Raw genomic sequence first — 56605 nt, forward strand, 5'->3', positions numbered from 1 at the left:
GGTCGATCTGATCGAGGCGCACGGCGCTCGACGCGTCGACCACATGCAGCAGAAGGTCCGCGTGGATGGTTTCCTCGAGCGTGGCGCGGAAAGCCGCCACCAGTTGGTGAGGCAATTCCCGGATGAAGCCGACCGTGTCCGACACTACCACCTGGCCAGCCTCGTCGCCCAGATAGACACGGCGCGACGTGGTATCCAGCGTGGCGAACAACTGGTCGGCGGCGTACGCCTGGGCCTTCGTCAGCGCATTGAAAAGCGTGGATTTGCCCGCGTTCGTATAACCGACGAGCGATACGGACATGGTCTGGTTACGGCTGCGCGCGCGGCGCTGCGTGCCGTGCTGACGGCGCAGTTTTTCGAGCCGGGTTTTCAGCGCCTTGATGCGCTCGCCAATCAACCGGCGGTCGGTTTCGAGCTGCGTTTCACCTGGGCCGCGCAAGCCGATACCGCCTTTCTGCCGTTCAAGGTGGGTCCATGCGCGGATTAGCCGCGTCGATAAGTACTGCAATTGCGCGAGCTCCACCTGCAACTTGCCTTCGTGGCTGCGGGCGCGTTGCGCAAAAATATCGAGGATGAGGCTGGTGCGATCAATCACGCGGCGGTTAAGCGCCTGCTCCAGATTGCGCTGCTGCGCAGGGGCGAGAGCGTGATTGAAAATGACGAGTTCGATGTCGTTCGCCTCACAGGCAAGACGCAGTTCTTCGGCCTTGCCGCTGCCGACGAACATCTTGGCATCGGGACTGGACCGGCGCCCCGTGAGGGTGACTAAGGGGTTCGCGCCCGCGCTTTGCGCGAGCAGGCTGAGTTCTTCCAGACTGGCTTCGAAATCGATCTTACCGAAGTCGATGCCGACAAGCGCTGCATTGATCAAATTGGACGGTATCAAAATGAGGCGGCCGGGAGTTATCGCCAACGGGCGACGCTACGCCGGCCGCGACGGGGGTTAGGACTGTTCGGAATCCGGGTGGAAGTTCACCGGGCGGGCAGGCACGACAGTCGAAATGGCGTGCTTGTAGACCATCTGGGTGACCGTATTCCGGAGCAACACGACGTACTGGTCGAACGATTCGATGTTCCCTTGAAGCTTGATGCCGTTGACCAAGTAGATCGACACCGGCACATGCTCTTTACGCAGTGCGTTCAAAAACGGGTCTTGTAACAATTGCCCTTTGTTGCTCATAGCAAACTCCGTATTTTTTTGCAGGTTGACTAAATTGACGACGAAGGAAAAAGGGATCCGCCGCCAACCGCTACACTATAGCCGATTTTCATTTTTGCGCGAGCGGGCTGGCCTTGCGGCCAAACCCAGCACACACGCGGGTTTCAGCCTGGATTTCAGCCTTTGTCCGCGTAAGGGTTCGTCGACGATCTGAACTCTATGCGCAATGGAGTCCCAGTCAGCTTGAAAGTTTCCCTGAAGCGGTTTTCGAGGTAGCGTTTATACGTTTCGGTGATCGCATCGAGCGCATTTCCGTGAATCACGATGATCGGCGGATTCTGCCCGCCCTGGTGCGCGTAACGCAATTTCGGGCGCACCGGACCGCGTCGGCGCGGTTGCTGGAACTCCACCGCATCGATCAGCGCGCGCGTCAGCTTCGGCGTCGGCAGCTTGGTCATGGCGGCCTTGTAGGCGTCGTCGACCGAACGCATCAGCGGGCCGATTCCGGTCTGTTCCGCAGCGGAAATGAAGTGGAATTTGGCGAAATCGAGAAATTTTAGTTTGCGCTCGATGTCCGCCTTGGTGCGGTCGCGCACATGCGGATCGAGGCCGTCCCATTTGTTCACGCCCACCACCAGCGCACGGCCCTGCTCCACCACGAAGCCGGCAATGTGCGCGTCCTGCTCTGAAATGTCCTGACGCGCATCGAGCAGCAGGATCACGACGTTGGCATCCGAAATCGCCTGCAGCGTTTTCACCACCGAGAATTTCTCGATCGCTTCGAACACCTTGCCGCGGCGGCGCAAACCGGCCGTGTCGATCAACGTGTACGGCTTGCCCTGACGTTCGAAGTCGACGTAGATCGAATCACGCGTGGTGCCCGGCATGTCGAACGCGATCACGCGCTCCTCACCCACCAGCGCATTGATCAAGGTCGACTTGCCGACGTTCGGCCGGCCCACGATCGCGATCTTCACGCCGTGCGCCTGCTTTTCCTCGTCATTCTCTTCCGGCTGCCCGGCGTACGCGACGACGAGTGCCTCGTTGATCATTTCAGTGACACCGTCGCCATGCGCGGAAGAAATCGCGCGCGGATCGCCAAGACCGAGTTCGTAGAAGTCGGCGGCCACGTTGCTGTACTTCATCCCCTCCGCCTTGTTGACGACGAGGAAGATCGGTCGGCCGACCTTGCGCAGGTAGTCGGCGATCGTCTTGTCTTGCGGCGCGAGACCGTTGCGACCGTCGACGATGAACACGACGATGTCCGATTCCTCGACCGCCTGGCGGGTTTGACGCGCCATCTCGTGCAGGATGCCATCTTTCGCGACCGGCTCGAAGCCGCCGGTATCGACGACCAGATACGGCCGGTCGCCGGCGCGACCCTCGCCATAGTGGCGATCGCGGGTGAGACCGGGCAGGTCGGCAACCAGCGCATCACGCGTACGCGTGAGACGGTTGAATAGCGTGGATTTCCCCACATTGGGGCGCCCAACCAGGGCAATAACGGGTTTCATCAGATGTTGTTCACGGTGAAACGCGGGATCGAAATCGACCGCCCGCGTAGCGACGCCATGCGGCCGCTACACGGCAGCGTTTGACGAAAATTATCACGAATTCGACCAGCCCCGGATGTGCTGCCAATATGCGCACCCAGGCGGACGAGAGTTTGGCTGTATGGCGCGGCGCCAATGGGCCGCCAGGTTCAGTCTTTCTTGCTCAACGGCTCGCACGCCAGTTCGGTAGATTCTCTACGTATCTAGCAGGACGGCGTCGAAGGTGGCGCCGCAAGCAGCCACCGATGGCCACATGGGCCGTTTCTGATCCGACTTGCCGGACCAGCCAGTCCGGCGGAATTCTTCTAGTTAAGCTGCTGCATCACAAATTAAGCTGCTGCACCACAAAAACGCGTGCGGCCGGCGAAGCCGGCCTGCACGCCTGACTACTCATTTGCCTGCGCGATTAACGCGGGCGGTAGCCGTACAGGTCGCCGTCGTGCGTCTGCACAACCAGCGTTTCGCCGGCCAGCACCGGCGCTGCGGTAATCGGGCTGCCGTCGGTCTTCATACGGGCTACGAGCGTGCCGTCGTCGCGCGACAGGAAGTGGACGTAACCCTGATAGTCGCCCAGCACAGCGGCGTGACCCAGAATGTACGGGACGCCGAGGTCACGGTTCTTCAGCTTGTCGTTCTTCCACAGCGGCGTACCGTTGGTGGCGTCGAATGCCGACACCACCGACCAGTCGTCGGCCGCCACCACGGCGCGGTCATCCTGCGCCAGGCCGCTCGTGCTCGAGAACGCCTTTTCCCACAGCGCGCGGCCCGAGTTGGCGTCGAAACAGCCAATCTGGCCCTGGAACGTCACCGCGCAGGTTTGCGAACCGACCAGTGTGGGCGGACCGGTCACGTCATTGATGCGCTCCACTTCCGTCACGCCCTTCGGATACGACACCGGCGTCTGCCAGTAGTTGTCGCCGGTCTGAACGTTGATCGCGGCGAACGCGCCGCCCGGGAAACCCGCCAGCACAGCCGCGTCGCCCGCGAACGTCATACCTGACGAGACGCGCAGATTGAGCGGCACCGCGCGGTTGCGGTAGTTCCACTTCTGCTCGCCGGTTTGCGCATTGAACGCGACGATCTGACCGTCGACCGTGCGCACCACCACGAGACCGTTGCCGACCAGCGGCGGCGAGATGATTTCGCCGGGCGCCTTGGCAGTCCACAATTGCTTGCCGTCAGCGCCGAGCACGTAGACGTCGCCCTTCAGGCCGCCGACCGCCGTGAGGGTGCCGTCGCTGCCGACACCTGCCGAGAGGTCGTCATGCAGCTTGACGCGCCAGACGTCCTGGCCGGTTTGCGCGTCGATCTTCGCAACCGAGCCGTTCGCGCCAGCCGCGTACACCGCGTTGCCGACCGCGACCGGCGCGAACAGGTAACGACCCGCCTTGCCCACGCTGGCCTTCCACGCCTGCTGCACGTCAAGCACGGGTTTGAACTCGGTGAGCGGCGTCGGCACGCGGCGCTCGTCTTTCGCGGATGAGCAAGCCGCCATGGTGAGGACGGTCATCGCACAGGCAACGGGCACAGCGTAACGTTTCAGCAGATTCATCGGTGGACGAAGCATTCAGGAAATTAATTAAAGGAGACCGGTTGGTCGTTACATGCGGCGCGCTGCATGCGGCGATTAGCCGCCCAACGCGTCCAGCTTGAACTGAATCAACTGGCGAGCCGAGCTATCGTTTTTCGACAGCGAGTCAACCGCGAGCTTATAGGCCGCGCGTGCATCGTCACGCTTACCTTGAGCAGCGAGCAGGTCACCGCGGCCATTCGCCACAATGCCTTTGAACGCATCGGATTGCGGTTCGGCGAGCAGTGCGAGGCCCTGGTCGTAAGCCTTGTCGTCGAGCAGCAGCGAAGCCAGACGCAGCTTGGCAATCTGCTTGAACTCGTCGTCTTTGGCGTGATCGATGGTCCATTGCAACTGGGACTTCGCGGCAGCTTCGTCACCCGCGGCGTACAGCGCCTTGGCTGCGCCAAGCGCGGTCATCTGCGCATACGCGGTGCCGCTGAACTTGTCTTCCATGTCGGTGGCAACGCGTGTGATCTTCGCCTTGTCGCCCGATGCCACCGCTTGCTGCACCTGGTCATACAGCACCGCAGCTTCAGCCGCCTGACGCCGCTGCCAGAAATTCCAGCCGTTCCAGCCGGCTGCGGCAACCAGTGCCACCAGCACGATCCACGTGGTTGCATTGCCCCACTGCGTCCACCATGCCTTCAGACTTTCAATCGATTCTTGTTCGTCGTGGTAACTCATCGCCCGGCGATTTCCTCATTCTGGATACGTGTGTGTGTCGAGCCTGATTGGCACCCAACCGGCTCGACGACATCGCGATCAGTCGTCGCCGTCTTCGGCGGTTGCAACCATCGCATTGATTAGAAATTCGGTCAAGTCTTCGGCGGGCACGTTATGTTGCTCGTTTTTACCGCCGTTAGAACTTGTATCACGGAGCGGTTTGACGCCGACCGTGCCGTTGGCGATCTCATCTTCGCCAAGCACCACCGCGAAGGCCGCACCGCTTGCGTCGGCGCGCTTCATCTGCGACTTGAAGCTCGCCGTCTGACCATCCGCGCCGCAATGCAGGATCACGTCGAGACCCGTATCGCGCAAACGCTCGGCGATGATAAAGGCCTGTTCACGTGCTGCCTCGCCCTGATGGACCACGTACACATCGCAACCTTCGTCTTGCGGCACGAGCTGGTCTTCTTTCAGCAACTCGAGGATACGCTCGACACCCATTGCCCAACCGCACGCGCCCGTCGGCTTACCGCCGAGCTGTTCGATCAGCGGATCATAACGGCCGCCGGCCGCCACGGTACCTTGCGCGCCGAGCTTGTCGGTCACCCATTCGAACACGGTCAGATTGTAATAATCGAGACCGCGCACGAGACGCGGATTGATCGTGAACGGAATGTTGTTCGCCTTCAGAATGCGCTGCAGGCCTTCGAAGTGCGCGCGCGATTCTTCGCCGAGAAAATCGATCAGCTTGGGTGCGTTCTGCGCGACTTCCTGCATCGCCGGATTCTTCGTGTCGAGCACGCGCAGCGGGTTCGTGTACAGACGGCGCTTTGCCTCCTCGTCGAGCACGTCCATGTGCTTTTCGAGGTACGCGATCAACTCGACGCGATGCGCCGCACGCTCTTCCACGAGACCCAGCGAATTGAGTTCGAGCTTGATGCCCATCAAGCCGAGATCGTCCCACAGACGCTGGCACATCATGATGATTTCGGCGTCTGCGTCCGGCCCGGCAAAGCCCAGCGCTTCCACGCCGACCTGATGGAACTGGCGATAACGGCCGCGCTGCGGACGCTCGTGACGGAACATCGGGCCGATGTACCACAGACGCTTCGGGCCGTCGTACAGCATGTTGTGCTCGATCGTCGCGCGTACGACAGCCGCGGTGTTTTCTGGGCGCATCGTCAGATTTTCGCCGTTCAACGCGTCGGTAAAGCTGTACATCTCTTTCTCGACGATATCGGTCACCTCGCCGATACCGCGCTTGAACAACTGCGTATGCTCGACGATCGGCGTACGGATATTCTGGTATCCGTAGGAACGCAGCATCGACTTGACGGTTGCTTCAAAAAATTCCCACAGCCCGGCTTCCTGCGGAAGGATGTCGTTCATGCCCTTCACGCCGGACAGCTTTTCGAGCTTTTTCTTCTGTTCAGTCATCTTTCTTCGATTGACGGTATTTAGTTGAGCGCTTCAGCGCGGCCATAGCGGCGCTCGACGTAGTCACTCACGATTTGCTGGAATTCTTGCGCAATGTTATCGCCGCGCAGCGTCTTGACCTTCTCACCGTCGACAAACACCGGCGCGGCCGGATTTTCGCCCGAACCCGGCAAGCTGATGCCGATATTCGCCTGCTTCGATTCGCCCGGACCGTTGACGATACAGCCCATCACCGCGACGTGCATCTTCTCGACGCCAGGATACTGATCGCGCCACACCGGCATCTGCGTACGCAGATAGGTCTGGATTTGCGACGCCAATTCCTGGAACAACGTGCTGGTCGTGCGGCCGCAACCCGGGCACGCGATCACCATCGGCGTGAACGAGCGCAGACCCATGGTCTGCAGAATTTCCTGACCGACGATCACTTCGCCCGTGCGCGGTCCACCGGGTTCCGGCGTCAGCGAGATGCGGATCGTGTCGCCAATGCCTTGCTGCAGCAATACGGACAACGCAGCGGTCGACGCCACGATACCCTTCGAACCCATGCCGGCTTCCGTCAAGCCAAGATGCAGCGCGAATTCGCAACGACGCGCGAGTTCACGGTACACCGCGATCAGATCCTGCACGCCGCTGACCTTGCACGACAGAATGATCTTGTCGCGCGGCAGGCCAATTTCGACAGCGCGCTCGGCCGAACCAATCGCCGACTGGATCAGCGCCTCGTACATCACGCTCTGCGCTTCCCACGGCGTGGAACGCGCGGCGTTTTCGTCCATCATCTTCGCGAGCAGGTCCTGGTCGAGGCTGCCCCAGTTGACGCCGATCCGCACCGGCTTGTCGTACTTCACCGCCGCTTCGATCATCTGCGCGAACTGCGTGTCACGCTTCGCGCCGTGGCCAACATTGCCCGGATTGATCCGGTACTTCGACAACGACTCTGCGCACGCGGGGTAATCGCGCAGCAGCAAATGGCCGTTGTAATGAAAATCGCCGACCAGCGGCACCGACACGCCCATGCGGTCAAGTTGCTCGCGAACCGCCGGCACGGCTGCCGCCGCTTCCGGCGTGTTGACCGTGATACGGACCAGTTCAGAACCGGCTTGTGCAAGTTCCTTGATCTGGATCGCCGTGCCGATCGCATCCGCGGTGTCGGTGTTGGTCATCGACTGGACGCGCACAGGCGCATCGCCGCCAATGGTGACAAGCTGGCCGCCCCAACGGACATCGACCGCGTGCGACTTGCGCCGCGCAGCCTGGCCGCCGAACACCGGCTCGTTTGAAACGATCTTGCTACTGGATTGGGATTGAGCTTCGGATTGCATCGAAAAACCCATTTACGCCACATACGCCACACAAAAAACGTGGCGCCTGAATTGAAAAAGCGTCGCGACCCGGTTGGCCGCGACGCATACCGTATCTATCTCAAGGCAACGCGAAGCGTGCCACGTTGCCCTTGGCTGCCGAATATTTCGACGGATCGACTGGCTGGCCATCGAGCGTAAGCGACTCGAGACCCGCCTTGTTGCCGACCGTAACCTTGAACGGCGCTACGCCCGTTACTTCCTTCGTATCGCCTGCGTGCACGAGGCCGGAGAATACTTCCTTGCCGTCCTTGCCACGCACACTGAACCAACTGTCCTGCGTCACGCGCAACGCGACGATCGCCTCACCCGCGGCAGGCGTTGCCGCATCCACGGCGGCCGATGCGCCTATGGCGGCGACCACCGGCGCGCTCGCGCCCGGCGCCGCAGCCTGGACTTGCGAAGCCGCCTTCGGCGCGACCGCTGCTGCCGTGACAGCCGGCGCCGTGCCCGTTGCCAGCGGCGCGGGCATCGGCGTAGCCGACGCTGCGTTATCCACCGCGGCCGCTTGCGTGTCCGGCGCGGAAGCAGCGTCATCCGCTGTCGCCTCGGAACCGGCCGCCTGACCTTGCGCCACCGCGCCCGATGCTCCGGTCGCGCCACCCGCTGAGCCGTTGGCGCTCGCCTTCAACCTGGCGAGCCACGCCGACGAATCGCCGCCGTTGGTGTGCCACATGCCGAGCGCAATCACCGCAACGATCACCGCCGCAATACCCCATAACCACGAGCGGCTCTTCTGCCCGCTGCCGCCGAGCGACAGTGATACGCGACCGCGCGGCAAATCCTTGCCGGACGACGCCGGCATCGACAGATCCGGTGCAGGCACGCCCTTCTCGCGACGCAGAGCCTGTGTGAACGGCGTGGGATCGGCGCCAAGCATCTTCGCGTAGCTGCGCACCACGCCAAGCGCAAAGGTCGTGTCCGGCAAGTGGCTGATGTCACCCGATTCGAGCGCACGCAACTTGATGACAGAGACCTTCAGACGCGCCGACACGTCTTCGATCGTCCAGCCCTTCGATTCACGCAATTGGGTCAAGCGCGCGCCCACCGCCGCCAATGAGTCCAGGCTCGCCGAGCCCGACTGCGTAACAGGCTGCACCACCGCCCGAGCGACCGGCGCCGGATGGCCTTCGTTTCCGTCTGTGTCCTGCGGCTGCGGGTGCTGCGGCTCACTCATCCCAAATCCTTTCGCGTCGATTCTTTTTCACTTGTGCAACCCGGACGGGCCAAAGCCTCACGCCCGAATCGCAGACCGTTTATAACAAAATGCGCGGCCTTGTGTGCCGCTTCCGATCGCTTCTGCAAACTTTCTTTTCAATCGCGGATGGCGTGGAGGGGTTTTGCACGCCCGGATAGCTTTCCTCCGAACGCGGCGCCCTGCCGCCTCACGCGATTACACGGCGCGAACCTCGATCACCTTCGCCGCCCTCCCGGTGCGTTCAGCGAGGCGCGTGCGGTCTTTCACCGCACCGGCCAACTGACCGCAGGCAGCGTCGATATCATCGCCGCGTGTCTTACGCACCGTGGTGACGACGCCCGCGTCCATCAACACTTGTGCAAACCGCTTGATCTGTTCCGGCTTCGAGCGGATGAGGCCCGACTCGGGAAACGGATTGAACGGAATCAGGTTGAACTTGCACGGTACGTCACGCGTAACAGCCAGCAATTCACGTGCTTGCGCTTCGCTGTCGTTCACGCCGTCGAGCATGCAATATTCGAAAGTAATGAAATCGCGCGGCGCAACCTTCAGATAGCGTTGGCAAGCGGCCATCAGTTCGCGCAACGGGTACTTCTTGTTCAGCGGCACCAGCATGTCGCGCAGCGGGTCGCTCGGCGCATGCAACGATACGGCGAGCGCCACCGGCAGATCCGCGCCGAGCCGGTCCATCATCGGCACCACACCCGAGGTGGACAGCGTGACGCGCCGACGCGACAGGCCGTAGGCGTTGTCGTCCAGCATCAGGCGCATGGCGGGCACCACCGCGTCGTAATTGAGCAGCGGCTCGCCCATGCCCATCATCACGACATTCGTGACGACGCGCTCACCTTTGCCGTCGCCACCCGTGGCACGACCGCCATCCGTGCCGCGCGTTGCGCGCAGCGCGAACTCGGCCATGCGCAGCTGGCCGATGATTTCACCGGTGGTGAGATTGCGGGAGAAACCCTGTTTGCCGGTCGAACAGAAACGGCAGTTGACCGCGCACCCGGCCTGCGACGACACGCACAGCGTGCCTCGCGTTTCTTCGGGGATATAAACGGTTTCAACCGCGTTGCTGTTGCCGACGTCGATCAGCCACTTGCGTGTGCCGTCGGTCGAAATATTGTCGCTGACGATGCCAGGCATCGTGATCGTGGCGCGCCCTTTGAGCTTTTCGCGCAAGGACTTCGCCAGATCGGTCATGCCGTCGAAGTCGGCAGCGTTGTACTGATGGATCCAGCGCTGCAATTGCTTGGCGCGAAACGGCTTCTCGCCCAGGCTGTCGCAGTAGGCGACAAGCCCTTGGGCGTCAAGGTCGAGAAGGTTGACGGTGGGACTGCTCGTCATATCGAATCCTGCCATTTCAGTGCGAGACTGCGTTCATGCAACAAGCTGCATGAACGCAATGCCGTTCGCGCCCATTCCTGCTGCTTTACCTTACTACTTTGCCGGGCTGTTCGTGCGGATTCGTGCGACAAATCCAACGGCTGCGTACGAATCACGCCACGACGACCAAAACCCGCTCAAACCCGCTTAACGCGAGTAAACGTTCACTTCCGGGAAGAAGAACGCGATTTCAACTGCGGCCGTTTCAGCGGCGTCCGAACCGTGCACCGCGTTAGCGTCGATGCTGTCGGCGAAGTCGGCGCGGATCGTGCCCTTTTCTGCCTTCTTCGGGTCCGTTGCACCCATCAGGTCGCGGTGCTTCAGGATCGCGTTTTCGCCTTCCAGCGCTTGCACGACCACCGGGCCCGAGATCATGAAATCAACCAGATCCTTGAAGAACGGGCGTGCAGCGTGCACAGCGTAGAACTTCTCTGCGTCAGCGCGCGACAGATGAACCATGCGCGAAGCCACGATCTTCAGCCCAGCGTTTTCGAAGCGGCTGTAGATCTGGCCGATCACGTTCTTGGCCACTGCGTCCGGCTTGATAATCGACAGGGTGCGTTCGATCGCCATAAAAACTCCAAAAAATTAAGAGGTTACAGATTCAAATGAATCCGCTATTGTAGCATGTTCCCGTGTATGATTGCGATTGAACCCTTACAGAATTGAAAGACTCCAAGCAGGAGTTTCTGAATACTGGTAGCGTAGGCCGTGTGGACTTTTTCGGGGTATTGAAACTCCCGGCCGCCGCGCCAATCTTAGGGATGAACACCCTGCGACTGGCCGCATGAATTCCGGCCAGCGCCGTACAACCCGGTGCACATCCCGCTACACAACCCGCCGCACAACCATTACGCAACACGCTTCTGAGGTAAGGAGAGACCATGAACGATCATCCGTATAGCTTTGGCCGCAATGGCGCAGTCAGCACGGTCGAGACGCGCAACCGCGTACTGCGGAACACCTACTGGCTGCTCGCGCTATCCATGATTCCGACCGTGCTCGGCGCCTGGGTAGGCGTAGCCACCGGTTTCTCGCTGTTCGCCGCCACCAGCCCGGGCATGAGCATGCTGGCGTTTTTCGCGATCGCCTTCGGCTTCATGTTCGCCATCCAGAAGACTAAAGACAGCGCCATTGGCGTATTCGTGCTGCTCGGCTTCACGTTCTTCATGGGCCTGATGCTGTCGCGCATCCTGAGCTTCGTGCTCGGTTTTTCGAACGGCCCGTCGCTGATCATGCTCGCCTTTGGTGGCACTGGTGTGATCTTCGCTTCCATGGCAACGATCGCCACGGTCAGCAAGCGTGACTTCTCGGGTCTCGGCAAGTGGCTGTTCATGGGCGTAGTCGTGCTGCTGCTGGCTTCAGTCGCGAACGTGTTCCTGCATCTGCCGGCGTTGATGCTGACCGTGTCGGTGCTGGCAATCGTGATCTTTTCGGCCTACATGCTGTTCGACGTGCAGCGCGTCGTGAACGGCGGTGAAACGAATTACATCACCGCCACCCTCGCGATCTATCTGGACCTGTACAACGTGTTCGTTAACCTGCTCGCGTTGCTTGGCATCTTCGGCGGCAACCGCAACTAAGTCTGACAAGGGTCGGCGCCCAAGCGCCGGCCTTGAAGAAAAAGCCCATGGCGAGCAATCGTCATGGGCTTTTTTCTTTTGCACTGCCCGCACACCAACGGTGAGGCGCCGGACAGGCTTTACAACAGGCAATCAGAGACAGATCACAAGCTCAACCAGGTGAAGCCTTCATCCTGCGAAGCGACGATCACTTCCGTCGGCGCGGCGCCCAGCACACCCGCCATGGCAGCCTGCGCCAGTTCCGGCGAGTTGTTCTGCTGGCTCAGATGCGCGGCCACCAGATGACGCAAGCGCGAGCGGTCGAGCGAGGCCAGAATTTCCGCCGCCGCCTCGTTGTTCAGATGCCCGTGATTGCCGCCAATGCGCGCCTTCAGGGATTGCGGATAACGGCTACCCGCCAGCATCCGCACATCATGATTGCATTCGAGCACGAGCGCGTCGCAGCCACTCAGCACCGCGCTGATGTGCGGCGTGGAGGTGCCGACGTCGGTCAGCACGCCGAGCCGGCTCGCACCGTTGGAGAGCACGTATTGCAGCGGCTCGCGGGCGTCGTGAGGAACGGTATACGGAAGAATGCTGAGGTCGCCGATCGCCACCGCTTCGTCGCCCCACAACACCTGAAGGTCGACATCGGCTTCGTCGGCACCCACCGCGCGGGCGGTACCCCAGCTCATGTACAACGGAATCGACCACTTGCGCGCCAGCGTCAACGCGCTGCCAATGTGGTCGCTGTGTTCATGGGTAATCAGAATGGCGTCGAGACCCTCGACGCCCGCGCCAAGCCGCGCCAAACGCCGCTCGACTTCCTTGGCCGAAAAACCGCAATCGAGCAGAACGCGCGTGGTGGTCGCGCCGCTTTGCGCTTCCACCAGCAAGGCATTGCCTTCACTGCCGCTGCCGAGACTGGCGAAGCGCACAGTCCGCTTAGTTCAGTTGCGCGTGCAGCAACGTCACGATGCGTTGCGCGTCGGACGAGTTATCCACTTGCCCGTTCGCGTCCAGCACCGCCACCTGCGTCACGGTGTCGCCCTTCGAGCGCACATTGACGAGGAATTCCTGACCCGGCTTCTTCGACGAATTGCCGCTGTAGAACAGCTTGCCGAAGAGCCCTTCCTTCTTCAACTCCTGCATCGAGTCGGCATAGCGCACGTAGTAGATGCCTTTCGAGCGATCGCGGTTGTCGACGGTAAAGTTGGTACGGTCGAGCGCGAGACCGACACGCAGCCATGCGCGGTCGAACGATTCCTGCAGGTCGAGCGTCGATGCGCCCGCGCTCTGATCGATCGTGGCCGGCGCGGTGGCCGAGCGGGCGTCGGTCAGGAGTTGCTTCGACTGCGCGTCGGTCAGACCGAACTTCTGCATCAGCTTGGCCAGGAACAGCGCTTCCAGCGCCGGATCGCGCGGACGCTCTTCCCAGCGCGACGACGTCTTGTCCTGGCCCGTCAGCATTTCTTCCATCGCGCTATGCGTGATCGAGATGTCGGTGGTGTCAGCCGGACCGCGCGACACGAGCGTGCGGAAGCTGTCACGGGTGCCCGACGAGTAGGCGAAGTCGACCACCTTGCCGATCGTGCGGCGGAACCAGTCGTCCGGAATATTGGCGCGGTTTTCAGCCCAGTCGGTGTTCATGATGCCGGTGGCGGGTGCGTCGGTTTTCAGCGCGAAGCCGTTCTCCTGCCAGAACTCCTGCAACTGCGGCCACAGTTGTTCCGGCGTGCGGCCGTCGACGACCAGCCAGCGACGATCGCCGTCACGCTCGATGTGCATACCCAGCGGGTCTTGGGCACTCGGCTGGCCTTCGGTGGAATTGCCCGCTGCCGTGACCGCGCGTTGCGGCGAGCCGCCCAGCGCCAGATTGGCCGGCGGCGCCACGTAGCGTTGATCGGTCGGCGTGGTGGTCAGATCGCCCGGAACGGCGAGCGGCGGTGCGCTGCCCGCGCCCTTGTAGTTCACGCGGTCGGAGGCGAACCAGTCGTTCAGCGTGTCACAGCCGGCGAGCGTTACCAGGGCAAGCGCCAGCGCCGCCATGCGGGTTGCGTGGAGGGAAAGTGCGGAACGTTTCATGAGGTCCTTCGTGATGCTGGAACGCGGTGCCTGGTTCTGTGTGCCGGGAACGTGGGCTGGATCGACGTCGGTTAAGGGAGTGCCGGTGGCAGGCTTTCGTTAAGCTGGGAGTTGCCGGGACAAGCCCGCTTAGCCCAGCAGACCCGCTTCGCGCAACGCGCCGCGCACCACTTCGTGGTATTGCGCGTCGAGCGGCGTGAGCGGCAGGCGGATTCCGCCCTGCACACGACCCAGTTGCTGCAACGCCCATTTCGCAGGAATCGGATTCGATTCGATGAACAGGTTCTTATGCAGCGACAGGAGTTTCAAATGAATCTCGCGGGCGGTCTTCGCGTCCGCGGCAAGCGCGGCTTTGCACAGATCGCTCATCGCGCGCGGCGCGACGTTCGCGGTGACCGAAATATTACCGTGGCCGCCAAGCAGCATCAGCGCGATCGCCGTGGGATCGTCACCGCTGTAGATGCCGAAGTGGGCCGGCGCCGACTTGATCAGGTGCGCGGCGCGATCGATATTGCCCGTCGCTTCCTTCACACCAATGATGCCCGGCACCTGCGCGCAACGCAGAATCGTTTCGTTGCTCATGTCCGCGACGGTACGGCCCGGCACGTTATACAGGATCACCGGCAGATCGACGGTTTCCGCAATCTTCGCGAAGTGGCGATAGATGCCTTCCTGGGTCGGCTTGTTGTAGTACGGCACGACCTGCAAGGTGGCGTCCGCGCCGACTTCCTTGGCCTGCTGCGTGAGTTCGATGGCTTCAGTGGTCGAGTTGCCGCCCGAGCCCGCGATCACCGGAATCCGGCCCGCCGTGTGCTCGACTGCGGTTTTGACCATCAGCACGTGTTCCTCGACCGACAGCGTGGCCGACTCGCCGCTCGTACCGACCACGACCAGCGCGTTCGTGCCCTCTTCGATATGCCAGTCGATCAGTTTGCGAAACGCCGGCAGATCGAGGCCGCCGTCTTCGAGCATCGGAGTAATGATGGCAGGAATGCTGCCGCGAATCTGAACGCCGCCAGTGCTGCTTTGATTGCCGTTAGTCATGAAACGCCATGAATTTGATCAGGTAAACCGCGATTGTAGCGGATTAGCCAGCCAGCTCGTAACAAGGCGGGGGTGCCGCCTGCGTGCGCTCGGCTGAGCGATCCGCCTCCATAATTGCGCATATCCGCTGGACGTAAGCCGGGCGCGGCTGCGCGAGAAATCCGTCTTGAAATGCGACCACCCGGAGGTGGCCTTGCACGACGTCGAGCAACTCGCCGGGTGCAAGCAAAAACGCCGGGTTAGACGGTTTGCCGACGCTTTCGTTGCCTTGCGCGAAGGTCTCGTAAACCAGCACGCCGCCGGGTGCGAGCGAGCGCAACAGTTGCGGAAACAGCGGCCGGTACAGATAGTTCGTGACCACGATCGCGGCGAATTTCGCGTCGGCGGCCAAAGGCCATGCCGCGCCTTCAATGTCGGCGGCGAGCGTGGTGATCAGCGGCTCGTCGCACATCCGGTCTAGCGCGGCCGCGTCGCGATCGAGCGCGGTCACCGGGTGGCCCAACGATGCAAAGAGCCTGGCATGCCGCCCCGCCCCCGACGCTACATCCAGCACCGCGCCGCCCGCCGCGACCAGATGCGCCCAGTGGCACACCCAGCGTGACGGTTCGCCGTTTCCGTGCGAGGAAGCGTCCGGCATGGCCAGGGGCGTGCTCGTCATCTCAGCGCGGCAGCCGGTTGTATCAGTTATACGAGAGGCCCATCGCCTCGCGTACGTCGCGCATCGTTTCCGTGGCGTACTTGCGGGCCTTGTCGCAACCGTCGGCGACGATCGCGCGCAACAGCGACGGATCGTCCATGTACTTTTGCGCGCGCTCAAGCATCGGCTGCTGTTCGCGCAGAATGCCTTCGATCACCGGTTGCTTGCACTCGAGGCAGCCGATTCCAGCGGTTCGACAGCCCTTCTGCGCCCACTCGTGCGTGGCTTCGTCCGTGTAGACCTGGTGCAGTTGCCACACCGGGCACTTGTCCGGATCGCCCGGATCGGTGCGGCGCACGCGGGCCGGATCGGTCGGCATGGTGCGGACCTTCTTCGTGATCGTCTCCGCGTCTTCGCGCAGGCCGATCGTGTTGCCGTACGACTTCGACATCTTCTGGCCGTCCAGCCCCGGCATACGCGACGCCTCGGTCAGCATGGCCTGGGGCTCGACCAGAATGATCTTGCGCGAACCTTCCAGATAGCCGAACAGACGCTCACGATCGCTCATCGACAGGCTCTGCGATTCCTGCAACATCGCCCGCGCCTGTTCGAGTGCTTCGTCGTCGCCTTCCTGCTGATAGGCGTTGCGCAACTCGTGATAAAGCTTGGCGCGCTTGCCGCCCAGCTTCTTCGCCGCTTCATTGGCCTTCTCGTCGAAACCTGGCTCGCGACCGTACAGATAGTTGAAGCGGCGTGCAATTTCGCGCGTCATTTCGACGTGCGGCACCTGGTCTTCGCCGACCGGCACGAGCGAGCCGCGATACAGCAGAATGTCCGCTGCCATCAGCACCGGATAGCCGAGGAAGCCGTAAGTGGACAGATCCTTGTCCTTCAGCTTCTCCTGCTGCTCCTTGTAGGTCGGCACGCGTTCGAGCCAGCCAAGCGGCGTGCTCATACCGAGCAGCAACGCCAGTTCCGCATGCTCGGGCACCTTGCTCTGGATGAAGAGCGTAGCCTGCGCCGGATCGATACCCGAGGCGAGCCAGTCGATCAGCACGTCCCACACGTTCTTTTCGATCACTTCGGGCGTTTCGTAGTGCGTCGTCAGCGCATGCCAGTCGACCACACAAAAGAAACACGGATACTCGGACTGCAGCCGCACCCAGTTTTTCAGCACGCCGTGATAGTGGCCGAGGTGCAGCGACCCGGTGGGCCGCATGCCGGAGAAGATACGGTCTGGGAACATGGTTATTTAGAAAAGCGAAACAAGTGGAGTCAGAATTGCGGTAATCGCGCCGTAGCCGAGCGTAACGAGCGGGCTGAGCCAATAACGCGTGAGCGTGCCCGTCATGACCAGCGCCATCACGATGAAAAAGCCATACGGCTCGAGGCGCGACAGCGCGATCGACTGCCGCGGCGGCAACAGCGCCATCAGCACCCGGCCACCGTCGAGCGGGGGCAGCGGAAACAGGTTGAGCACGCCGAGCACGAGGTTCACGCCGACGCCGGCTGCCGCCATGCGGGTGAAGAACGGTTCCTCGACGCCGCCCACAGCGAGTGCGACACCGACCAGGCCCCACACCAGCGCCTGGACAAAATTGCAGGCCGGCCCGGCGGCCGCGACCCACAGACTACCCCAACGCGGATTGCGCAGATTGCCGAAGGCAACCGGCACAGGCTTGGCGTAACCGAACATGAACGCACCGCTGGTGGCGAAGTACAACAGCAAGGGAATTGCGATCGTGCCGAGCGGATCGATATGCCGCATCGGATTGAGGGAGACGCGGCCGAGCACGTACGCGGTATTGTCGCCGAGCCAGCGCGCGACGTAACCATGCGCGGCCTCATGCAGCGTGATCGCGAAAATCACCGGCAACGCGTAAACCGCAATGGTCTGTATCAGGGAAGAATCCATAACTCGCTATTGTAACAACGCGACTGCGTGCGTCTGTCCGCTTTCGCTCATGCCGTCTCTTCGAGACCGAACGGCGCGAGAGAACCGCGCCCTGCCCGCACCAGCACCGGCTCGGCGCCGGTCAAATCGATCACGGTGGACGGTTCGCACACGCATGGGCCGCCATCGATCACCAGGTCCAACTGCTTCTCGAGCCGCTCGCGAATTTCTTCCGGGTCGTTCAGCGGCTGGGTTTCTCCCGGCATGATCAGCGTGGAGCCGAGCAGCGGCTGGCCGAGCTCTTCAAGGATCGCCAGCGTGATGGCGTGCTCCGGCACCCGCAGCCCGATGGTCTTGCGCGACGGATGCGACAGGCGCCGCGGCACTTCCTTGGTCGCCTGCAAGACAAAAACGTACGGGCCGGGCGTAACCGATTTGATCAGACGATATTGCCGGTTATCGACCATCGCGAAGTTCGCCAGTTCCGACAGGTCGCGCACCAGTAGCGAGAGCAGCGCCTTCTCGTCGAGTCCGCGAATCCGCCGCAAGCGCTCGACCGCGTCCTTGTCGTCGAGATGACAGGCGAGCGCGTAGCTCGAATCTGTCGGCAACGCGACAACGCCGCCATCACTGATGATCTGTACGGCCTGCTTGACGAGGCGCGGCTGCGGGTTTTCCGGATGAAGCCGAAAGTATTGAGACATTTTGGCTAACGGTAGCTACGGATGGAAATTCGGGTGAACGCACGCCCTTGGGACAAGGGCCTTCGCGCACAACGTGCCGCCGTGGCACGGCGCGCGATCACAACCAGCGTTCCCAGACGGGCTTGAGATCGGAAGGCAGTTGCGGCAGCGTGCCGAGATCGATGCGGCCCTCGCCGGGCGCATGGAAGTCGGAACCGCGCGAGGCCTCGAAGCCATAGCGGCGCGCGACGTCCGCATATTCGCGGTACTGATCCGGCGTGTGGCTGCCGGTTACCACTTCGATGGCCTTGCCGCCGAGGTCGATGAATTCAGCAAAGAACGCGTCGAACTCGACCGGCGAGTAAGCATAACGCCCCGGATGCGCGACGATCGCCTCGCCGCCGGCCGCCTGAATCCAACCGACCGCGTCCGCCAGTTTCGCCCAGCGATGTGACACGTAGCCGGGCTTGCCATCGCCGAGATAGCGGTTGAACACGTCCTGCGTCGAGCTGGCGTAGCCGCTTTCGACCATGAAGCGCGCGAAGTGCGTGCGCGAAATCATGTCCGGGTTCGACACGTATTTGAGCGCGCCCTGATAGGCGTCGGGGATGCCGAGCGCAGCCAACTGCTCGCCCATTGCTTCGGCGCGCGCCGCGCGGCCGTTACGGGTGCGCGCGAGGCCGTCGAGCAGGATCGAACTGGTTGGATCGATGCCGAGCCCGACAATGTGCACCGTGCGCGACGCCCACGTCACCGAGATCTCGACGCCGCTCACGTAAGCCATGCCGAGCGCCTCAGCGGTGCTGCGCGCCTCATGCTGGCCACCCAGTTCGTCGTGATCGGTCAGCGCCCACAGCGTTACCCCGCCCGCGTGCGCGCGGCGCGCGACATCGGCCGGGGCGAACTGGCCGTCGGAAACGGTGGAGTGGCAGTGGAGGTCGGCGTTCATCTTTGTCTTGAGAAGGTTCTGCAATCATTTTACTGCAACGCAGTAAATGGCCGCAGCGCTATCTCGCGATAGTGAAGCTCGCGCCGAAACCTTGCTGCAAGGTTCAGGCGCAGAAACCCTCGATCAACGCCGCCACCTGCTCCGGCTGATCGTGATGCACCATGTGTCCCGCTTCGTCGATGATCTTCTCGCGCCAGTTCGGAAAAGCCTGGAAACGCGCCTTGAATTCGTCGAGCGGAATCTCGCCGGCGATCTGTGCAAGCGTGGGTGAGTTAGCGGCCTCGACATGCAGCACTTTGGCCGTCACCTTGCGCCACACGGCCATCACTTCGTCGAGGCGGTACAGCGTCGGCCCGCGCAGTTTGTGCGCCGGATCCGCGAGCAGCATGAAGCGCCCTTCCCCGTCCGGCTTCGACCAATGCTGCGCGAGGAACTGCGCGCGCGGCAAAGCAAGGCGCGGGTTGGTCTTGATCAGGCGTCCGGCGACCTCGTCCAGTGACGCATAGCGCTTTAACTGCGGCGGATCGCGCAACTCGTCGAGCCAGGTGCGAAGGCGCTTGGGCGCTTGCGCCGAGTGCGACGGCGCAAGGCCGAAGCCCTCCAGATCGACCACGCGCCGTACCCGCTCCGGCCGCACGCCCGCATACAGGCAGGCGATGTTCGCGCCCATGCTGTGACCAACCAGATTGACTTCGCCGGCCGGCGCATAGTGGTCGAGCAGCGCGTCGAGATCGGCGAGGTAGTCCTGGATCCAGTAGTTGCCGCCGCCACGCTCGGCGACCGGCCAGTCCGACAGGCCAAAGCCGCGCATATCGGGCGCGATCACCTGCCAGTCGCCGCCCAATGCGTCGACGACGAACTGGAACGACGCCGCCACGTCCATCCAGCCGTGCAGCATGAACAGCATCGGTGCATCAGGGTTGCCCCAGCGCCTCACGTGCAGACGGATACCGCGCACGGCGACGAATTCAGACTTGGAGGTATTCATGAACAGCGCGCCCAAAAAAAAGAATGGTCGTTCGATTATAACGAGATAGCCGGACGATGCGTGGGGTCAGGCTGTGGAAAAAAGCTTCAGTCGCGCGTGACCGGCAGGACGGACTGCTCGGTGTCGAGACCCGCCCGGGCGACCAGCTCGGCGAGTTCGGTTTCGTCGAAACCAGCATCGCGGCGGGCCTCGAAATTGAACGGACCACGTAATTTCGGTGCGTGATACTGGTCGGCAAGACGCGTGTAGGTAGCATGCGGATCGAGGCCGCCCTCTGCACACAGATGGCGGAACCAGCGGTTGCCGATCAGCACATGGCCAATTTCGTCGCGCAGGATTACGTCGAGAATCGCCGCGGATGCGTGGTCGCCCGCCTGTTGCAGACGGGCGCGGATGGGCGGCGAGGCGTCGAGGCCGCGCGCTTCGAGGGTACGCGGCACCAGCGCCATGCGCGCCAGCACGTCGGCACGAGTGCGCTCGCACATATCCCAGAGGCCGTCATGGGCGGGGAAATCACCGTAGGCATGGCCGAATTCCGCCAGCCGCGCGACCAGCAGCGAGAAGTGATGCGCCTCTTCGGCGGCAACTTTGAGCCAGTCGGTGTAGAACGCGGCGGGCATGCCGGCAAAACGCCAGACGGCGTCGAGCGCGAGATTGATGGCATTGAATTCGATATGCGCAAGCGCGTGCAGCAAGACGGCTCGGCCTTCCGGCGACTGCATGCTGCGGCGCTTCAGCTTGCGCGGATCCACCAACTCAGGGCGCGCGGGACGGCCAGGCAAGTCTGCCGGCTCGGCGAGTTCGAAGTCTGCGAGACAGGCGAGGCTGCCGTCGAGCACTGCGGCGTATAACGCACGGGCCGCGTCCGCCTTGGTTGCCGGGTCGACTTCGCTCAATATGGCCAGCGCAGCCGTACGCGCGCAATTCGCGCGATTCGTGCGATTGGAAGCATTCTCGGGATTCGATCCAGGCGGAGCGGGCGAAATGGACGGCGCAACGGAGTTCATGGCACGAAGTTGGCAAAGGGCACGGCAAGAGGCAAAGCGGAAAAGGCGTGGCATTCGGCGAGGCTGGGCGCTTGACGGCTTGCTGCACCCGCTTGCCGCACCGGCTTGCTGCGCTGTCAAGCGGCCCAAGCACACAACCGTTTACAATACTCGATTCGACCATCTCGCGTGCCTATTGCGCGCAGCAGGCAGGACAACCCGGTCCATTGGGGCGCTTTCGAGTGCTTTCGAGCGTTTTGCCCCCGTTTTGCGGCCCTGTGGCTCATTGCCGCCACAGCCCTTGCAACCCACAGCGACCGATCAAGAGGAGACACCGTGACAATTTACAAGCTTGGCGAAGCAGCGCCGACCATCCACGAAAGCGTGTTCGTCGCGGATTCCGCGAACATTATCGGCAATGTGACGCTCGAGGAAAATTCGAGCGTCTGGTTCGGCGCGACGCTTCGTGGCGACAACGAGCCGATTAGCCTCGGCGCCGGCAGCAACGTGCAGGAAAACGCGGTGTTGCATACCGATCCGGGCTTCCCGCTGACGATCGAGCCGAATGTGACGATCGGCCACCAGGTCATGCTGCACGGCTGCACGATCAAGGAAGGCTCGCTGATCGGAATTCAGGCGGTGGTCTTGAATGGTGCGGTAATCGGCCGCAACTGTCTGGTCGGAGCGGGCGCCATCGTCACTGAAGGCAAAGTGTTTCCCGACAATTCGCTGATTCTCGGCGCGCCCGCCAAAGTGGTGCGCGAACTGACCGAGACGGATATCGCCAATATGCAGCGCGGCACGGCGAGTTATGCCGAGCGCCGCGAATATTTCAAGGCGCAGCTCGTGCGCATCGGCTAATCAGCCGGGCGCGCGGCGCGCAAGGCGCAGCATCAAGCTGCGTCATTCGACCGAGGAAAAGTTGTGAGCGACCAGTTGCAAAAATTCATGTTCAGCGCGGCGCCGGTGCGCGGCGAGATCGTTTCGCTGCGCAATACGTGGCAGGAAGTGCTGACGCGCCGGGACTATCCGGCGCCCGTGCGGACGATTCTGGGCGAAATGATGGCCGCGTGCGCGCTGCTTTCGGCGAACCTCAAGTTCGACGGCACACTCGTCATGCAGATTTTCGGCGACGGACCGGCCAAAATGCTGGTGGTGCAATGCAGCTCCGACCTGTCGATGCGCGCCACCGCCAAGCTCTCCGGCGAAGCGGGCAATACGATCGACGACGCGACCTCCATGATCGACCTGGTCAATGCGAGCGGCCACGGCCGCTGCGTGATCACGCTCGACCCGCGCGAGAAAAAACCGGGCCAACAGCCGTATCAAAGTATTGTCCCGCTTTCCGGCGTGGACGGCCCGCTCAAGTCGATGGCCGAAGTGCTCGAACACTACATGCATCACTCGGAGCAGCTCGACACGCGCTTGTGGCTGGCGGCGAACACCGAACGCGCCGTCGGCATGCTGCTGCAAAAGCTGCCCGGCGACGGCGGTATCGTTCCGCATCCGGGCGATCTGGATGCGGATACGTGGGAGCGCGTCTGCACGCTCGGCGGCACGATGTCGCAAGACGAGCTGCTGAAGGAAGAGCCGGCAACGATTTTCCGCCGTCTGTTCTGGCAGGAAAACGTGCAGCATTTCGAACCGGCCACGGCGCGCTTCGAGTGCAGTTGTTCGCGTGAAAAGGTCGGCGCCATGCTGAAAATGCTAGGTCGCGAGGAAGTGGACGGCGTCATTGAAGAACGCGGCCATGTCGAGATTCACTGCGAATTCTGCAATCAACGGTACGAATTCGACCCGGTCGACGTGGCGCAACTTTTTGTCGCCGATGCGCTCTCACAAGGTGTGACGCCGGCGGCCGACCAGCGGCACTGAAGCGGCCCGACGGCGCCCCATTACGATTGGATTGCGGCAGTAAAATGACACGCCGCCTGGTGCTTTTTCGGGGCGCGGGCGGCGCGTTATCGTCGAGCGTTGCGTTGGATCGTAAGCGGTGCGCGCTGCGCGTGTTTTGCTTAGGCATCCGACCGATGGAGATCAAAATGAACATCAATACTTCGCCAAAGCATTGCATGCGCTCGTTCGCCGTGCTGGCAGTGATCGCCGGCAGTGCCGTGCTTACGGGGTGCGTGATGGATCCGCCGGGCCCATCGCCGATTTATAGCCGGCTACCGGCCGACCAGTCGGGCATGGCCAGCACCGCCCAGCCACTCACGCCAGAAGAACGTGAGCGCTACGACGCGATCGACCGTCAGGTCATGGCCGATCAGAATCAGGCGATCGCCGCCGAGAACGCGGCTCAGGCCTACGCGCGTTATTATTCGCCGCCCGTCAACGTGTACGGCAGTTATTACGGCGGCGGGTGGGGGCACGGCTGGGGAACGGGTGTCGGCGTAGGCTATTCGCCGTACTGGGGCTGGTAAGCCGAAGCGGGTACTTCCGGGCGGAAGTCGCGCCGAACCGGCGCGATGAGACCTAGTGGGTGGTCTTCTTGTCTTTGGCCGCCGCCTTGCCGGCATGCTTGCGATCGGGCTTCGCGCGTGACTCCGGATTCGGCACCACATGCAGCGGCGCCGCCGACACCTCACCACGCGTAGACGTGGTAACCGAAGGTGTGTTCGTATTCGGCAACGGCGCGTTTGGCGAGACGAACTGCACAAACACCTCGCCGTCTTTCACCATACCCATTTCGTAACGCGCCCGCTCTTCTACTGCGGCCGTGCCGTTCTGCAGATCCTGCACTTCACCCTGAATGCGCTCATTGCGCAGCTTCGAATCAGCGTTCTTCTGCACTTGCTGCGCCAGTTGCTGCTGCAACTCATGCACGCGCAACCAGCCGCCGTGCCCCCACCAGAGCGGGTACTGAATCAGCGCCAGCAGAACGATCAGGACAGCAGTGACAAGCCGCATGAAGTAAGCACAATAAATACACGCCGCCCTGCGCTATACGCAGGGCGGCGGGGTCAATCAGAAACGAAGGATAACCGGCTCATTGGTCGGCGCTAGCGGCCGGGCCATCAGCGCAGATTGTAGAACGCCGACTTGCCCGGGTAGCTGGCGATATCACCGAGGTCTTCTTCGATGCGCAGCAACTGGTTGTACTTCGAGATGCGGTCCGAACGCGACAGCGAACCTGTCTTGATCTGACCGGCGTTCAGGCCAACCGCGATGTCCGCAATCGTCGAATCTTCGGTTTCACCCGAACGATGCGAGATCACAGCCGTGTAGCCGGCGCGCTTTGCCATTTCGATAGCCGCGAAGGTTTCCGTCAGCGTACCGATCTGGTTGATCTTGATCAGGATCGAGTTGGCGATGCCCTTCTCAATGCCTTCCTTCAGGATGCGCGTGTTGGTGACGAACAGGTCGTCGCCCACCAGTTGCACCTTCTTGCCGAGCTTGTCGGTCAGCGTCTTCCAGCCGGCCCAGTCGCTTTCGTGCATGCCGTCTTCGATTGAGACGATCGGGAACTTGTCGGCCAGGTTCGCCAGGTAGTCGGCGAATTCCGTCGACGACAGTTGCAGCCCTTCGCCCGCCAACTGGTACTTGCCGTCGTGGTAGAACTCGCTTGCTGCGCAGTCGAGTGCCAGCAGCACGTCTTCACCGGCGCGGTAGCCAGCCTTTTCAATGGCTTGCAGGATGGTCGACAGGCATTCGTCGTTGCTGCCGAAGTTCGGTGCGAAGCCGCCTTCGTCGCCCACGGCCGTGCTCATGCCGCGGTCCGACAGGATCTTCTTCAGCGCGTGGAACACTTCGGCGCCGCAGCGCAGTGCTTCGCGGAAGGTCGGCTGGCTGACCGGCACGATCATGAATTCCTGGATGTCCAGGCTGTTGTTCGCGTGCGCGCCGCCGTTGACGATGTTCATCATCGGCACCGGCAGTTGCATTGCGCCCGAACCGCCGAAGTAACGGTACAGCGGCAGGCCGGCTTCTTCAGCGGCCGCCTTCGCGACGGCCATGGAGACGGCCAGCATCGCGTTCGCGCCGAGGCGCGACTTGTTGTCGGTACCGTCGAGTTCCAGCAGGGTCTTGTCGAGGAAAGCCTGCTCGGAAGCGTCGAGGCCCATGATCGCTTCGGAGATTTCGGTGTTGATATGCTCGACGGCCTTCAGCACGCCCTTGCCGCCGTAACGGCCGGCTTCGCCGTCGCGCAGTTCGATCGCTTCACGCGAACCCGTCGATGCGCCCGACGGCACCGCTGCGCGGCCCATCGTGCCCGACTCGAGCAGCACGTCGCATTCGACGGTGGGGTTGCCTCGCGAATCGAGAATCTCTCGACCGATGATATCTACGATAGCACTCATGGTTTCCTCAAGAAATGACGTTGAATTCTTTACTGCACACCCTGATGCCTCGACGACCATTACGTGCATTCGTCGCGTGCCGATTATGCAAACCAATCGTGACACGCGGTGAATGCCTGAATCAGTTGAAATCGCTTTCGAGGAACGGCGCGCGCTTCACGGCCTGATCGAGCGTCACCAGCGTCTCGAGCAGATCGGCCATGCGATGCAAGGGCACCGCGTTCGGACCGTCCGATTTGGCCTGCGCCGGATTCGGGTGCGTTTCCATAAACAGGCCGGACACGCCCACCGCCACGGCGGCACGCGCCAGCACCGGCACGAATTCGCGCTGACCGCCCGAGCTCGTGCCCTGCCCGCCCGGCAACTGCACCGAGTGGGTGGCGTCGAACACAACCGGCGCGTTGGTTTCGCGCATGATCGCAAGCGATCGCATGTCCGACACCAGGTTGTTATAACCGAACGACACACCACGCTCGCACGCCATGAAGCGGTCTTCCGTGAGACCGGCTTCACGCGCCGCATCACGCGCCTTGTCGATCACGTTCTTCATGTCGTGCGGTGCGAGAAACTGGCCTTTCTTGATGTTGACCGGTTTGCCCGAACGTGCGCAAGCTTGAATGAAGTCAGTTTGACGGCATAGGAACGCAGGCGTTTGCAGGACGTCGACCACTGACGCAACCTGCTCGATCTCGTGCTCCGCGTGCACGTCGGTCAGCACCGGCAAACCAAGCTGGCGCTTTACTTCCGACAGGATGCGCAAACCTTCGTCCATACCCAGACCGCGAAACGACTTGCCGCTGCTGCGGTTGGCTTTGTCGTACGACGATTTGTAGATGAACGGAATGTTCAGCTTCGCGCAGATTTCTTTCAGCCGGCCTGCCGTGTCGATCGTCATCTGTTCCGATTCGACAACACAGGTGCCCGCGATCAGGAAAAACGGCTTGTCGAGCCCGATTTCGAAATCGCCCAGCTTCATGCTTTCTCCCCGACTTCCGTCGCCGTGCGCGGCCGCTGATGTGCGAGCGCCGCTTCGACGAACGACTTGAACAGCGGATGGCCGTCACGCGGCGTGGACGTGAATTCCGGGTGGAACTGCACGCCGACGAACCACGGGTGCATGCTGCGCGGCAATTCCATCATTTCCGGCAGATCTTCACTCGGGGTACGGGCGCTGATGATAAGGCCACCGGCTTCGAGCTGGGGCACGAAGCGGTTATTCACTTCATAACGGTGGCGATGGCGTTCGTTCACATCCTTGCCATAGATCTCTTCGGCCATCGTGCCGGGTTTGATCGGGCAACGTTGCGAACCGAGGCGCATCGTGCCGCCCAGATCCGATTCTTCGGTACGCTTCTCGACCTTGCCTTCGCGGTCGTACCATTCGGTGATCAGCGCAACCACGCGGTTCTCGGTTTCCTGATCGAACTCGGTGCTGTTCGCCCCTTTCAGGCCGACCACGTCGCGGGCGAATTCGATCACGGCCAGTTGCATGCCGAGGCAGATGCCGAGATACGGCACCTTCGCTTCACGTGCATAGCGGATCGCGGCAATCTTGCCTTCGGTGCCGCGACGGCCGAAGCCTCCCGGCACGAGCACCGCATCCAGATGCTTGAGGCTCTCGACGCCTTGCGTCTCGATCTCTTCCGAATCGATGTACTCGATGTTGACCTTGGTCGACGTATGCATCGACGCATGGCGCAGCGCTTCGATCAGCGACTTGTACGACTCCGTCAGGTCGACATACTTGCCGACCATGCCGATCGTGACTTCGTGCTTCGGATGCTCGAGTTTTTCGACGAGATTCGCCCACATCGACAGATCGGCCGCCTGCGGCGCGAGCTTGAGCTCTTCGCAGATGATTGCGTCCAGACCCTGATCGTGCAGCATCTGCGGAATCTTGTAGATGCTGTCGGCGTCCCACACGGAAATCACCGCGTCTTCCGGCACGTTCGAGAACATCGAAATCTTTGCGCGCTCGTCGTCCGGAATACGGCGGTCGGCGCGGCACAGCAGCACGTGCGGCGAGATACCGATTTCACGCAACTTCTGCACGCTGTGCTGGGTGGGCTTGGTTTTCAGCTCGCCCGCGGTCGCGACCCAGGGCACCAGCGTAAGGTGCACGAAGCACGCGCTGTTGCGGCCCATGCGCAGGCTCATCTGGCGCGCGGCCTCGAGGAACGGCAACGATTCGATGTCGCCCACGGTGCCGCCCACTTCGACGATGGCGACGTCCGGCTCACCGCACGTCGCGGAGGCCGCGCCGCGTTCGATGAACGCCTGGATTTCGTTGGTGATGTGCGGGATGACCTGCACCGTCTTGCCGAGATAATCGCCGCGGCGTTCCTTGCGGATCACCGATTCGTAAATCTGGCCCGTGGTGAAATTGTTGGCCTTGCGCATCTTCGTGCTGATGAAGCGCTCATAGTGGCCAAGGTCGAGGTCAGTCTCCGCTCCGTCTTCCGTTACGAACACTTCGCCGTGTTGAAACGGGCTCATCGTGCCGGGGTCGACGTTGATGTAGGGATCGAGCTTGAGGAGGGTGACTCTAAGACCGCGCGATTCGAGGATCGCGGCGAGGGAAGCGGCGGCAATACCCTTGCCGAGGGAAGATACTACGCCGCCGGTGACGAAAACATATTTGGTCATCGCTGGATGCTCGCGGGAAAAACGGATTATACCGTAAAGCAGGGTCTCAACCCAGCGAAATCCTGGCGACATCTGCACGAAAGTATGCTGCGGCGATGGCAATCGCCATTCGCCGGTCATGCACCGTTTTTGCGGCGCTGGCCAGACGCATGAGTGGGCCGCGCCGCCATCGCGGCTGCCGCTACACCTCTTGTGACGAGGCTGCCGCGCCAGTCAGCGTGGGCGCCGCCTCCCACGCGGCGTCCGCCATGACCTTAAGTCCGCCGCTCCAGTTCGTGCAACATGCGCTGCACGGCACGCGCGGTTTCGAGCGGTTTTTCCATTGGATACAAATGGCTGCCCTCGATCCATTCCACATGACCGCCGGTCGCGCGGCGAGTGGCGTCCAGCCCCGCCTGGCGCACTTCCTTTGAACGCGTGCCGGCGATGAACCCCACCGGCACCGGCGCGCCGCGCGCGAGGCGGGGCCCGAGCGTATGCGGCAAGGTCTTATAGATCTGATATTCGGTGCGTCGGTCGAATGCAAGCGAGCGGCCGCCGTCGGGCGCGCTTTGCGGAATGCCGAAGTCGATGTAGTCGGACAGCATGCGCTCGTCCCAACGCGCGAACGCCGGTTTCGAATGAAAGTGCCGCCACGCCTCGTCACGGCTTGCCCACTGCGTGCGGCGCGTGCGGGTGGCGGCCGCGGGCGACAGGCGTTCGTCGAGCCCGGTCCATTGCGACACCCGCAGCATGCTGCTGCGCCAACCGGCGACCACGGGCGAATCGAGCATCACCACGCCCCTCACCCACTGGGGCTTTTTCAGTGCCGCCATCAACGACAGATAGCCGCCAAGCGAATGGCCGACCAGCCACACCGGCTGCTCGTACGACCGGCCCACGTCGTCGAGCAACTGCTCGACCAGATGCGGCCAGTCCTGCGTAACCGGGTAACGCGCGTCGTGACCGATGCGCTCGATGGAGCGCAGTTCGTAGTCGTCGGCGAGTTCGGCGAAGATCGTCCGGTAGGTCGACGCCGGGAACCCGTTCGCATGCGAGAAGTGGATGATGTTTTTCAACTGCGGCATTCTCCGTTCTGTTTTGACGCGCGGGCCGCACGCCTGACTCTTCGTGCAGACTTTTGCCCGACGGCGCGTTTGCTCTCTCTGTTCAGCCGGCAATCCATCAGCGATCCATCCAGTAGCGGCGCTGCGTGTCGCGATAGCGCTCGATCGTCAAGGTGGCCGCGTTCAGACCCGGATCGACGGCCGGGTCGACTCCTGCGTCGACTAGTGCGTCGATTCCCGCGCCGGCCTCGGGCCCGATGCCCGGGTTGACGTCAACCCGCACCGCGCCGTCCACGTCGCTGCGCGCAAGCTCGATGTGCCGCGCCTTGTAACGCTCGAACACACCCGTGTTCGGATGATGAAATCGGTTGCGATAGCCTACCTGAAATAGCGCGATGAGCGGGTCGATAGAGTCGAGGAACGGCTCGGTCGACGAGGTCTTGCTCCCATGATGCGGCACGACCAGCACCTGGGCGCGCAATGCGTCGCGATCGCGCGCGAGCAGGATGCGTTCGACCGGCGCTTCGATGTCCGCCGCCAGCATGGCGGCCATGCGCGGCGCCACCGTTTGAACCCTGGCCGCGGCCGGACTCGTCACCGTGGCCAGGTTCGCGCGAGCCGGAATCGTACTCACCCGCAACACGCAGCAATGCGCATTCGGCTTGCCTTGCAGCGGCCCGGCGTCCGGCCAGAGCATCGCGAACTCGACGCCATCCCACTGCCAGCGCTGCCCCGCCGCACAGGGCAGCGTATCCGCGCCGCGCTGCCTTGCGTTCGACCACAAGGGATTCGCGGGCGCCAATGCCGCCACCATTTGACGTACTTCGATCGCATCCAGTACAGCCGGTGCGCCGCCCGAGTGGTCGGAATCGGCGTGGCTGATCACCAGCGTATCGAGCGCCGTGACGCCGTGTGCCTGCAAAAACGGCACCACGACCCTTTCACCCGCATGCGTCGATTCCGGTCCCGGTCCGGTATCGAACAGCAGCGTGTGATGCGCCGTCTCGACCAGCACCGAGGTGCCTTGACCGATATCCAGCGCCGTCAGGCGAAAGCTGCCATGCGGCGGCCCGGGCGGCGCCGGCATGAGCAGTGGCAGCCACGTGAGCGGCGCGGCCCAGCGCAGCGGCCAGCCACGCGGCGCCAGACACCAGACGACCCCGACCGCCGCCGCGGCGAGCGTCCACGCGTCGGGTTGCGGCAGCCGCCAGAGCATCCATGCCGGACCGGACAGCATCTGCAGGCCGGCGGCCAGCAGGTCGAGCAAGGTATGCGCGGCGCGCAAAGCGTAGGCATCGAATGGTGCGGGCAACGCGACGCCCGCCAATACGGCCGGCGTCACCAGCAGACTCACCCATGGAATCGCGAAGGCATTCGCGAGCGGGCCGATCAACGGAATCTGCGCGAACCAGTAGACGGTGAGCGGTGCAAGCGCGACGGTCACCGCGAACTGCACGTGGGCGGCGCTGCGCAACCGTTCACCCAAAGCACGAGCACGGCGGCGCACACCGGACCACAGACGCGTGAGCCTTGCCGGCGTCACGCCCCACTCGTCCTCTTCGTCGCGGCGCTGCTCGTGATCCTGCACGCGGGGCCGTCCCGACATCGCGAACAGAATCGCCGCCACCGCGCAGAACGACAGCCAGAATCCCGCCGCCACGACCGCCCACGGATCGATCAGCAGCACCAAACCCAACGCCCAGGCGAGCACCACCGATCGCGCGAGGTCGCGCCCGCTGACAAACGCGAGCGCCACCACACCCGCCATCCATAGCGCGCGCTGGGCGGGCACGTTGAAACCGGCCAACGCGGCATGCAGCCCCGCGAACAACGCGCCACCCGTCACCGCGACGACCTGCGCGGGTAACAGCAGCGGCCAGTTGCGGCCGACGAACCCCGAGCGCCGCCACACGGCGCCGGCGAGCCACGCCGCAAGACCCGCGACAAAGCCGATGTGCAAACCCGAAATCGCCACCAGATGACTGGTGCCCGTGCCACGCATCAGCAACCAGTCGGCCGCGCTGACTTCGTCCTGCGCGCCGATGGCGAGGGCCACCACGATGCCGCGGTGCGGTGCGTCGGCGAGCACGGTGTCGATGCGCGTACGCAACGCGTCGCGCCACCGATCGACCGTTACGCTGATACCGCGCGCGTTGCCAGGCAGGCGCACCGCGTGAGCCGGGACGCTCACATAGCCGGTGGCGCGTACATTGCGCGCCAGCAAACTGGCTTCGGCATCGCGAACGCCGAAGTTCGCGTTGCCATGCGGGCGTTTGAGCCGCACGGTCAGACGCCAGCGTGCGCCTGGTTCGAGCCGCGGCGCAGGCGCATCTTCCGCAATCCACGAGAGTTGAATCACGCGCGGGAATGTAGCGATCGGCGCCGCCGCCGACTCGACTTCGAAGAGGAAGCGCGCACCCTTGTCGTCGCGCGACGGCAGTCCTTTGATACTGCCGACTACGTCGATATCGCGTCCTTCCCAGGCGCCCGGCAAGCTCACCGCGAGGCGGGTTTCCGCGCGCCAGGCGGCGTAGCCAAAGCCCACGCATAAAGCCGCGATCCACACCGCGCCCCAGCCGATGCTTGAAGCACCACCGCCCCATTCGTCCGAATGACCGCGGCGCAATCCCCATACCGCAACAAGAAGTGCAACGCCCCCAAGCAGCCCCAACGCACACCAACCACTCCGATCCGGCAACGCCGCCTGCCGCTGCAGCCAGATCACTCCCAACGCAAACCCGCACCACCATGCCCGCATCCGCCCTCCGCGCCGTCCGCCTGCCAGACGCCGGACGGCGCAACACACAGCGAGCAGGCGTGAGCAAGCCCACCGGGCGTGTGTTCCGCCCGGCGCGAATCACTCAAACCAGCGCGTTCAATTATGCAGAGGAAAGTGCCAGCCGCGGCAGCGCGGCGAGCGCGTTAGCCGTTGTGCCTAGGGCGGCTTCGGCAGCGCTCATGCCGCGCAGTTGCGCGAGACCCGCGCCGATGGCCGGAATCTGCTCCGGCGAGTTGCGCTGTTTGTATATCCAGGAAGGGGCGATGTCCGGCGCGTCGGTCTCGACGACCAGCGCCTCGAACGGCAATTGCTCAGCAAGGCGACGGATTTGCCGCGCCCGCTCGAAGGTCAGATTGCCGCCGAAACCGAGATGCATGCCCTGGTCGATGTAGGCCTCAGCCTGTTGGAAACTACCGTTGAAGGCGTGCGCGATGCCGCGGTGAATCTGATGCCGCCGCAGCCCTTTGATCACCTGATCCTGAGATTTGCGCACGTGGCAAATCACCGGCAGATCGAACTCGCGCGCCAGTTGGAGTTGACCGTTGTAGAAGAACTGCTGGCGCGCATCGTCGAGACCTTCGACGAAATAGTCGAGCCCGATTTCGCCGATGCCGACAAATAGCGGATCGCCCAGACTCGCCTCGATTTCCATGCGCAGCAGGTCGAGATCGCCCTCCTGCGCACCCGGCGTGAAGAGCGGATGAATGCCGAGCGCATAGGCACCGCCGTCGATGCGGTGCGCCAGTTCACGCACTGTCGTGAAGTTCTCGCGGCCGATCGCGGGTATCACGATACGCGCTACCCCGGCTTGACGCGCAGCATTGGCGACTTCATCGCGGTCGGCGTTGAATTCGGATGCGTCGAGATGACAGTGCGTATCGATCCACATGGCGCGCCTCGTTAGCGACGGAGCATCACTCGCGCTTGCGCGCGGCGCTTAAACCGGCACAGGCGGCTCTTCGTGCAAGACGCCGTCCCGCAGCCGCATGATCCGGTCGCAACGTCCTGCCAGCTCGGGATCGTGCGTGACGATCACGAAGCTGGTGTCGAGCGTTTGCGACAGTTCGAGCATCAGATTGAACACGGTGTCGGCGGTGCCGCCGTCGAGATTGCCGGTGGGTTCGTCGGCGAGTACGCAAGCGGGTTTGGTCACCAGCGCCCGCGCAATGGCCACGCGCTGACGCTCGCCGCCCGACAGTTCACCCGGACGATGTTTGGCCCGATGCCCCATGCCGACCCGCTCCAGCACCGCGAGCGCCTCGCGTCGCGCGGCTTCGGTCGTCATGCGGCGAATCCGCAGCGGCATCGCGACATTGTCGAGCGCGGTGAACTCCGGCAGCAGATGGTGGAACTGATACACGAAACCGAGTGCGCGATTGCGCAGGTCGTTACGTTCACGCTCGGAAAGCTTCGTAAACGGCTTGCCCATCACTGAGACATGACCCGCGCTCGGATCGTCGAGGCCGCCGAGCACATGCAGCAACGTGCTCTTGCCAGACCCCGATGCGCCGACGATCGCCAGCTTTTCGCCGCGCCGCACGCTCAGTTGCGCATTGTTCAGCACATGCACATTGAGACCACCCTGCACGAACGACTTCGAAACGCCGGTTGCTTCCAGCACATAGGGATACAGCGCGGTATTTTGATCGGCCATGGATAGGCTGGTGGAACGGTCATTCATAGCGCAGTGCCTCCGCAGGACGGACTTTCGCACCACGCCAGCTCGGATAAAGGGTTGCCAGCGCCGACATCGCGAACGCAATGATGCCGATCCGCGCCACGTCGGCGGGAATCAGTTCGGACGGAAGTTCGCTGATGAAATACACGGACGGCGGCAGGAACTGCACGCCGAGCACATGCTCGATCATCGGCACGAGCCACGGAATGCTCCACGCGATCAGGCAGCCGAGCGCAACACCGGTCGCCGTGCCGATAAAGCCGATCGTCACGCCCTGCACCACGAAAATCTTCATGATCGAGCCGGGCTGCGCGCCGAGCGTGCGCAAAATCGCGATGTCCGCCTGCTTGTTGGTCACCGTCATCACCAGCGACGACACCAGATTGAACGCCGCCACCGCAATGATCAGCGTAAGGATGATGAACATCATGCGTTTTTCGATCTGCACCGCCGAGAACCAGGTCTTGTTCTGCTGGGTCCAGTCGCGGATGTACAAATCGCCGGACAGGCTGCGCGCCAGTTGATGCGCGACCTCCGGCGCCCGCTGCATGTCGGTCAGGCGCAGCCGCACGCCGGTCGGCGCGGACAGCCGGAACAGCGCCTCGGCGTCCTTGATGTTGATCAGCGCGAGGGTGCTGTCGTATTCGTAATGCCCGGACTCGAAGACACCCACCACCGTGAACTGTTTCAGCCGTGGCAGCATGCCGGCGGGCGTGATGGTGCCTTCGGGCGCCACCAGCGTGATCTTGTCGTTGACCGTTACGCCGAGATTGGTGGCGAGGTCCGCGCCCAGCACGATGCCGAAGTCACCCGGCACGAGGTCGGTCAGCTTGCCGCCCTTCATTTCCTTGCCGATATCGGACACTTCAGGCTCGAGCGACGGTTCGACGCCGCGCAACGCCACGCCGCTCACGGCGTCCTGGCGCGTGAGCAGTGCCTGCGCGTCGACGTACGGCGCCGCGCCGATCACTTCCTTGTTCTGGCGGGCTTCCTGGGCGGTCAACTGCCAGTTGGGCATCGAGCCGGTCGGCGAAAAAATTTCGACGTGCGCCAGCACCGACAACATGCGGTCGCGCACTTCTTTCTGGAAACCGTTCATCACGGACAACACGACGATCAGCGCCGCGACGCCGAGCGCGATGCCCGACATCGACACGAGCGCGATGAAGGAAATGAAGCCGTTGCCGGTCGTGCGTTTGCCGGCGCGGGTGTAGCGCCAGCCAATCTGCCATTCGTAGGGAAATTTCAAGCGAATCCTTTTCTGCGTTCTTCGTCTGCTCCCGGCCTTTTACCGCACACGACGGCGCCAACCTGCCACTGTCGCGCCTGTCATGCGGCCTGAGCGTCGTGATCATTGGTGTCGCGGCAACCCGGATGGTTCCGGTAAAACGTTCCGGTGCCGTCCGGCGCGCCTCCGGCGGACCCCGGCGCCACCGAGGCCAACGCCCCGTCGCTGCTGCTACTGCCGTCAATCAAGCGCGAAGTTTGCCATACAATGCCGCGCATTCGCGCAAAGGCCCTGCGCACGGGGCTCGCCGCCCCACTCCCTAACGCAGGTTGTAGCGGCTCCTCAGACCATTGATGAGTCCGGCGGCCTCGCTGACCGCCGTGTCTCGCAGTTCCGCGTCCTTACGGTCCCGATGCAGATGGGTGATATCCCAGTTGCAGCCGCCCTCGTCCTCGACAGTTTCGTGGAACCCGGTCGGAATCCAGCCGGCCGTGGCCGGATTGCCGTCGAGCGCTTTCACGACCAGTTCCAGCAGTTCCTGCTCGGTTTTCAGTTCACGCGACATGTCGGTCTCCGGCGTCATGGGCGCGGTGCCGCCGCGCTCGGCTGCTGCAGTCGGCGAGACTCGGGCGCGCTGCCCGAATCCGCCGATATGGTCTGAATACTCGCATTCTTTGCCCTACAATGCGCAGCATCATGCACGCCAACCGTCTTCATCTTCTCCTGCCCTTCGCGCTGCCCGCCGCAGCGGACGCCTCCACCGCCCTGCACGACATCCAGAGTCCGGCCCTCGACCGGCTGATCGCGCGCGCGACGCTGGTCGAACGGGTGATCGGCGAAGATTTTCAGCGCACGCTGCCGCACGAGCGCTGGGTGGCGCGCCAGTTCGGCGCTCTACCCAATGTTGCCAACGGCACGGCGGCCGCCGACGAAGCGCCGCTTGCCCCGTACATGCTGCGCGCCGACGGCGGCGACCCCGGCAGCGCCACCTGGGCCTGCGTGCAACCGGTGCATGTGCGCATTGCGCACGACCATCTGGTGCTGATCGACCCGGCCTCGCTCGAGCTGTCCGACGCCGAAGCCAGCGTGCTGCTGGCGGTCGCCCGCCCGCTGATCGAGGAACTCGGCGTGCGAATCGAAGCGCCCAGGCCCGCGCGCTGGTACTTGTCGGGAGATGGCTTCGGCACGCTCGCAGGGGCTTCGCCGTTGCGCGCAAGCGGCCGCAACATCGAAATCTGGCTGCCGCACGAGGCGCATTCCGGCGACCGCTCGCGCGCCTGGATGAAGTTGCAGAACGAAGTGCAGATGGCATGGTTCGAGCATCCGGTCAACGAAGCGCGCGAGGCGCGTGGCCTGCCGGCCGTCAATTCGATCTGGTTCCACGCCCAGGGCGCGGCGCAAGCCGTGAGAAGCCCGTTCGCGCGGGTCTTCTCCGACGCGGCCGCCACGCGCGGCCTTGCCATGGCCGCCGGCGTCGAGACGGGCCCCCCGCCGGAATCCTTCGCGGCGTTGACTACGCTCGCGACGGATCGCGCCACGGGCGGCGCGTCCGCCAACACGAATGCCGATGCCAACGGCGTCACGCTGGTCGAACTCGACCCGTTCTCCGCGCCCTACATCGAGCAGGATTGGGCACGCTGGAACGACGCCTTCGCCGCCTTGCAAACCGACTGGTTCGAACCGGCGCTGACCGCGCTGCAGTCAGGTCAGCTTGGCGAACTCGGCCTGACACTGTGCGGCGACACCGGCTCGGTGACGCTCACGGTCACGCGCGGCGACCTGCGCAAATTCTGGCGCCGGCGCGTGCTCGCCTCGCTGTTTATCGAATGACTTATCGAATGACTCATCGAATGATCCACGGCCTCTCCGAATGACTCGAATCGTTACGCGCGCCTGTTCTCCTGTCGACGCCGAAGTCCTCACCCGCCACGGCCTGCATCCAGTGCTCGCGCGCCTGTATGCCGCGCGCGGCGTGTGCATGCCCGATGAAATCGAAACCGGTCTGGCGCGGCTCGTGCCGCCTGCCGCGCTCAAGGGCTGCGAAGGCGCCGCCGCGCTGCTCGCCGACGCGATCCAGAACAGGCGCCGCATGCTGGTGGTCGCCGACTACGATTGCGACGGCGCCACCGCGTGCGCGGTCGCGGTACGCGGCCTGCGCATGTTCGGCGGGCAGATCGAGTATCTGGTTCCGAACCGCTTCGAGTACGGCTATGGCCTGACACCCGAAATCGTTGCGCTGGCTGCCCGCAGTGCGTCCGGCAAGCCGGAACTGCTGATTACGGTCGACAACGGGATCGCCAGCGTCGACGGCGTGGAAGCGGCCAATGCGCTCGGCATCGACGTGCTGGTCACCGACCACCACCTCCCCGGCGACGAACTGCCGGCTGCCCGGGCGATCGTCAATCCGAACCAGCCGGGCTGTACGTTCCCGAGCAAGTGCATCGCCGGTGTCGGCGTGATGTTTTACGTGCTGCTGGCGTTGCGCGCGGAATTGCGCCGCCGCGCCGCCTTCAGCGACGATTTCCCCGAGCCGCGTCTGGACGGCCTGCTCGATCTGGTCGCGCTCGGCACGGTGGCCGACGTGGTCAAACTCGACGGCAATAACCGCGTGCTGGTCGCGCAAGGTCTGCAGCGGATTCGCAAGGGGAAAATGCAGCCTGGCATTGCCGCCCTGTTTCGCGCCGCCGCCCGCGACGCCCGCAGCGCGTCGGGCTTCGACCTGGGCTTCGCGCTCGGGCCACGCCTGAATGCGGCCGGCCGGCTGTCGGACATGTCGCTCGGCATCGAGTGCCTGACCACCGACGACATCGGCCGCGCCTGGGATCTCGCGCAGCAGCTCGACACCATGAACCGCGAGCGTCGCGAAATCGAAGCCGGCATGCAGCAGCAGGCGCTCGAAGACCTCTCGGCGATCGATCCTGAGGGCGCGACCACCATCACGCTGTTCAATCCGGGCTGGCACCAGGGCGTGATCGGCATCGTCGCCGGACGGTTGAAGGAGAAATTCCATCGGCCGTCGTTCACGTTCGCGCTCGCCGACGACAGCGGCCAGCTCGTCAAAGGCTCGGGCCGTTCGATCTCGGGCTTCCATCTGCGTGACGCACTCGACCTGATCTCGAAGCGCGAGCCCGGCCTGATCGTCAAATTCGGCGGCCACGCGATGGCCGCGGGTCTGACGATGGCTGCCGCCGACGTGCCGCGCTTCACCGCCGCATTCGAGGCCGTGGGCCGCGCATGGCTCTCCGAAGAGGCGCTCTCGCGCACGGTCGAAACCGATGGTGAGCTCGAAGACGCCTACTTCACGCCGCAATTCGTCGAAATGCTCGACGCCGCCGTCTGGGGCCAGGGCTTCCCGGCACCGGTGTTTTCCGGCGAATTCGATATCGCCTCGCAGGCGCTGGTGAAGGACAAGCATCTGAAGCTGCAACTGCTGCGCGGCCGCCAGCGCTTTAACGCGATCTGGTTCAATCACACCGACACGCTACCCGCGCGCACCACCGTCGCCTACCGCCTCGCCAGCGATACGTGGAATGGCGTGTCGCGGGTGCAATTGATCGTCGAACACGCGGCGAGCTGAAGCGGCCACGGGGTAGCCGCGCGGGCGGCTCCCGGCTGCTTGGCGAGTGCTGCCTGAGTGCTGCCTGAGTGCTCCCTGGATGCAGCCGACGTTCTGCCCCCTGCGCGCAAAGCGTCAAAAATCACCGCAAAATCAACCCCAAACCCGCGCCGGATCGCTCACAAGGCTCCGGCGCGGGGCGCCGATCGGCTATAATTTCCCCTTTTTACGAAGCTATAAAAGATCGACATGGAAGCGGAACGTCTCAACGCGATCGAAGCCTCACTGGCGGACCTGCGCACGCGCGCGGACTCGCTACGGGGGTATCTTTGACTACGACGACAAAGCACTGCGTCTAATCGAAGTCAACCGGGAACTCGAAGACCCGGACGTCTGGAACGACTCGAAGCACGCCCAGGCCCTCGGCCGGGAAAAGAAGCTGCTCGACGATACCGTCGGCAAACTCACCTCGCTCGATAACGACTTGCGCGACGCGCAGGACCTGTTCGATATGGCCCGCGAAGAAGACGACGAGGAAACCCTCGTCGCCTGCGAATCCGACGCGCAAGGCATCGAACAACGCGTTGCCGACATGGAATTCCGCCGGATGTTCTCGAACCCGGCCGATCCGAACAATGCCTTCCTGGATATCCAGGCCGGCGCCGGCGGCACCGAAGCGTGCGACTGGGCGTCCATGCTGCTGCGCCAGTACCTGCGCTACTGCGAGCGCAAGGGCTTCAAGACCGAAGTACTGGAACAGACCGACGGCGACGTCGCGGGCATCAAGAACGCCACGATCAAGATCGAAGGCGAATACGCATACGGCTTTTTGCGTACCGAAACCGGCGTGCACCGTCTCGTGCGCAAGTCGCCGTTCGATTCGTCGGGCGGCCGTCATACGTCGTTCTCGTCGGTGTTCGTGTACCCGGAAATCGACGATTCGATCGAAGTCGACATCAATCCGGCCGATCTGCGCATCGACACGTACCGTGCGTCCGGCGCGGGCGGTCAGCACATCAACAAGACCGATTCGGCGGTGCGGATTACGCACATGCCATCGGGCATCGTCGTGCAGTGCCAGAACGACCGCTCGCAGCACCGCAACCGTGCCGAAGCCATGGCCATGCTCAAATCGCGCCTGTACGAAGCGGAAATCCGCAAGCGTCAGGAAGAGCAGGACAAGCTGGAAGCCGGCAAGACCGATGTGGGCTGGGGTCATCAGATCCGCTCGTACGTGCTGGACAACAGCCGTATCAAGGATTTGCGCACCAACGTCGAAATCAGCAATACCAAGAGCGTGCTCGACGGCGACCTCGATCCGTTCATCAGCGCCAGCCTGAAACAGGGCGTCTAAGCGCAACCGGCGCGGCATGCCTCACATCGCCGCGCCGACTCTTTGCATCTTTGTTTATAGCGCCTGAGGTTTTTTACTGACTGGCCACCCGCATGCGGACCATCCTGGTGCGGGCCACTGAATACCAGACCATCATGACCGAACCGACCCAGCCGACTGCGGCCCAGCCAAATGTCGTACCCGAGGTGGACGACAACAAGATCATGGCCGAACGCCGTGAAAAGCTGCGCGAACTGCGTGAGCAAGGCGTCGCCTATCCGAACGATTTCCGTCCCACTCACCATGCCGCCGATCTGCAAACGCAGTACGCCGAGACCGACAAGGAAGCACTCGAAGCCAATCCGCTCGAAGTCGCCATCGCCGGCCGCATGATGCTCAAGCGCGTGATGGGCAAGGCGAGCTTTGCGACCGTGCGCGACGGTTCGGGTCAGATCCAGTTCTTCATCACGCCCGCCGATGTCGGTCAGGAAACGTACGACGCCTTCAAGAAGTGGGACATGGGTGACATCGTCGCGGCGCGCGGCATGCTGTTCCGCACCAACAAGGGCGAGCTCTCGGTGCGCTGTACCGAACTGCGTTTGCTGTCGAAGTCGCTGCGTCCGCTGCCGGACAAGTTTCATGGTCTGTCGGACCAGGAAATGAAGTACCGCCAGCGCTATGTCGACCTGATCGTCACGCCGGAAACGCGCAAGACGTTCGTCGCGCGCACCAAGGCGATTTCGTCGATCCGCAAGTTCATGTCGGACGCCGAGTTCATGGAAGTCGAAACGCCGATGCTGCATCCGATTCCGGGCGGCGCGGCGGCCAAGCCGTTCACCACGCACCACAATGCGCTCGACATGCAAATGTTCCTGCGCATCGCGCCGGAACTGTATCTGAAGCGCCTCGTGGTCGGCGGCTTCGAGCGTGTGTTCGAGATCAACCGTAACTTCCGCAATGAGGGCGTGTCGGTACGCCACAATCCGGAATTCACGATGATCGAGTTCTACGCGGCGTACACCGATTACAAGTGGTTGATGGATTTCACCGAGCAGTTGATCCGCCAGGCGGCGATCGACGCGCTGGGCACCGCCACGATCAGCTACCAGGGCCGCGAACTGGATCTGGCCAAGCCCTTCCATCGCTTGACGATCAGCCAGGCGATCCAGAAGTACGCCCCGCAGTACACGGACGCGCAACTCACCGACGACGCCTTCCTGCGCACGGAACTGAAGAAGTTCGGTGTGGATGCGTCGAAGCCGCAATTCCTGAACGCAGGCGTGGGCGCGCTGCAACTGGCGCTGTTCGAAGAGACCGCCGAATCGCAGTTGTGGGAGCCGACCTACATCGTCGACTACCCGATCGAAGTGTCGCCGTTGGCGCGTGCCTCGGACAAATTCGACGGCATCACCGAGCGTTTCGAACTGTTCATCACGGGCCGTGAAATCGCCAACGGTTTCTCGGAGCTGAACGATCCGGAAGACCAGGCCGCCCGCTTCAAAAAGCAGGTCGACCAGAAAGACGCCGGCGACGAAGAAGCGATGTTCTACGACGCCGACTACATTCGCGCGCTGGAATACGGCATGCCGCCGGCCGGCGGTTGCGGCATCGGCATCGACCGTCTGGTGATGATGCTGACCGATAGCCCGAGCATTCGCGACGTCATTCTGTTCCCGCACCTGCGTCGCGAGGACTGATCGCCGCGTCGCTCGCGACAACGGCTTGCAAAACCAAAACGCCCGGCTCGATGCCGGGCGTTTTTGCTTGTAGCGCGTGAAAAACATCTCGCGGCACAACCTGACAGTTTGTAACCGTCGGTAAAAGGTGCGTATCCTCTACCAGACCGCGATTCTCCTGACTTGCCGCGGACCCGCAAGAAATCAGGCGCTCCGCCGCGCTGCGCGGACTTTGACGCGAATGAGCCGCGAGGATTGCCCGCAAATCGTTACAAATTGAAACCCTCCCGGGATCGATTTGCCCGACACTCAGTCTCAATAACAGTCGACTCTGCTCCAGACGGAGGCAAATATGGATAATCCAGATACCAAATCCACGCAACAACGTCGTCTTCACCCGCTTGTGGCAACCGCTGCGGGCGCAGTCATCATCGCCAGTCTCGTCGCGACCGCGGCCGTCACGGGGCTGTTCCCGAAGGCGTCGAGCACAGGCGCGCAAACAGATCAGAGCCAGGCCGCGCAAGTGACCACACAGCCTGGCGTGGTTGATTCGGCGGCACCGGCAAATATGGCTAACCAGCCGGGTGGCCAACAGCCGGCGGCTGCGCAACAAACCGCCCAGCAACCGGCGCCACAACCCGTGCCGCAACCTCAGCAGCCTCAGCAACAGCAGTACGCCCAGCAGCAGGCCCAGCCGGCTCCGCAATATCAGCAACAGCAGCCGTCGCAACCGGCGTACTGCTCGAGTTGCGGCACGGTGGCTGCGATCTCAGCGGTGCGTCAGGAAGGTCATGGCACCGGTATCGGCGCCGTCGGTGGCGCCGTGGCCGGCGGCGTGGTCGGTAATCAGTTCGGCGCCGGCAATGGCCGTGCCGCGATGACGATCCTCGGCGCGCTCGGCGGGGGCCTCGCCGGTAACTCGGTTGAAAAGCACATCCGCAGCACGACGTCGTATTCGGTGCGGGTGCGAATGGAAAACGGCAAGACGCGCTACTTCACCTATCACGAAGCGCCGCCGTTCCAGCAAGGCCAGCGCGTGCGGGTCGAAAACGGCTCGCTCGTCGCGGTCTGAAGGCTGGCTGCCTGACGATTTTCCAGGCGTTAAAAAAGGCGATTCCAATGGAATCGCCTTTTTCTTTGCTGCAGCGAAAGTGGACTCAATAATCCGCGTCTTCGATCCATGCGGCCTGAATCGCTTCAAGGATTTTTTCGTTCGACCGGTTAGGGTCGTCGTCGAACCCTTCCAGCTCGGTCACCCAGCGGTGCAAATCGGTGAAGCGCACCTGCTGCGGGTCGATACCCTGGTGCTTGTCAGTCAGGGCCATCGCGATGTCTTGCGTATCGGTCCACTTCATGGCTGCATCCTCCAGTTAGTGATTTTCCTTCGCGTGATTGATCGAGTAGCGCGGGATCTCGACGACCAGATCCTGCTCGGCCGGCACCATCGCCTGGCACGACAGACGCGAGGCCGGTTCGAGCCCCCACGCCTTGTCCAGCAGATCGTCCTCGTCTTCCTCGGACGGCGTCAAGGCGGCGAAACCCTCACGCACGATCACGTGGCAAGTCGTGCACGCGCAGGACTTCTCGCACGCGTGCTCGATTTCGATGCCGTGCTCGAGCAGACTGTCGCAGATGCTCTTGCCGGGCACGGCGTCGATCACCGCGCCTTCCGGGCACAGTTCGACGTGGGGCAGCACAACGATTTGAGGCATACATTTTCCGTTTGGGTCTGCGGCACGACGGCCGCAACCAGGCTCCGTGCCATTTTACTGACGCTGCGCGGACTTTTTTAAGTCTACGCGGCGCGCTTCATTGTTCATTGCCGGCTGGCGCGCATCGCGCGGCCACGCCGCAAACGCTTAGATCTCGTCGAGCTTACGGCCGGCCAGCGCGCGACGAATGCCCTTGTTCATGCGGCGGGCGGCGAATTCGTCGGTGCCTTCGGCAAGCGTTTTGGTCGCGGCTTCGATCGCGTCGGCGTCGTCGCTTTCGGCGATGTTGCGCAAAGCGACGAGCAGCGCGTCGAGTTCGGCGCGTTCGCTGTCGTCGAGCAATTCGGCGTCGGCGGCGAGCGCCGCGTCGGTGGCTTCCACCAGACGGCGCGCTTCCACTTGCGCCTCACGCAGTGCGCGCGCGCGCATATCGACTTCGGCGGTCGAAAAGCTCTCTTCGAGCATTCTGGCGATGTCGTCGTCAGCCAGACCGTAGGACGGCTTGACCACCACCGACGCTTCCACGCCCGAACCCTGCTCGCGCGCGAAGACCGACAGCAAGCCGTCCGCGTCGACCTGATACGTGACGCGAATCCGCGCCGCGCCAGCCGCCATCGGCGGAATGCCGCGCAACTCGAAACGCGCGAGCGAACGGCAATCGCTGACGAGCTCGCGCTCGCCTTGCACGACGTGGATCGCCATCGCCGTCTGGCCGTCCTTGAAGGTCGTGAAATCCTGCGCGCGAGCGACCGGGATCGTCGAATTGCGCGGGATGATCTTCTCGGTCAAACCGCCCATCGTTTCGACGCCGAGCGACAGCGGAATCACGTCGAGCAACAACCACTCGTCGCCGTCCGCGCCGCGATTGCCCGCGAGCAGATCGGCCTGGATCGCCGCGCCAAGCGCGACGACCTGATCCGGGTCCAGATTGATGAGCGGCGGCTGACCGAAGAACGACTCGACCGCGCGGCGGATCACCGGCATGCGCGTCGCGCCGCCCACCAGCACCACGCCCTTGACCTCTTTGGTCGTCACCCTGGCATCGCGCAGCGCTTTCTTCGTCGGCCCGAGCGTGCGTTGAACCAGCGCCTGAGTGATGGTCTCGAAAGTGGCCTCGTCGATCGTCAGATCGATCCGGGTGCCGTTCGAGAGTGTGGCCTGTACCTTTGCACCCGGCGCATCCGACAAAGCCTCCTTGGTCACGCGAACGCTGTCGAGCAGCAGGCGGACGTCTTCGGCGGCGAGCGTTTGCGGCGCGATACCCGCCTGCTCCAGCACGTAGCGATACAGGGCGTGGTCGAAATCGTCGCCGCCGAGCGCGGAATCGCCACCCGCCGCGAGCACTTCGAACACACCTTTAGTGAGCTTCAGAATCGACAGATCGAAGGTGCCGCCGCCGAGGTCGTAGACCGCGTAGAGGCCTTCGGAACCGTTATCAAGGCCGTAGGCGATCGCAGCCGCTGTCGGCTCGTTCAGGAGACGCAGCACGTTCAGGCCGGCCAGACGCGCGGCGTCTTTGGTTGCCTGACGCTGCGCTTCGTCGAAGTACGCGGGCACGGTAATGACCGCGCCGACCAGATCGTCGCCGAGCGTGTCTTCGGCACGCTGGCGCAGCGTCGCGAGAATTTCCGCGGACACTTCGACCGGGCTCTTCACACCGTCGACAGTACGGATCTGCACCATGCCGGGCGCGTCGACGAAATCGTACGGCGCGTTCTCGGCGCCCTCCACTTCCGCCTTGCCACGCCCCATGAAGCGCTTGACCGACACGATCGTGTTGCGCGGATCGGTTGCGGCTTCAGCCTTGGCCGTGCGGCCGATACGGCGGCCGCCCTTTTCCAGGTAACGCACCACCGACGGCAGCAGCGCATGGCCATCTTCGTCGGGCAGCACGTCGGGCACGCCGCTGCGTACGGCGGCGACGAGGGAGTTGGTGGTGCCAAGATCGATACCGACCGCCAGACGCCGCTGATGGGGCGCCGGCGCCATGCCGGGTTCGGAGATTTGCAGTAAGGCCATCTGGATCTTCTCGGAGCCGCCTGGGCCCCGTCCTGAATTTTCGCGTTGCTGGAGAGATTGCTACGACTGCTATCGCTGCGTATTCATGCGCGGCGCGGGCGCGCACCGGGACGCCGGACCATATTGGACCGCTAGTTCTCGAGCCGCTCGATCTGCGTGTCGATTTCCGACGCCACCCGCTCGATGAACATCAACTGCCGCACCGCCTCGCCCGCGGCCTGATTCGCGCCGCTGTCGAGCAACGCGCCGAGCTTGTCGAAGCGCATGCGCTCTTCGTCGCGCAGCTCGGTCAGCAGGGCGTCGAGCGCGTCGACGTTCTTCGCCGCGGCCGCGTCTTCAATGCCTTCGCGCCACTCCATCTGCTGCATCAGGAACGCCGGCTCCATCGCCGTGTTGTTGTGAGCGCCAACGTCAATGCCGCGCAGGTGCAACAGGTAGGTCGCGCGCTTCAACGGATCGCGCAGCGTCTGATACGCCTCGTTGGTACGCGTCGCCCATTGCATCGCGATGCGCTTTTGCGCGTCGCCGGCCGCCGCGAAGCGGTCCGGATGCACTTGTGCCTGCACCGTGCGGTAGGCGTGATCGAGTACCGGTGCGTCGAGCGCGAATTGCGCCGGCAGATCGAACAGGTCGAAGTGGCTGTCGTTCAGCGAGGCCATCGGATAAAAAGAGTCCGTTCAGGAAAGCGCACCGGAGTGCAGGCTAAAAACGCGGATCGAAATCGCAGTGAAGGTTCTGCGGTAAGGAACCACCGGATGCGCGGATGAAACTAAAAAGGCGGCCCGCGCCGCCTTTGATCCGCTGCACGCGGAATGAGCCGATCTACACGCGGAACGATTCGCCGCAACCGCACTCGTCCTTCACGTTCGGGTTGTTGAACTTGAAGCCCTCGTTCAATCCCTCGCGCGCAAAGTCGAGTTCGGTGCCGTCGATATAGGCGAGGCTCTTCGGGTCGACAATGATCTTCACGCCGTTGCAGTCGAACACTTCGTCTTCAGGCGCGAGTTCATCCACGTACTCGAGCTTGTAAGCCAAACCCGAGCAACCGGTGGTGCGCACGCCTACGCGCAGCCCGACACCCTTGCCGCGACGAGTCAGATACTTCTGGACGTGCTGTGCTGCCTTTTCGGTCAACGTAATTGCCATAGCGTTTCTCATTGCGCCGCGCGCGTTCGGCATTCATATGCCTACTGACACGCCGCTACCCTGTCTGCATCAAATATCGCTCACGCCGGACGGTGCATTTCTACCTGTACCGCCCGCTTCGACTCACTCAAACACGTTTACGCGTGTTGCTTGTCGCCTTCGACGACCGCTTCACCATGACGCTGCTTGTAATCGGCGACCGCTGCCTTGATCGCGTCTTCCGCGAGAATCGAGCAGTGGATCTTCACCGGCGGCAGCGCCAGTTCTTCGGCGATCTGCGTGTTCTTGATCGACATGGCCTGATCGAGCGTCTTGCCCTTCACCCATTCGGTGACGAGCGAACTCGACGCAATCGCCGAACCGCAGCCATACGTCTTGAACTTCGCGTCTTCAATGATGCCGTCCGCGCCCACGCGGATCTGCAGCTTCATTACGTCGCCGCATGCCGGCGCGCCGACCATGCCGGTGCCGACCGCATCGTCGTCCTTCGCGAAGGAACCGACGTTGCGCGGGTTTTCGTAGTGGTCCAGAACCTTGTCGCTATAAGCCATGATTACACTCCTTGATCCGTTTCAACCTGCAAATTGAGATTCGATAAATTCGACTTCGTCCAGACTGGCGCGTCAGTGCGCTGCCCACTGGATGGTCGAAATATCGATCCCGTCCTTGTGCATTTCCCACAGCGGCGACAAGTCGCGCAACTTCGAAATCTTGGTCTTCAGCAGGTTGATCACGTAATCGACATCCTGCTCGGTCGTGAAGCGGCCCACCGTGAAGCGGATCGAGCTATGCGCCAGCTCGTCGTTACGGCCGAGTGCGCGCAGCACGTACGACGGTTCCAGCGAAGCCGACGTACACGCCGAGCCCGACGACACCGCCACGTCCTTCACCGCCATGATCAGCGATTCGCCTTCGACGAAATTGAAGCTGATGTTCAGGTTATGCGGCACACGCTTTTCCATGTCGCCGTTCACATACGTTTCTTCCATGTCCTGCAGGCCGCGCAACAGACGATCGCGCAACATGCGGATGCGCTCGTTTTCCGTCGCCATTTCTTCACGTGCGATACGGAATGCTTCGCCCATGCCGACGATCTGGTGCGTAGCCAGCGTGCCCGAACGCATGCCGCGCTCGTGACCGCCGCCGTGCATCTGAGCCTCGATACGGATACGCGGCTTGCGGCGCACGTACAACGCGCCAATGCCCTTCGGACCGTACGTCTTGTGCGCCGAGAACGACATCAGGTCGACCTTCAGCTTTTGCAGATCGATCGCGATCTTGCCGGTGGCCTGCGCCGCGTCGACGTGGAAAATGATGCCCTTTTCACGGGTGATCTCGCCGATCGCCTCGATGTCCTGGACCACGCCGATCTCGTTGTTCACCGACATGACCGAGACCAGAATCGTGTCCGGGCGCAGCGCGGCCTTGAACTTTTCGAGGTCGATCAGGCCGTCGTCCTTCACGTCCAGATACGTGACTTCAAAGCCTTCGCGTTCGAGTTCGCGGCAGGTGTCGAGCACAGCCTTGTGCTCGGTCTTCACCGTGATGATGTGCTTACCCTTGCTCTTGTAGAAGTGCGCAGCACCCTTGATCGCGAGGTTGTCCGATTCCGTTGCGCCCGAGGTCCAGATGATTTCGCGCGGATCGGCATTCACCAGCGCAGCGACGTTCTCGCGCGCTTCTTCCACCGCACGTTCCGCATCCCAGCCATAGCTGTGGCTGCGCGATGCGGGGTTGCCGAACTGCTCACGCAGGTACGGAATCATCTTGTCCACCACACGCGGATCGATCGGCGTCGTCGCGCTGTAGTCCATGTAGATGGGCAGGTGGAGAGTGTCGTTGTTCATCAATTGCTCCGGGGACATCATTGCTCTGGCTTCTGGGTTCCTGATCAGGCTGCGGTGCGTTCTGATTGCCGCGCCTAGGAACCGGCCATGTTGAAAACTGAATTAGGCCCTTTCGGCACCGCGCGAGCGGGTTCGACCGCCGGCGCTTCATTGCGGCGATCGCGCAACACCGCCGGCGCACCTTCGCGCGAGCGCTGCTGATCGACCAGATCCTTCAGCGAGACCGAATCCAGATACTCGACCATTTTCTGGTTCAGGGTCGACCACAATTCGTGCGTCATGCAGTGGCCGTCGTGCTGTTTGGTACCCTCGCACGAGCCCTTGCCGCCGCATTGGGTGGCGTCGAGCGGCTCGTCGACAGCGATGATGATGTCGGCGACGGTCACGTCTTCAGCGCGGCGGGCCAGATTGTAGCCGCCGCCGGGTCCGCGCACGGATTCGACGATTTCGTGACGACGCAGCTTGCCAAACAGCTGCTCGAGATAAGACAGGGAGATATGTTGGCGCTGGCTGATACCCGCAAGCGTCACCGGGCCCTGCTCCTGGCGCAGTGCCAGGTCAATCATCGCCGTGACGGCGAAACGGCCTTTTGTGGTGAGTCTCATATGGTGTGGGAACCGCAATTCTCGACAAGTTTGGTCAAGTATAAATACATGAGTGAATTAGTCAAGTATCCCTATCGTGATTTGGGTCATTTGCTTAATTACTGAATAGGGCAGCCGACGCCGGCCGACCACCGCCACACTCATGCAATCAGTTGAGGGCGCAACGCCGCGATCAGCCCGCGGCAGGCCGCTTCGCATTGATCCAACACCTGCTCGAACCCTTCGGCGCCGCCGAAATAGGGATCGACCACTTCTCGCGCGCCGGCCCAGCGATCGTCCGCCTCAGACACGAACTCCATCAGCAGGCGGATTTTGTCACGCTGCTGCACAGGACAAACCTGGCGCAGCGCGGCGACGTTTTTGTCATCCATCGCGATCAGCAGATCGAAACGCTCGAAGTCGGCTGCCGCGATCTGCCGCCCACGCAAGGCAGCAAGCTCATAACCCCGTCGGCCTGCGGCAACTTGCGCGCGGTCGTCCGGCGGCTGGCCGATGTGCCAGTCGCCCGTGCCGGCCGAATCGATCAGAATCCGCTCCGCAAGCTTCGCCTCCCCGACCAGACGGCGCATCACGCCTTCCGCGGTCGGTGAACGGCAGATGTTCCCCAGGCAGACAAAGCAGATGGACACGGTTTTCATCAGAGGCAACCGGGCGCCAAGCGCCCGCAGATAGACAGTTAAGAAACGGTGGCGCGATTATACAAAGCCGCGCCAAATCGCGCCGGACGCGGCGCGCTCAGGACACTTCAGGACACTTCAGGACGCTTCAGCCAGCGGCATTGCCGTTACTGCGCGCATGGGTTTGGCCGGCAACGTCGCCGCGTTGTCGACCATGCCGTACGAGACGGCACGCGCCAGTTCGGCAGTCAGTTGATCGGCAGCAAGCGGCACTTGCGAAGAACGCATAGCGTTATCGCCGCCAATGTGCAGATAGGCTGCCGCGGCAAGCGGTACAACAATGGCAAGGGGCCAGTACACCGATATTATCTTTTTCATGATGCTGTTTCTCCGATTGGGGCTCGTACGCTCGTGACGCACTATGCCCAGTCGAAATCCTATAGGAATTCACAATCGGGAAAAACCCACAGGGACGAGATACAGCGTTGCTCTGGATGGAACAGTCCATGAACCCCATTAACCCGTTTGCCAGGCACAACGTCGGTGACATTGACGTGCGTCGTGGCATGAAAAAGAAATCCTTACAAACACATACAAAACTGGTGCGACGGTTGGTGATAATAGCTGTCTTACAGAAATGAAAACCTCGCACTGGCCCTTCAAATGAAACCTCTTGCTCCACTTGCCGGCCTGACAGTCGCTGTCGCATTGTTAGGCGGCTGCGCGGTCTATCCGGACGGCACGCCAATGGCCGGCAACGGCTATGGCGGCGGTTACAGCGACTATGGCAGTTACGACGGCTATGCCACGGGCGTGCCGGTTGTGCCGCAAACCAGCGTCTACATGGGCTACAGCAATTACTCGGGACCGGGTTACTACGACGGACCGGGCCGCTACTACGGGCCGGGACCCGGATATCGGGGCTACCCGGGCTATCCGGACCGGGGCCGGCCGAATAACGGCAACTATGGAAACAACGGAAACCGCGGAGACAACGGAAGCGGCGGCTGGCATGGCCAGCCAAACGGCGCTGGCCCACGCGGTGGGCCGCCGCCTCAAGGCGCGGTGGGTGGACCGAGAGGACCGAGTGGGTCTAACGCACCACGCCCGGGAGCAGGCGGCCCGCCGCCCGCTCCGCCACAGCAAGCAGGCAATGGCAATGGGCGCGGCAACGGGGGCAATGCGTCGGCGAGAGGCAATTACGGGCGCCAGCCGGGAATGTCGGACCACTGATCCGGCGAGGAAGGCGCAGGTGCGAGCGCGCGGTACCGCTCGCTCAGCCTATGTGGCTGCGCTGAGCGGCGTACAGCTCCCTGAACGTACGGCCGACCGGCGCCGGCATATCGCGCGTATTGGTCCACCCCGCGCCACCCAACGGCAGTTTGGCAATCGAACGATTTCGCCCGCCCATTTGTTCCAGCACGCGAACCGCCAGCTTGGTGAAGAGCGCGTAAGCATCCGGGTGCAGCGCGAGGAAACCCCACACCGCAAGCCCTACCCGCTCGCGCCACGGCCGCAAACGCCGCTCGACCTGCTTCTCGCGCAACTTGCGCAACAGATCGGACAAGGGAATCCCCACCGGACATACGCTGTTGCACTCGCCGCATAAAGTCGCCGCCTGAGGCAGATCCAGCGCCTTGTCGATGCCGACGTAGCTCGGCGTCAGCACCGAGCCCATCGGCCCCGGATAAACCCAACCGTAGGCATGCCCCCCAACCTTCTGATACACCGGGCAGTGATTCATGCAGGCGCCGCAACGGATACAGCGCAGCATGTCCTGAAAGTCACCGCCAATCAGGCCCGTGCGCCCGCCGTCGACCAGCACTACATACATATGCTCGGGACCGTCCTGATCGCCCACGCCGCGCGGCCCGGTCAGCACGGAAAAATAGTTCGAGGTTGCCTGGCCCGTGGCCGATCGCGGCAAAAGGCGCATCGCAGTCGCCAGATCTTCGAGCGTTGGCAACACTTTCTCAATGCCGGTCACAGCCACATGCACGCGCGGCATTACCGTGCACATGCCCTCGTTACCTTCGTTCGTGACAAGCACGACGGAACCCGTCTCTGCCACCACGAAGTTGCCACCGGTCACGCCCATGTCCGCGGTCATGAAGTGCGGTCGCAGCACCTCGCGCGCTTCGCGGGTCATGTCCGTGATTTCGGTCAGGCGCGGGCGGTCGTGCGTTTTCGCGAAAAGATCGGCGATCTCGTCCTTATCTTTATGGACGACCGGCGCAATGATGTGGCTGGGCGGCTCGTTATCGTTGATCTGAAGAATGTACTCACCCAGATCGGTTTCGATCGACTGCACGCCCATTTGCCCCAGCACTTCGTTCAGGCGCATTTCCTCGGTGACCATCGACTTGGTCTTGATCACCTTCTTCACCTCGTGCCGGCGCGCAATATCGCCGACGAGGCGCGCTGCCTCATGCGTCGTCTCCGCGAACAGGACGGTGACGCCGCGCCGGGCCGCTTCGCGTTCGAAGGTCTCAATCCAGACATCGAGATTTTCCAGCGCACGATCGCGGCGCTCCCTGAGCGCGGCGCGGGTGGCAGGAAAATCGATCGCCGTCATGGACGCGGCGCGGGCCGACACGAACTTGGTCGACAGCTTGGTGAGGTTCTGCTGCAGACGCTGGTCAGCAATTTTTTGGCCCGCGCGGGCCTTGAAATGCATTGATTGGACTTGCATGGCGGCCTTGAGCAAATTCGACTGAAATGCGCGACGGAATGGCGCTGGAAGTGCACGAGCGACGCGCGCGAAATGGAGTGTATTGAATCAAGCGCGCCTGTTTGAGCGCCGCGACGATTCTTAAACGTCGCCCGCCAGCACCTGGGCGATATGCAGCACGCGAGTGGCGGTGTCGCCCGTGCGCCGCAAACGGCCTTCGATATTGAGCATGCAGCCGAGATCGCCGAGCACCACCGTGCCGGCGCCGCTCGCACCGATATTCGCGCATTTCTCGTCGACGATCGCTGTCGATATATCGCCGTACTTGATCGCGAAGGTGCCGCCAAAGCCGCAGCAGTGCTCGCAATCCTTCATTTCGGTCACTGCCACGCCCACCTGCGCCAGCAACGCGCGCGGTTGCGCCTTGATGCCGAGTTCGCGCAACCCCGAACAGGAATCGTGATAAGTCACCTGGCCCGCGAACTCACCCGGCTGCAATTGCACCCTGGCCACATTGACGAGGAAATCGGTCAACTCGAACACCTTGGCCCGCAAACGGCCAAAGCGGGTCATGAATTCCGGATCGTCCGCAAACAGGTCGCCGTAATGCGCACGGATCATGCCGCCGCAGGACCCGGACGGCACCACGATGTAGTCGAACTGTTCGAACTCGCGCAAGGTTTTCTCGGCCAGATCGCGCGCGATGCGCCGCTCACCCGAGTTGTACGCAGGCTGCCCGCAGCAGGTTTGCGCAGGTGGCACCACCACCTCGAAACCGGCACCTTCGATCAGCTTGATGGCCGAAAAACCGATCTCCGGACGCATCAGGTCAATCAGGCAGGTAACGAACAATCCGACTCGCATGAGCCCTCCTTCGGGAAAACGTCCCTGATTATCCGCTGTTTGCCGCACAATACCAACGGCCGGAAGACATAGGACGAATGCCACGTTAAATTGGAATAGCGCTTCCAAGCGCGTTCCTTCTTTTCACAATACGGGATACAATCAATTTCCGCTGTTTGACGCGTCAACCGATTCCTCCCATGAGCGATACGAACCCGGATCCCAAAACTTCGATCCAGGTGATTGAACGCATGATGCGCCTGCTCGATGCACTCGCTGCGCATAGCGATCCGGTCAGCCTGAAAGAACTCTCCATCCGTACGGAGCTGCACCCGTCCACCGCGCACCGCATCCTGAACGATATGGTGATGTGCCGGCTGGTCGACCGGTCGGACCCCGGCACTTACCGCCTCGGCATGCGTCTGCTCGAACTGGGCAATCTGGTGAAGGCGCGGCTCTCGGTACGCGACGCGGCGCTGACGCCGATGCGCGAATTGCACCGTCAAACCGGGCAGACAGTGAACCTGTCGGTACGTCAGGGCGACGAGATCGTCTATATAGAACGCGCCTACTCCGAGCGCTCCGGCATGCAGGTGGTGCGAGCGATTGGTGGGCGCGCGCCGCTGCATCTGACCTCGGTGGGCAAGCTCTTCCTCGCCGCCGACGAATCGACCCGCGTGCGAGCTTATGCTACGCGTACCGGCCTGTCCGGTCACACACAGAACAGCATCACCGACCTGACCAAACTCGAGCGTGAGCTGTCGCACGTGCGTCAACAGGCGTGCGCACGCGATAACGAAGAACTGGAACTGGGCGTGCGCTGCATCGCAGCGGGGATTTACGACGACACCGGCAAGCTGGTTGCGGGCCTGTCGCTATCCGCCCCGGCGGATCGCTTGCAGGACTCGTGGCTGGCGCAGCTCAGCCAGACGGCGCTGTTGATTTCAGCGTCGCTCGGTTATCGTCCGCAGATACAGCGAGAGCACACGCAGCACGCGTAAGCGGGCGGCAGCTCCTCCTGCGGCCCAATAAAAAAGCCTCGCGTTTGCGAGGCTTTTTTCTGGCCAGTCCGAAAACCGGCCGCCAAACCATGCCAAGGCAGCTTCAGGTGCCCGCGCCGCCGGCATCCGCGCTAGTGATGCGCGGCTGATCGCCACCGTTGTCGAGCCACGTGCGCAGACGCGTTGCGTCCGCAAAGCGCGAGTACTTACCCGACGAGTCGAGCAGCACCATGATCATCGGACGGCCGTGAATGGTCGCCTGCATCACAAGACACTCGCCCGCTTCGTTGATGAACCCGGTCTTTTGCAGGCCGATGTCCCACGTCGGGTTACGCACCAGTGCATTCGTGCTGTTGTACGCCAGCGAACGCTTGCCGGTGTACACCTCGTAGCTGTGATCGGTCGAGAACTTGCGGATTAGCGGATATTGATACGCCGCGTTGACCATTTTCACGAGGTCACGTGCGCTCGACACGTTCTGGCTCGTCAAACCCGTGGGGTTTTCAAAGTGCGTGTCGGTCATGCCGAGTTGCTTGGCCTTCGCATTCATTGCCGCGAGGAACGCCGGACGGCCGCCCGGGAAATAACGCGACAGCGCCGCGGCCGCGCGGTTTTCCGAGGCCATCAGCGCGATGTGCAACATGTCTTCACGCGAAAGTACCGAACCCACCGACAAACGCGAGCCGGTGTTCTTCTCGTAATCGCGGTCTTCGTCGGTGACTTCGATCTGATCGGTCATCGGCTCTTTCGAGTCGAGCACCACCATCGAGGTCATCAGCTTGGTGATCGACGCGATGGGCACCACGGCGCGCGAATTCTTGTCGAACAGCGACTCGCCGGAGTTCTGATCGATCACGTAGGCAACGCTTGAACGCAGCATCAGTGCGTCCGGCGTTTCGTGCAGACCGAAAGCCTGGCCGACGGTAGGCGGACGCGGTTCGTACGCGACGCGGCGCACCACCGAGTGGTGGCGACCGTTCGACGTGTATGTCACGCGCTTGCGCTTGACGCTTGCGCGCGGTGCGTCGTCACCTGCGGCGGCCACGGTCTTCGCAGCAGCGCCTTTGACGGCCTTCTTGCTCGACACTTTGGCTGCGGCTGCCGGCTTCTTGGCTGCTTTCGCGTTTTTGGAGGTTTTTGCCGTGGTGGCGGGCGTGGCAGCAAAAGTGCTCACGGGCGTGGCGAACGCCGCTGCGATGACCATGGAGGCGGCCACCGACAGAGCGGTGCTACGGGCCGCGCCGTGGATCACTTTTAGCGACGAAAACATGTCGGTTTTCATGGGTGTTCGGTAGGGAGCGGCAAGAGGTTTCCGCAAGTGTAGTAAAACAACGAAAAATTAGCAATTTGAAGCACTTATACGCGCTCCTTAAACCGGCTTGTAAGCTCCGATCGCAAAAACACAAATAAGTGCCGCGCTTCGATCGAAAAAAACGATCGCCAGCGCGTTACGCCCCGCCTTTGCCGCCACGTGCCGGAATCGAGACGATCCTTTCAGCATAACGGCAATTTCGAGACAACCTTGATCAGGGGAAATACGGTCGGAGCGCCAGCGTGTCAAGCCTTGCCGGCGCCACGTGCCGGAACAACGTACCGACGCACCAGACTCGCGGGGGCCTCGCTGAAGGCTGTTAAACGCCTGCTGGAGACCGCCAACGCGCATTCGACCAGCATAGAGCATTAACGTTCCGTGACACTTTCTGGTTTACATCGGGATGGCCAATTGACGGTTTTTTTGTCAGCCGTCAGCGTTGCTTTCTCGCCAACGCCAGGCTTCATCAAGGGGTCAAAACCTCTCCTGAAATCGGTAACAAATGCAGATTCTTTCCGCACCAGCATGGTGCGACGAACAAATCAACCTGCATCAAATGAATGTCATGCCTACTGCATAACGCATTGTTTTATCAGCAATTTATTAACATTGTGCGGCGCACAAAAAATGCTTGACATTCGTTGCGGCCATCCTAAAATGGGAACCATTGCTGCGACGCACAATACATCGCAGTCCGGGGAGACGATCTGAGAGCGTCTCGCCACCAACCCAATGCGGTCCGCACAGACAGACCGCGATCCAGGAGCGTAAACCATGACTCTGCTGACCCCTGAGCAATTCGCTGCAGCCCAGAAAGCCAACTTTGAAACGCTGTTCGGCCTGACGACCAAAGCATTTGAAGGCGTCGAAAAGCTGGTTGAACTGAACCTGCAAGTCGTGAAATCGACCCTCGCGGAAAGCCAGGAAAATGCACAACGCGCGCTGTCGGTGAAGGACGCGCAGGAACTGCTGGCATTGCAAGCAAGCCTCGCACAGCCGGTGGCTGAGAAGGCGCTGTCGTACGGCCGTCACGTGTATGAGATCGTTTCGGCAACGCAAGGTGAATTCACCCGCGTCGCGGAAGCCCAATTCGAAGAACAAAACCGCAAGATTCAATCGCTCGTCGAAAACGTTGCGAAGAATGCTCCGGCCGGTTCGGAAACCGCTGTCGCCGTGATCAAGTCGGCAATCACCGCCGCCAACACCACGTACGAAACGGTCCACAAGGCAACCAAGCAAGCTGTTGAAATCGCCGAAAGCAACTTCAATGCAGCCGCAACGGCCGCGTCGAAGGCAGCTTCGCAAGCCGCTGCACAAGCATCGCGCTCGGCAAAGAAGGCAGTCTAAGTTTCAGGTATTGCTTCTGGTGCCGCTTCAGGTACCTGATCACGCCGGCCCGCCTCACGGTTGGGCCGGCGTTACTGT

General features: G+C 62.5%; 55 protein-coding genes (1 of these 55 only partly in view). 12 read left to right on the top strand and 43 right to left on the bottom strand.

Annotated elements, in window-relative coordinates; all coding sequences use genetic code 11:
• The 10 genes from hflX to ndk all read right to left on the bottom strand — a co-directional run.
• Window positions 1–886: the 5' portion of a GTPase HflX gene (hflX, locus tag PQR67_RS03710; protein WP_120343671.1), read on the bottom strand. Its footprint begins 302 nt before the window's first position; only the first 886 of its 1188 coding nucleotides appear in the window; the start codon lies at window positions 884–886; its stop codon lies off the left edge, out of view.
• A 57-nt stretch (window positions 887–943) separates the two neighbouring features.
• Window positions 944–1180, bottom strand: coding sequence for an RNA chaperone Hfq (gene hfq, locus PQR67_RS03715; protein WP_006051315.1), 237 nt, complete (start codon window positions 1178–1180; stop codon window positions 944–946).
• Between the two features lie 155 nt (window positions 1181–1335).
• Complete coding sequence (gene der / locus PQR67_RS03720) at window positions 1336–2673, bottom strand: ribosome biogenesis GTPase Der (RefSeq protein WP_408454579.1); 1338 nt, start codon at window positions 2671–2673, stop codon at window positions 1336–1338.
• Window positions 2674–3118: 445 nt separating this feature from the next.
• Window positions 3119–4264 carry an outer membrane protein assembly factor BamB gene (gene bamB, locus PQR67_RS03725; RefSeq protein ID WP_408454582.1) on the bottom strand — a complete coding sequence of 382 codons (1146 nt, stop codon included), beginning with the start codon at window positions 4262–4264 and terminating at the stop codon, window positions 3119–3121.
• 75 nt (window positions 4265–4339) lie between these two features.
• Window positions 4340–4969 (bottom strand): YfgM family protein, encoded by a 630-nt coding sequence (locus tag PQR67_RS03730; protein WP_408454585.1) that lies wholly within the window; start codon window positions 4967–4969, stop codon window positions 4340–4342.
• Between the two features lie 78 nt (window positions 4970–5047).
• Entirely contained in the window at window positions 5048–6388 is a 1341-nt protein-coding gene (gene hisS, locus PQR67_RS03735; RefSeq protein ID WP_408454588.1) for a histidine--tRNA ligase, read from the bottom strand.
• Between the two features lie 20 nt (window positions 6389–6408).
• Window positions 6409–7725 (bottom strand): flavodoxin-dependent (E)-4-hydroxy-3-methylbut-2-enyl-diphosphate synthase, encoded by a 1317-nt coding sequence (ispG, locus tag PQR67_RS03740; protein ID WP_408454591.1) that lies wholly within the window; start codon window positions 7723–7725, stop codon window positions 6409–6411.
• 88 nt (window positions 7726–7813) lie between these two features.
• Complete coding sequence (locus PQR67_RS03745; protein WP_408454594.1) at window positions 7814–8929, bottom strand: helix-turn-helix domain-containing protein; 1116 nt, start codon at window positions 8927–8929, stop codon at window positions 7814–7816.
• A 216-nt stretch (window positions 8930–9145) separates the two neighbouring features.
• On the bottom strand, window positions 9146–10297 hold the full coding sequence (gene rlmN / locus PQR67_RS03750; protein WP_120343776.1) for a dual-specificity RNA methyltransferase RlmN: 1152 nt from the start codon (window positions 10295–10297) through the stop codon (window positions 9146–9148).
• Between the two features lie 186 nt (window positions 10298–10483).
• The gene (gene ndk, locus PQR67_RS03755) at window positions 10484–10909 is read right to left on the bottom strand and encodes a nucleoside-diphosphate kinase (RefSeq protein ID WP_172315650.1); all 426 of its coding nucleotides are present in this window, start codon (window positions 10907–10909) and stop codon (window positions 10484–10486) included.
• Between the two features lie 311 nt (window positions 10910–11220).
• Between ndk and PQR67_RS03760 the strand changes: the two genes are divergently transcribed.
• Window positions 11221–11919, top strand: a complete 699-nt coding sequence (locus PQR67_RS03760; protein ID WP_169483940.1) for a Bax inhibitor-1/YccA family protein — start codon at window positions 11221–11223, stop codon at window positions 11917–11919.
• A gap of 143 nt (window positions 11920–12062) precedes the next feature.
• Here PQR67_RS03760 and PQR67_RS03765 read toward each other — a convergent pair whose 3' ends face one another.
• From PQR67_RS03765 to PQR67_RS03810, 10 genes are all read right to left on the bottom strand, one after another.
• Window positions 12063–12836 (bottom strand): MBL fold metallo-hydrolase, encoded by a 774-nt coding sequence (locus PQR67_RS03765; protein ID WP_408454598.1) that lies wholly within the window; start codon window positions 12834–12836, stop codon window positions 12063–12065.
• 7 nt (window positions 12837–12843) lie between these two features.
• Window positions 12844–13983: an NlpB/DapX family lipoprotein gene (gene bamC, locus PQR67_RS03770; protein ID WP_408454600.1), complete on the bottom strand. Its 1140-nt coding sequence runs from the start codon at window positions 13981–13983 to the stop codon at window positions 12844–12846.
• A gap of 129 nt (window positions 13984–14112) precedes the next feature.
• The gene (gene dapA / locus PQR67_RS03775) at window positions 14113–15027 is read right to left on the bottom strand and encodes a 4-hydroxy-tetrahydrodipicolinate synthase (protein WP_120343661.1); all 915 of its coding nucleotides are present in this window, start codon (window positions 15025–15027) and stop codon (window positions 14113–14115) included.
• A 43-nt stretch (window positions 15028–15070) separates the two neighbouring features.
• Entirely contained in the window at window positions 15071–15685 is a 615-nt protein-coding gene (locus tag PQR67_RS03780) for a class I SAM-dependent methyltransferase (protein WP_408454604.1), read from the bottom strand.
• Window positions 15686–15707: 22 nt separating this feature from the next.
• A complete protein-coding gene (locus tag PQR67_RS03785; protein ID WP_408454607.1) occupies window positions 15708–16910 on the bottom strand; it encodes a tryptophan--tRNA ligase in 1203 nt (400 codons plus the stop codon).
• Between the two features lie 6 nt (window positions 16911–16916).
• A complete protein-coding gene (locus tag PQR67_RS03790) occupies window positions 16917–17579 on the bottom strand; it encodes a site-2 protease family protein (protein ID WP_408454610.1) in 663 nt (220 codons plus the stop codon).
• 47 nt (window positions 17580–17626) lie between these two features.
• Complete coding sequence (locus PQR67_RS03795; RefSeq protein ID WP_408454613.1) at window positions 17627–18262, bottom strand: L-threonylcarbamoyladenylate synthase; 636 nt, start codon at window positions 18260–18262, stop codon at window positions 17627–17629.
• A 97-nt stretch (window positions 18263–18359) separates the two neighbouring features.
• Complete coding sequence (locus PQR67_RS03800) at window positions 18360–19190, bottom strand: 3',5'-nucleoside bisphosphate phosphatase (protein ID WP_408454616.1); 831 nt, start codon at window positions 19188–19190, stop codon at window positions 18360–18362.
• Window positions 19191–19293: 103 nt separating this feature from the next.
• On the bottom strand, window positions 19294–20178 hold the full coding sequence (locus PQR67_RS03805; RefSeq protein ID WP_408454618.1) for an alpha/beta fold hydrolase: 885 nt from the start codon (window positions 20176–20178) through the stop codon (window positions 19294–19296).
• An 86-nt stretch (window positions 20179–20264) separates the two neighbouring features.
• Window positions 20265–21185: a ferritin-like domain-containing protein gene (locus PQR67_RS03810; protein ID WP_408454621.1), complete on the bottom strand. Its 921-nt coding sequence runs from the start codon at window positions 21183–21185 to the stop codon at window positions 20265–20267.
• 315 nt (window positions 21186–21500) lie between these two features.
• Here PQR67_RS03810 and PQR67_RS03815 point away from each other — a divergent pair, with 315 nt between their 5' ends.
• From PQR67_RS03815 to PQR67_RS03825, 3 genes are all read left to right on the top strand, one after another.
• On the top strand, window positions 21501–22025 hold the full coding sequence (locus tag PQR67_RS03815; protein WP_408454623.1) for a gamma carbonic anhydrase family protein: 525 nt from the start codon (window positions 21501–21503) through the stop codon (window positions 22023–22025).
• Between the two features lie 63 nt (window positions 22026–22088).
• Window positions 22089–23039, top strand: a complete 951-nt coding sequence (hslO, locus tag PQR67_RS03820; protein ID WP_408454626.1) for an Hsp33 family molecular chaperone HslO — start codon at window positions 22089–22091, stop codon at window positions 23037–23039.
• A gap of 167 nt (window positions 23040–23206) precedes the next feature.
• Window positions 23207–23587 (top strand): hypothetical protein, encoded by a 381-nt coding sequence (locus PQR67_RS03825; protein ID WP_408454629.1) that lies wholly within the window; start codon window positions 23207–23209, stop codon window positions 23585–23587.
• A 52-nt stretch (window positions 23588–23639) separates the two neighbouring features.
• On the opposite strand, the gene ftsB is transcribed toward PQR67_RS03825, so the two are convergent.
• The 10 genes from ftsB to PQR67_RS03875 form a co-directional block, all read right to left on the bottom strand.
• Entirely contained in the window at window positions 23640–24074 is a 435-nt protein-coding gene (gene ftsB, locus PQR67_RS03830; protein ID WP_408454631.1) for a cell division protein FtsB, read from the bottom strand.
• A 107-nt stretch (window positions 24075–24181) separates the two neighbouring features.
• Window positions 24182–25465 (bottom strand): phosphopyruvate hydratase, encoded by a 1284-nt coding sequence (gene eno, locus PQR67_RS03835; RefSeq protein ID WP_042322785.1) that lies wholly within the window; start codon window positions 25463–25465, stop codon window positions 24182–24184.
• 121 nt (window positions 25466–25586) lie between these two features.
• Complete coding sequence (gene kdsA / locus PQR67_RS03840) at window positions 25587–26441, bottom strand: 3-deoxy-8-phosphooctulonate synthase (RefSeq protein WP_408454635.1); 855 nt, start codon at window positions 26439–26441, stop codon at window positions 25587–25589.
• Entirely contained in the window at window positions 26438–28111 is a 1674-nt protein-coding gene (gene pyrG, locus PQR67_RS03845; RefSeq protein ID WP_408454638.1) for a CTP synthase, read from the bottom strand. The genes kdsA and pyrG overlap by 4 nt, the downstream gene beginning before the upstream one ends.
• 254 nt (window positions 28112–28365) lie before the next feature.
• Window positions 28366–29169, bottom strand: coding sequence for an alpha/beta fold hydrolase (locus PQR67_RS03850; protein ID WP_408454641.1), 804 nt, complete (start codon window positions 29167–29169; stop codon window positions 28366–28368).
• A 106-nt stretch (window positions 29170–29275) separates the two neighbouring features.
• Window positions 29276–31915: a DNA internalization-related competence protein ComEC/Rec2 gene (locus tag PQR67_RS03855; RefSeq protein ID WP_408454644.1), complete on the bottom strand. Its 2640-nt coding sequence runs from the start codon at window positions 31913–31915 to the stop codon at window positions 29276–29278.
• A gap of 121 nt (window positions 31916–32036) precedes the next feature.
• Complete coding sequence (locus PQR67_RS03860; protein ID WP_408454645.1) at window positions 32037–32825, bottom strand: TatD family hydrolase; 789 nt, start codon at window positions 32823–32825, stop codon at window positions 32037–32039.
• 48 nt (window positions 32826–32873) lie between these two features.
• Window positions 32874–33617 carry a lipoprotein-releasing ABC transporter ATP-binding protein LolD gene (lolD, locus tag PQR67_RS03865; protein WP_408454648.1) on the bottom strand — a complete coding sequence of 248 codons (744 nt, stop codon included), beginning with the start codon at window positions 33615–33617 and terminating at the stop codon, window positions 32874–32876.
• Complete coding sequence (locus tag PQR67_RS03870) at window positions 33610–34863, bottom strand: lipoprotein-releasing ABC transporter permease subunit (RefSeq protein ID WP_408454651.1); 1254 nt, start codon at window positions 34861–34863, stop codon at window positions 33610–33612. The genes lolD and PQR67_RS03870 overlap by 8 nt, the downstream gene beginning before the upstream one ends.
• 298 nt (window positions 34864–35161) lie before the next feature.
• Window positions 35162–35407, bottom strand: a complete 246-nt coding sequence (locus PQR67_RS03875) for a hypothetical protein (RefSeq protein ID WP_408454654.1) — start codon at window positions 35405–35407, stop codon at window positions 35162–35164.
• A gap of 119 nt (window positions 35408–35526) precedes the next feature.
• Here PQR67_RS03875 and PQR67_RS03880 point away from each other — a divergent pair, with 119 nt between their 5' ends.
• The 5 genes from PQR67_RS03880 (at window position 35527) to PQR67_RS03900 (ending at window position 42479) form a co-directional block, all read left to right on the top strand.
• Complete coding sequence (locus PQR67_RS03880) at window positions 35527–36672, top strand: regulator (RefSeq protein WP_408454657.1); 1146 nt, start codon at window positions 35527–35529, stop codon at window positions 36670–36672.
• A 40-nt stretch (window positions 36673–36712) separates the two neighbouring features.
• Entirely contained in the window at window positions 36713–38419 is a 1707-nt protein-coding gene (gene recJ, locus PQR67_RS03885; RefSeq protein ID WP_408454660.1) for a single-stranded-DNA-specific exonuclease RecJ, read from the top strand.
• A 228-nt stretch (window positions 38420–38647) separates the two neighbouring features.
• Window positions 38648–39752, top strand: a protein-coding gene (gene prfB, locus PQR67_RS03890) for a peptide chain release factor 2 (RefSeq protein WP_408454663.1) whose coding sequence is annotated in 2 segments (ribosomal slippage) — window positions 38648–38728 and window positions 38730–39752 — 1104 coding nt in all. Because the reading frame shifts where the segments join, the coding sequence is not laid out codon by codon here.
• A gap of 134 nt (window positions 39753–39886) precedes the next feature.
• Window positions 39887–41428: a lysine--tRNA ligase gene (lysS, locus tag PQR67_RS03895; protein WP_408454830.1), complete on the top strand. Its 1542-nt coding sequence runs from the start codon at window positions 39887–39889 to the stop codon at window positions 41426–41428.
• Between the two features lie 331 nt (window positions 41429–41759).
• Complete coding sequence (locus tag PQR67_RS03900) at window positions 41760–42479, top strand: glycine zipper 2TM domain-containing protein (RefSeq protein ID WP_408454666.1); 720 nt, start codon at window positions 41760–41762, stop codon at window positions 42477–42479.
• A gap of 85 nt (window positions 42480–42564) precedes the next feature.
• On the opposite strand, the gene iscX is transcribed toward PQR67_RS03900, so the two are convergent.
• The 10 genes from iscX to PQR67_RS03950 form a co-directional block, all read right to left on the bottom strand.
• On the bottom strand, window positions 42565–42762 hold the full coding sequence (gene iscX / locus PQR67_RS03905; protein ID WP_028199498.1) for a Fe-S cluster assembly protein IscX: 198 nt from the start codon (window positions 42760–42762) through the stop codon (window positions 42565–42567).
• 15 nt (window positions 42763–42777) lie between these two features.
• Window positions 42778–43119, bottom strand: coding sequence for an ISC system 2Fe-2S type ferredoxin (fdx, locus tag PQR67_RS03910; protein ID WP_097389705.1), 342 nt, complete (start codon window positions 43117–43119; stop codon window positions 42778–42780).
• Window positions 43120–43266: 147 nt separating this feature from the next.
• On the bottom strand, window positions 43267–45138 hold the full coding sequence (gene hscA, locus PQR67_RS03915; RefSeq protein WP_408454669.1) for a Fe-S protein assembly chaperone HscA: 1872 nt from the start codon (window positions 45136–45138) through the stop codon (window positions 43267–43269).
• 131 nt (window positions 45139–45269) lie between these two features.
• A complete protein-coding gene (gene hscB, locus PQR67_RS03920) occupies window positions 45270–45797 on the bottom strand; it encodes a Fe-S protein assembly co-chaperone HscB (protein ID WP_408454672.1) in 528 nt (175 codons plus the stop codon).
• 163 nt (window positions 45798–45960) lie between these two features.
• Complete coding sequence (gene iscA, locus PQR67_RS03925; protein WP_028199494.1) at window positions 45961–46284, bottom strand: iron-sulfur cluster assembly protein IscA; 324 nt, start codon at window positions 46282–46284, stop codon at window positions 45961–45963.
• A gap of 137 nt (window positions 46285–46421) precedes the next feature.
• Window positions 46422–46835, bottom strand: a complete 414-nt coding sequence (gene iscU, locus PQR67_RS03930) for a Fe-S cluster assembly scaffold IscU (protein WP_028199493.1) — start codon at window positions 46833–46835, stop codon at window positions 46422–46424.
• Window positions 46836–46907: 72 nt separating this feature from the next.
• A complete protein-coding gene (locus tag PQR67_RS03935; protein WP_408454675.1) occupies window positions 46908–48131 on the bottom strand; it encodes an IscS subfamily cysteine desulfurase in 1224 nt (407 codons plus the stop codon).
• Between the two features lie 74 nt (window positions 48132–48205).
• Window positions 48206–48736 (bottom strand): Fe-S cluster assembly transcriptional regulator IscR, encoded by a 531-nt coding sequence (iscR, locus tag PQR67_RS03940; RefSeq protein ID WP_408454678.1) that lies wholly within the window; start codon window positions 48734–48736, stop codon window positions 48206–48208.
• A gap of 140 nt (window positions 48737–48876) precedes the next feature.
• Window positions 48877–49374 (bottom strand): low molecular weight protein-tyrosine-phosphatase, encoded by a 498-nt coding sequence (locus PQR67_RS03945; RefSeq protein WP_408454681.1) that lies wholly within the window; start codon window positions 49372–49374, stop codon window positions 48877–48879.
• 117 nt (window positions 49375–49491) lie between these two features.
• Entirely contained in the window at window positions 49492–49731 is a 240-nt protein-coding gene (locus PQR67_RS03950) for a hypothetical protein (protein ID WP_408454684.1), read from the bottom strand.
• Between the two features lie 285 nt (window positions 49732–50016).
• Here PQR67_RS03950 and PQR67_RS03955 point away from each other — a divergent pair, with 285 nt between their 5' ends.
• Entirely contained in the window at window positions 50017–50586 is a 570-nt protein-coding gene (locus tag PQR67_RS03955) for a hypothetical protein (protein ID WP_408454687.1), read from the top strand.
• A 43-nt stretch (window positions 50587–50629) separates the two neighbouring features.
• On the opposite strand, the gene PQR67_RS03960 is transcribed toward PQR67_RS03955, so the two are convergent.
• Both PQR67_RS03960 and PQR67_RS03965 read right to left on the bottom strand, forming a co-directional pair.
• Entirely contained in the window at window positions 50630–52045 is a 1416-nt protein-coding gene (locus PQR67_RS03960; RefSeq protein WP_408454690.1) for a lactate utilization protein B, read from the bottom strand.
• Window positions 52046–52165: 120 nt separating this feature from the next.
• Window positions 52166–52888, bottom strand: a complete 723-nt coding sequence (locus tag PQR67_RS03965; RefSeq protein WP_408454693.1) for a (Fe-S)-binding protein — start codon at window positions 52886–52888, stop codon at window positions 52166–52168.
• A gap of 179 nt (window positions 52889–53067) precedes the next feature.
• On the opposite strand from PQR67_RS03965, the gene PQR67_RS03970 reads away from it, so the two are divergent.
• On the top strand, window positions 53068–53868 hold the full coding sequence (locus PQR67_RS03970) for an IclR family transcriptional regulator (protein ID WP_408454696.1): 801 nt from the start codon (window positions 53068–53070) through the stop codon (window positions 53866–53868).
• 103 nt (window positions 53869–53971) lie between these two features.
• Here PQR67_RS03970 and pbpG read toward each other — a convergent pair whose 3' ends face one another.
• On the bottom strand, window positions 53972–55150 hold the full coding sequence (gene pbpG / locus PQR67_RS03975; RefSeq protein ID WP_408454699.1) for a D-alanyl-D-alanine endopeptidase: 1179 nt from the start codon (window positions 55148–55150) through the stop codon (window positions 53972–53974).
• A gap of 804 nt (window positions 55151–55954) precedes the next feature.
• On the opposite strand from pbpG, the gene PQR67_RS03980 reads away from it, so the two are divergent.
• The gene (locus PQR67_RS03980) at window positions 55955–56527 is read left to right on the top strand and encodes a phasin family protein (protein WP_408454702.1); all 573 of its coding nucleotides are present in this window, start codon (window positions 55955–55957) and stop codon (window positions 56525–56527) included.
• Window positions 56528–56605: the final 78 nt, after the last annotated feature.

The organism is Paraburkholderia fungorum, from assembly GCF_046026025.1.
Lineage (GTDB): Bacteria > Pseudomonadota > Gammaproteobacteria > Burkholderiales > Burkholderiaceae > Paraburkholderia > Paraburkholderia fungorum_E.

What these genes read in the sequence shown, in the direction of transcription:
- hfq (WP_006051315.1), bottom strand. Translation starts at nt 1,180, where the DNA reads ATGAGCAACAAAGGGCAATTGTTACAAGACCCGTTTTTGAACGCACTG.
- der (WP_408454579.1), bottom strand. Translation starts at nt 2,673, where the DNA reads ATGAAACCCGTTATTGCCCTGGTTGGGCGCCCCAATGTGGGGAAATCC.
- bamB (WP_408454582.1), bottom strand. Translation starts at nt 4,264, where the DNA reads ATGAATCTGCTGAAACGTTACGCTGTGCCCGTTGCCTGTGCGATGACC.
- PQR67_RS03730 (WP_408454585.1), bottom strand. Translation starts at nt 4,969, where the DNA reads ATGAGTTACCACGACGAACAAGAATCGATTGAAAGTCTGAAGGCATGG.
- hisS (WP_408454588.1), bottom strand. Translation starts at nt 6,388, where the DNA reads ATGACTGAACAGAAGAAAAAGCTCGAAAAGCTGTCCGGCGTGAAGGGC.
- ispG (WP_408454591.1), bottom strand. Translation starts at nt 7,725, where the DNA reads ATGGGTTTTTCGATGCAATCCGAAGCTCAATCCCAATCCAGTAGCAAG.
- PQR67_RS03745 (WP_408454594.1), bottom strand. Translation starts at nt 8,929, where the DNA reads ATGAGTGAGCCGCAGCACCCGCAGCCGCAGGACACAGACGGAAACGAA.
- rlmN (WP_120343776.1), bottom strand. Translation starts at nt 10,297, where the DNA reads ATGACGAGCAGTCCCACCGTCAACCTTCTCGACCTTGACGCCCAAGGG.
- ndk (WP_172315650.1), bottom strand. Translation starts at nt 10,909, where the DNA reads ATGGCGATCGAACGCACCCTGTCGATTATCAAGCCGGACGCAGTGGCC.
- PQR67_RS03760 (WP_169483940.1), top strand. Translation starts at nt 11,221, where the DNA reads ATGAACGATCATCCGTATAGCTTTGGCCGCAATGGCGCAGTCAGCACG.
- bamC (WP_408454600.1), bottom strand. Translation starts at nt 13,983, where the DNA reads ATGAAACGTTCCGCACTTTCCCTCCACGCAACCCGCATGGCGGCGCTG.
- dapA (WP_120343661.1), bottom strand. Translation starts at nt 15,027, where the DNA reads ATGACTAACGGCAATCAAAGCAGCACTGGCGGCGTTCAGATTCGCGGC.
- PQR67_RS03780 (WP_408454604.1), bottom strand. Translation starts at nt 15,685, where the DNA reads ATGACGAGCACGCCCCTGGCCATGCCGGACGCTTCCTCGCACGGAAAC.
- PQR67_RS03785 (WP_408454607.1), bottom strand. Translation starts at nt 16,910, where the DNA reads ATGTTCCCAGACCGTATCTTCTCCGGCATGCGGCCCACCGGGTCGCTG.
- PQR67_RS03790 (WP_408454610.1), bottom strand. Translation starts at nt 17,579, where the DNA reads ATGGATTCTTCCCTGATACAGACCATTGCGGTTTACGCGTTGCCGGTG.
- PQR67_RS03795 (WP_408454613.1), bottom strand. Translation starts at nt 18,262, where the DNA reads ATGTCTCAATACTTTCGGCTTCATCCGGAAAACCCGCAGCCGCGCCTC.
- PQR67_RS03800 (WP_408454616.1), bottom strand. Translation starts at nt 19,190, where the DNA reads ATGAACGCCGACCTCCACTGCCACTCCACCGTTTCCGACGGCCAGTTC.
- PQR67_RS03805 (WP_408454618.1), bottom strand. Translation starts at nt 20,178, where the DNA reads ATGAATACCTCCAAGTCTGAATTCGTCGCCGTGCGCGGTATCCGTCTG.
- PQR67_RS03810 (WP_408454621.1), bottom strand. Translation starts at nt 21,185, where the DNA reads ATGAACTCCGTTGCGCCGTCCATTTCGCCCGCTCCGCCTGGATCGAAT.
- PQR67_RS03825 (WP_408454629.1), top strand. Translation starts at nt 23,207, where the DNA reads ATGAACATCAATACTTCGCCAAAGCATTGCATGCGCTCGTTCGCCGTG.
- ftsB (WP_408454631.1), bottom strand. Translation starts at nt 24,074, where the DNA reads ATGCGGCTTGTCACTGCTGTCCTGATCGTTCTGCTGGCGCTGATTCAG.
- eno (WP_042322785.1), bottom strand. Translation starts at nt 25,465, where the DNA reads ATGAGTGCTATCGTAGATATCATCGGTCGAGAGATTCTCGATTCGCGA.
- kdsA (WP_408454635.1), bottom strand. Translation starts at nt 26,441, where the DNA reads ATGAAGCTGGGCGATTTCGAAATCGGGCTCGACAAGCCGTTTTTCCTG.
- pyrG (WP_408454638.1), bottom strand. Translation starts at nt 28,111, where the DNA reads ATGACCAAATATGTTTTCGTCACCGGCGGCGTAGTATCTTCCCTCGGC.
- PQR67_RS03855 (WP_408454644.1), bottom strand. Translation starts at nt 31,915, where the DNA reads ATGCGGGCATGGTGGTGCGGGTTTGCGTTGGGAGTGATCTGGCTGCAG.
- PQR67_RS03860 (WP_408454645.1), bottom strand. Translation starts at nt 32,825, where the DNA reads ATGTGGATCGATACGCACTGTCATCTCGACGCATCCGAATTCAACGCC.
- lolD (WP_408454648.1), bottom strand. Translation starts at nt 33,617, where the DNA reads ATGAATGACCGTTCCACCAGCCTATCCATGGCCGATCAAAATACCGCG.
- PQR67_RS03875 (WP_408454654.1), bottom strand. Translation starts at nt 35,407, where the DNA reads ATGTCGCGTGAACTGAAAACCGAGCAGGAACTGCTGGAACTGGTCGTG.
- PQR67_RS03880 (WP_408454657.1), top strand. Translation starts at nt 35,527, where the DNA reads ATGCGCAGCATCATGCACGCCAACCGTCTTCATCTTCTCCTGCCCTTC.
- recJ (WP_408454660.1), top strand. Translation starts at nt 36,713, where the DNA reads ATGACTCGAATCGTTACGCGCGCCTGTTCTCCTGTCGACGCCGAAGTC.
- lysS (WP_408454830.1), top strand. Translation starts at nt 39,887, where the DNA reads ATGACCGAACCGACCCAGCCGACTGCGGCCCAGCCAAATGTCGTACCC.
- PQR67_RS03900 (WP_408454666.1), top strand. Translation starts at nt 41,760, where the DNA reads ATGGATAATCCAGATACCAAATCCACGCAACAACGTCGTCTTCACCCG.
- iscX (WP_028199498.1), bottom strand. Translation starts at nt 42,762, where the DNA reads ATGAAGTGGACCGATACGCAAGACATCGCGATGGCCCTGACTGACAAG.
- fdx (WP_097389705.1), bottom strand. Translation starts at nt 43,119, where the DNA reads ATGCCTCAAATCGTTGTGCTGCCCCACGTCGAACTGTGCCCGGAAGGC.
- hscA (WP_408454669.1), bottom strand. Translation starts at nt 45,138, where the DNA reads ATGGCCTTACTGCAAATCTCCGAACCCGGCATGGCGCCGGCGCCCCAT.
- hscB (WP_408454672.1), bottom strand. Translation starts at nt 45,797, where the DNA reads ATGGCCTCGCTGAACGACAGCCACTTCGACCTGTTCGATCTGCCGGCG.
- iscA (WP_028199494.1), bottom strand. Translation starts at nt 46,284, where the DNA reads ATGGCAATTACGTTGACCGAAAAGGCAGCACAGCACGTCCAGAAGTAT.
- iscU (WP_028199493.1), bottom strand. Translation starts at nt 46,835, where the DNA reads ATGGCTTATAGCGACAAGGTTCTGGACCACTACGAAAACCCGCGCAAC.
- PQR67_RS03935 (WP_408454675.1), bottom strand. Translation starts at nt 48,131, where the DNA reads ATGAACAACGACACTCTCCACCTGCCCATCTACATGGACTACAGCGCG.
- iscR (WP_408454678.1), bottom strand. Translation starts at nt 48,736, where the DNA reads ATGAGACTCACCACAAAAGGCCGTTTCGCCGTCACGGCGATGATTGAC.
- PQR67_RS03945 (WP_408454681.1), bottom strand. Translation starts at nt 49,374, where the DNA reads ATGAAAACCGTGTCCATCTGCTTTGTCTGCCTGGGGAACATCTGCCGT.
- PQR67_RS03950 (WP_408454684.1), bottom strand. Translation starts at nt 49,731, where the DNA reads ATGAAAAAGATAATATCGGTGTACTGGCCCCTTGCCATTGTTGTACCG.
- PQR67_RS03955 (WP_408454687.1), top strand. Translation starts at nt 50,017, where the DNA reads ATGAAACCTCTTGCTCCACTTGCCGGCCTGACAGTCGCTGTCGCATTG.
- PQR67_RS03960 (WP_408454690.1), bottom strand. Translation starts at nt 52,045, where the DNA reads ATGCAAGTCCAATCAATGCATTTCAAGGCCCGCGCGGGCCAAAAAATT.
- PQR67_RS03965 (WP_408454693.1), bottom strand. Translation starts at nt 52,888, where the DNA reads ATGCGAGTCGGATTGTTCGTTACCTGCCTGATTGACCTGATGCGTCCG.
- PQR67_RS03970 (WP_408454696.1), top strand. Translation starts at nt 53,068, where the DNA reads ATGAGCGATACGAACCCGGATCCCAAAACTTCGATCCAGGTGATTGAA.
- pbpG (WP_408454699.1), bottom strand. Translation starts at nt 55,150, where the DNA reads ATGAAAACCGACATGTTTTCGTCGCTAAAAGTGATCCACGGCGCGGCC.
- PQR67_RS03980 (WP_408454702.1), top strand. Translation starts at nt 55,955, where the DNA reads ATGACTCTGCTGACCCCTGAGCAATTCGCTGCAGCCCAGAAAGCCAAC.